The organism is Polynucleobacter sp. MWH-Creno-3A4, assembly GCF_018881885.1.
Classification (GTDB): Bacteria; Pseudomonadota; Gammaproteobacteria; order Burkholderiales; family Burkholderiaceae; genus Polynucleobacter.
This window is the reverse complement of sequence record NZ_JACXSA010000001.1, coordinates 173,015-230,685: the sequence shown is the minus strand read 5'-3', so window position 1 is coordinate 230,685 and position 57,671 is coordinate 173,015. Positions and strand designations below refer to the sequence as shown.

Annotated in this window: 42 protein-coding genes, 2 tRNA genes and 1 pseudogene (2 of these 45 running past the window's edge); 20 read left to right on the top strand and 25 right to left on the bottom strand. The window is 46.5% G+C overall.

Features of this window, described 5'->3' with window-relative positions:
- Positions 1-112, top strand: partial view of a hypothetical protein gene (locus tag IEN92_RS01040; protein WP_216159731.1) — the final stretch only. It extends 1,148 nt beyond the left edge of the window; the window shows 112 of its 1,260 coding nt (coding positions 1,149-1,260); its start codon lies beyond the left edge, outside the window; its stop codon occupies positions 110-112.
- 42 nt (positions 113-154) lie between these two features.
- A complete protein-coding gene (locus IEN92_RS01035) occupies positions 155-706 on the top strand; it encodes a hypothetical protein (protein ID WP_215373622.1) in 552 nt (183 codons plus the stop codon).
- 76 nt (positions 707-782) lie between these two features.
- Here IEN92_RS01035 and IEN92_RS01030 read toward each other — a convergent pair whose 3' ends face one another.
- Both IEN92_RS01030 and IEN92_RS01025 read right to left on the bottom strand, forming a co-directional pair.
- Positions 783-2,189: a DUF2252 domain-containing protein gene (locus IEN92_RS01030; protein ID WP_216159728.1), complete on the bottom strand. Its 1,407-nt coding sequence runs from the start codon at positions 2,187-2,189 to the stop codon at positions 783-785.
- Between the two features lie 218 nt (positions 2,190-2,407).
- Positions 2,408-2,878 (bottom strand): hypothetical protein, encoded by a 471-nt coding sequence (locus tag IEN92_RS01025; RefSeq protein ID WP_216159725.1) that lies wholly within the window; start codon positions 2,876-2,878, stop codon positions 2,408-2,410.
- A gap of 387 nt (positions 2,879-3,265) precedes the next feature.
- On the opposite strand from IEN92_RS01025, the gene IEN92_RS01020 reads away from it, so the two are divergent.
- Entirely contained in the window at positions 3,266-5,086 is a 1,821-nt protein-coding gene (locus tag IEN92_RS01020; RefSeq protein ID WP_216159723.1) for a sulfatase-like hydrolase/transferase, read from the top strand.
- Positions 5,087-5,349: 263 nt separating this feature from the next.
- Here the strand turns inward: IEN92_RS01020 and IEN92_RS01015 are convergent, their stop codons facing one another.
- The gene (locus IEN92_RS01015; protein ID WP_216159720.1) at positions 5,350-5,973 is read right to left on the bottom strand and encodes a hypothetical protein; all 624 of its coding nucleotides are present in this window, start codon (positions 5,971-5,973) and stop codon (positions 5,350-5,352) included.
- Positions 5,974-6,160: 187 nt separating this feature from the next.
- Between IEN92_RS01015 and IEN92_RS01010 the strand changes: the two genes are divergently transcribed.
- The 3 genes from IEN92_RS01010 to IEN92_RS01000 all read left to right on the top strand — a co-directional run bounded on the left by IEN92_RS01010 (position 6,161) and on the right by IEN92_RS01000 (position 8,793).
- A complete protein-coding gene (locus IEN92_RS01010; protein ID WP_216159717.1) occupies positions 6,161-6,619 on the top strand; it encodes a hypothetical protein in 459 nt (152 codons plus the stop codon).
- Between the two features lie 174 nt (positions 6,620-6,793).
- Positions 6,794-7,468, top strand: a complete 675-nt coding sequence (locus tag IEN92_RS01005; RefSeq protein WP_216159714.1) for an outer membrane protein — start codon at positions 6,794-6,796, stop codon at positions 7,466-7,468.
- A 47-nt stretch (positions 7,469-7,515) separates the two neighbouring features.
- Positions 7,516-8,793 (top strand): TolC family protein, encoded by a 1,278-nt coding sequence (locus IEN92_RS01000; RefSeq protein ID WP_216159711.1) that lies wholly within the window; start codon positions 7,516-7,518, stop codon positions 8,791-8,793.
- 397 nt (positions 8,794-9,190) lie between these two features.
- Here IEN92_RS01000 and IEN92_RS00995 read toward each other — a convergent pair whose 3' ends face one another.
- Together IEN92_RS00995 and IEN92_RS00990 are read right to left on the bottom strand one after the other, a co-directional pair.
- Positions 9,191-9,601: a hypothetical protein gene (locus tag IEN92_RS00995; RefSeq protein ID WP_216159708.1), complete on the bottom strand. Its 411-nt coding sequence runs from the start codon at positions 9,599-9,601 to the stop codon at positions 9,191-9,193.
- A 467-nt stretch (positions 9,602-10,068) separates the two neighbouring features.
- On the bottom strand, positions 10,069-10,881 hold the full coding sequence (locus IEN92_RS00990; protein ID WP_216159705.1) for a peptidyl-prolyl cis-trans isomerase: 813 nt from the start codon (positions 10,879-10,881) through the stop codon (positions 10,069-10,071).
- 461 nt (positions 10,882-11,342) lie between these two features.
- On the opposite strand from IEN92_RS00990, the gene IEN92_RS00985 reads away from it, so the two are divergent.
- On the top strand, positions 11,343-23,189 hold the full coding sequence (locus IEN92_RS00985; RefSeq protein ID WP_216159702.1) for an autotransporter outer membrane beta-barrel domain-containing protein: 11,847 nt from the start codon (positions 11,343-11,345) through the stop codon (positions 23,187-23,189).
- A gap of 135 nt (positions 23,190-23,324) precedes the next feature.
- On the opposite strand, the gene IEN92_RS00980 is transcribed toward IEN92_RS00985, so the two are convergent.
- From IEN92_RS00980 to tsaE, 3 genes are all read right to left on the bottom strand, one after another.
- Positions 23,325-23,400: transfer RNA gene (locus IEN92_RS00980), tRNA-Lys, on the bottom strand.
- Positions 23,401-23,486: 86 nt separating this feature from the next.
- Positions 23,487-24,833, bottom strand: a complete 1,347-nt coding sequence (locus tag IEN92_RS00975; protein WP_216159699.1) for an N-acetylmuramoyl-L-alanine amidase — start codon at positions 24,831-24,833, stop codon at positions 23,487-23,489.
- Positions 24,830-25,381, bottom strand: coding sequence for a tRNA (adenosine(37)-N6)-threonylcarbamoyltransferase complex ATPase subunit type 1 TsaE (gene tsaE / locus IEN92_RS00970; protein ID WP_216159696.1), 552 nt, complete (start codon positions 25,379-25,381; stop codon positions 24,830-24,832). The genes IEN92_RS00975 and tsaE overlap by 4 nt, the downstream gene beginning before the upstream one ends.
- Before the next feature lie 43 nt (positions 25,382-25,424).
- On the opposite strand from tsaE, the gene queG reads away from it, so the two are divergent.
- From queG to IEN92_RS00955, 3 genes are read left to right on the top strand one after another with little or no spacing between them, the layout of a single operon-like run.
- A complete protein-coding gene (gene queG / locus IEN92_RS00965; RefSeq protein WP_216159693.1) occupies positions 25,425-26,534 on the top strand; it encodes a tRNA epoxyqueuosine(34) reductase QueG in 1,110 nt (369 codons plus the stop codon).
- A 3-nt stretch (positions 26,535-26,537) separates the two neighbouring features.
- Positions 26,538-27,323, top strand: a complete 786-nt coding sequence (locus IEN92_RS00960) for an AzlC family ABC transporter permease (RefSeq protein ID WP_216159690.1) — start codon at positions 26,538-26,540, stop codon at positions 27,321-27,323.
- Positions 27,320-27,682 carry an AzlD domain-containing protein gene (locus IEN92_RS00955; protein WP_216863883.1) on the top strand — a complete coding sequence of 121 codons (363 nt, stop codon included), beginning with the start codon at positions 27,320-27,322 and terminating at the stop codon, positions 27,680-27,682. The genes IEN92_RS00960 and IEN92_RS00955 overlap by 4 nt, the downstream gene beginning before the upstream one ends.
- A gap of 7 nt (positions 27,683-27,689) precedes the next feature.
- Here IEN92_RS00955 and IEN92_RS00950 read toward each other — a convergent pair whose 3' ends face one another.
- Positions 27,690-30,782 (bottom strand): FAD-binding and (Fe-S)-binding domain-containing protein, encoded by a 3,093-nt coding sequence (locus IEN92_RS00950; RefSeq protein ID WP_216159687.1) that lies wholly within the window; start codon positions 30,780-30,782, stop codon positions 27,690-27,692.
- Entirely contained in the window at positions 30,779-31,465 is a 687-nt protein-coding gene (locus IEN92_RS00945; protein WP_215373611.1) for a GntR family transcriptional regulator, read from the bottom strand. Before IEN92_RS00945 ends, IEN92_RS00950 begins: the two co-directional genes overlap by 4 nt.
- A gap of 195 nt (positions 31,466-31,660) precedes the next feature.
- On the opposite strand from IEN92_RS00945, the gene IEN92_RS00940 reads away from it, so the two are divergent.
- The 3 genes from IEN92_RS00940 (at position 31,661) to IEN92_RS00930 (ending at position 34,798) form a co-directional block, all read left to right on the top strand.
- Entirely contained in the window at positions 31,661-32,845 is a 1,185-nt protein-coding gene (locus tag IEN92_RS00940) for an alanine--glyoxylate aminotransferase family protein (RefSeq protein ID WP_216159684.1), read from the top strand.
- A gap of 118 nt (positions 32,846-32,963) precedes the next feature.
- On the top strand, positions 32,964-33,371 hold the full coding sequence (locus tag IEN92_RS00935) for a heme-binding protein (RefSeq protein WP_088524809.1): 408 nt from the start codon (positions 32,964-32,966) through the stop codon (positions 33,369-33,371).
- Between the two features lie 8 nt (positions 33,372-33,379).
- Positions 33,380-34,798 carry a DEAD/DEAH box helicase gene (locus IEN92_RS00930; protein WP_216159681.1) on the top strand — a complete coding sequence of 473 codons (1,419 nt, stop codon included), beginning with the start codon at positions 33,380-33,382 and terminating at the stop codon, positions 34,796-34,798.
- 16 nt (positions 34,799-34,814) lie between these two features.
- Here the strand turns inward: IEN92_RS00930 and gluQRS are convergent, their stop codons facing one another.
- A complete protein-coding gene (gene gluQRS, locus IEN92_RS00925) occupies positions 34,815-35,768 on the bottom strand; it encodes a tRNA glutamyl-Q(34) synthetase GluQRS (RefSeq protein WP_216159678.1) in 954 nt (317 codons plus the stop codon).
- Between the two features lie 3 nt (positions 35,769-35,771).
- Between gluQRS and dnaE the strand changes: the two genes are divergently transcribed.
- On the top strand, positions 35,772-39,386 hold the full coding sequence (gene dnaE / locus IEN92_RS00920; RefSeq protein WP_216159675.1) for a DNA polymerase III subunit alpha: 3,615 nt from the start codon (positions 35,772-35,774) through the stop codon (positions 39,384-39,386).
- Here the strand turns inward: dnaE and IEN92_RS00915 are convergent, their stop codons facing one another.
- Genes IEN92_RS00915 through IEN92_RS00905 form a run of 3 tightly spaced genes read right to left on the bottom strand, consistent with a single transcriptional unit; the run spans position 39,387 to position 42,093 of the window.
- Positions 39,387-40,544 carry a glycosyltransferase family 9 protein gene (locus tag IEN92_RS00915; protein WP_216159672.1) on the bottom strand — a complete coding sequence of 386 codons (1,158 nt, stop codon included), beginning with the start codon at positions 40,542-40,544 and terminating at the stop codon, positions 39,387-39,389.
- A gap of 11 nt (positions 40,545-40,555) precedes the next feature.
- Entirely contained in the window at positions 40,556-41,335 is a 780-nt protein-coding gene (locus tag IEN92_RS00910) for a glycosyltransferase family 2 protein (RefSeq protein WP_216159669.1), read from the bottom strand.
- The gene (locus tag IEN92_RS00905) at positions 41,332-42,093 is read right to left on the bottom strand and encodes a glycosyltransferase family 2 protein (protein ID WP_216159666.1); all 762 of its coding nucleotides are present in this window, start codon (positions 42,091-42,093) and stop codon (positions 41,332-41,334) included. Before IEN92_RS00905 ends, IEN92_RS00910 begins: the two co-directional genes overlap by 4 nt.
- 10 nt (positions 42,094-42,103) lie before the next feature.
- Between IEN92_RS00905 and msbA the strand changes: the two genes are divergently transcribed.
- Complete coding sequence (msbA, locus tag IEN92_RS00900; protein ID WP_216159663.1) at positions 42,104-43,867, top strand: lipid A export permease/ATP-binding protein MsbA; 1,764 nt, start codon at positions 42,104-42,106, stop codon at positions 43,865-43,867.
- Positions 43,868-43,874: 7 nt separating this feature from the next.
- On the opposite strand, the gene rng is transcribed toward msbA, so the two are convergent.
- From rng to IEN92_RS00860, 8 genes and pseudogenes are all read right to left on the bottom strand, one after another.
- Positions 43,875-45,338: a ribonuclease G gene (rng, locus tag IEN92_RS00895; RefSeq protein ID WP_215373596.1), complete on the bottom strand. Its 1,464-nt coding sequence runs from the start codon at positions 45,336-45,338 to the stop codon at positions 43,875-43,877.
- Positions 45,335-45,958: a Maf family nucleotide pyrophosphatase gene (locus tag IEN92_RS00890; protein WP_216159660.1), complete on the bottom strand. Its 624-nt coding sequence runs from the start codon at positions 45,956-45,958 to the stop codon at positions 45,335-45,337. Before IEN92_RS00890 ends, rng begins: the two co-directional genes overlap by 4 nt.
- Positions 45,959-45,962: 4 nt before the next feature.
- On the bottom strand, positions 45,963-46,406 hold the full coding sequence (gene rlmH / locus IEN92_RS00885; RefSeq protein ID WP_216159657.1) for a 23S rRNA (pseudouridine(1915)-N(3))-methyltransferase RlmH: 444 nt from the start codon (positions 46,404-46,406) through the stop codon (positions 45,963-45,965).
- A gap of 32 nt (positions 46,407-46,438) precedes the next feature.
- A pseudogene (rsfS, locus tag IEN92_RS00880) lies at positions 46,439-46,825 on the bottom strand (ribosome silencing factor); the annotation flags it as partial.
- Between the two features lie 46 nt (positions 46,826-46,871).
- Complete coding sequence (locus IEN92_RS00875; RefSeq protein ID WP_216159651.1) at positions 46,872-47,561, bottom strand: nicotinate-nucleotide adenylyltransferase; 690 nt, start codon at positions 47,559-47,561, stop codon at positions 46,872-46,874.
- A complete protein-coding gene (hemF, locus tag IEN92_RS00870) occupies positions 47,558-48,469 on the bottom strand; it encodes an oxygen-dependent coproporphyrinogen oxidase (protein WP_215376989.1) in 912 nt (303 codons plus the stop codon). Before hemF ends, IEN92_RS00875 begins: the two co-directional genes overlap by 4 nt.
- A 41-nt stretch (positions 48,470-48,510) precedes the next feature.
- Entirely contained in the window at positions 48,511-49,788 is a 1,278-nt protein-coding gene (gene purD / locus IEN92_RS00865) for a phosphoribosylamine--glycine ligase (RefSeq protein WP_216159648.1), read from the bottom strand.
- Positions 49,789-49,808: 20 nt separating this feature from the next.
- Positions 49,809-50,528, bottom strand: a complete 720-nt coding sequence (locus IEN92_RS00860) for a YebC/PmpR family DNA-binding transcriptional regulator (protein ID WP_215373586.1) — start codon at positions 50,526-50,528, stop codon at positions 49,809-49,811.
- 152 nt (positions 50,529-50,680) lie between these two features.
- Here IEN92_RS00860 and IEN92_RS00855 point away from each other — a divergent pair.
- Positions 50,681-50,765 (top strand) — tRNA-Leu (locus IEN92_RS00855).
- Between the two features lie 35 nt (positions 50,766-50,800).
- Here IEN92_RS00855 and IEN92_RS00850 read toward each other — a convergent pair.
- The 3 genes from IEN92_RS00850 to lptF all read right to left on the bottom strand — a co-directional run bounded on the left by IEN92_RS00850 (position 50,801) and on the right by lptF (position 54,071).
- Positions 50,801-51,742, bottom strand: a complete 942-nt coding sequence (locus tag IEN92_RS00850; RefSeq protein ID WP_216159645.1) for a CysB family HTH-type transcriptional regulator — start codon at positions 51,740-51,742, stop codon at positions 50,801-50,803.
- A gap of 62 nt (positions 51,743-51,804) precedes the next feature.
- Positions 51,805-52,959: an LPS export ABC transporter permease LptG gene (gene lptG / locus IEN92_RS00845; RefSeq protein ID WP_216159642.1), complete on the bottom strand. Its 1,155-nt coding sequence runs from the start codon at positions 52,957-52,959 to the stop codon at positions 51,805-51,807.
- The gene (gene lptF / locus IEN92_RS00840; protein ID WP_216159639.1) at positions 52,956-54,071 is read right to left on the bottom strand and encodes an LPS export ABC transporter permease LptF; all 1,116 of its coding nucleotides are present in this window, start codon (positions 54,069-54,071) and stop codon (positions 52,956-52,958) included. The genes lptG and lptF overlap by 4 nt, the downstream gene beginning before the upstream one ends.
- Positions 54,072-54,233: 162 nt before the next feature.
- Here lptF and IEN92_RS00835 point away from each other — a divergent pair, with 162 nt between their 5' ends.
- The 4 genes in view from IEN92_RS00835 to IEN92_RS00820 are tightly spaced (at most 15 nt apart) and all read left to right on the top strand, a layout consistent with a single transcriptional unit that may run on beyond the window.
- Positions 54,234-55,832: a leucyl aminopeptidase gene (locus tag IEN92_RS00835; RefSeq protein WP_370623893.1), complete on the top strand. Its 1,599-nt coding sequence runs from the start codon at positions 54,234-54,236 to the stop codon at positions 55,830-55,832.
- Between the two features lie 15 nt (positions 55,833-55,847).
- Positions 55,848-56,312, top strand: coding sequence for a DNA polymerase III subunit chi (locus IEN92_RS00830; RefSeq protein WP_215373578.1), 465 nt, complete (start codon positions 55,848-55,850; stop codon positions 56,310-56,312).
- 5 nt (positions 56,313-56,317) lie between these two features.
- Positions 56,318-57,109, top strand: coding sequence for a prolipoprotein diacylglyceryl transferase (gene lgt / locus IEN92_RS00825; protein ID WP_216159637.1), 792 nt, complete (start codon positions 56,318-56,320; stop codon positions 57,107-57,109).
- A gap of 4 nt (positions 57,110-57,113) precedes the next feature.
- Positions 57,114-57,671: the 5' portion of a LysR substrate-binding domain-containing protein gene (locus tag IEN92_RS00820; RefSeq protein ID WP_216159633.1), read on the top strand. Its footprint extends 351 nt past the window's final position; the window shows 558 of its 909 coding nt (coding positions 1-558); it begins with the start codon at positions 57,114-57,116; its stop codon lies beyond the right edge, outside the window.

Genomic DNA, 57,671 nt, shown 5'->3' with positions numbered 1-57,671 from the left:
AAGTGATGACAATGGATATTCACCGCTGACAATTAAATTGTTATCTCAATTGATGTCACTGCAAAAGCTTCCGGGAAGTATTCCGGCGTCGCCCTCAGTATTGCTGAAGTAAAGAGTCTCGCACTTCTAAACAAAAAATTTAAGAGAGATCCTTATGGACAAAATGCATTTCACTAGGATGGATCAGGGTACTACTGCTGATTTTGATGTCATGAAAGAGGTCCATGAGAAGACTTTGGCCAACTTACCAGACCAACTCTTTGCTCTTTTAGATAACCTTTCTAAAGATACTGCTTACAACATTACTCGCAAAGAACATTGCTTACAGGCTGCTACTAGAGCATTGCGAGATAATCGTGATGAAGAATATGTTGTTGTCACGCTCTTTCATGATATTGCTGAGCCATTAGGTCCCTTTAATCATGGTGAAGTGATTGGATCAATCTTGCATCCTTTCATCTCCAGAAATAATTACTGGATGCTACTACAGCATGGCTTATTTCAAACCTATTTTTATGGCGATAAGATTGGTGTAGATCCCAATGCACGCGATCAATTTAAATCTGACCCAGCTTATGAGCAAACAGTAGAGTTTTGCGCTAAGTATGATGAAATCTCGTTTGACCCTAACTATAAAAGTGAGCCTTTATCGACATTTGACCCAATGGTCAGGAGAGTACTCAAGAAGCAATGGGTTGCTCCATAAGCTTTACCGATCACCATAGATATGAAAGAGCCACCCGAGGGTGGCTTTTGTCTTTCTGAAAAAACCGATTGATTTACTAGAAATCTTTTGTTGCACAAGAAATTTTTCCAGATTTAATAGCGCGCAAGAAGCTATCGTAATCCATCTCATTCTGTTTGCTATAAGTTGTCGCAAAGTTAACAAGTGCATCATCCAGTGTTTCGCTCTTGCCGCAGTACCCGGTCAGTACTGCTGCATCTCCAGAGCGAGCATGAGCATTTGCTAATGCCCAGCCAAAGAGTTTTGCAAAGTCCGGAAAGGTTTTGGCATTGATGCCATCGCCACCAATTGACATACCGCCCTTCATATCTCGCAGCTGTCGCACATAAAAATCCATCTCCGCAGTCTTACCAAAGCCCAAAAAGAGATCTGGAGCTCCTTGAATTAGGCATTGCCCATGGACAACACGCTCCCCTTCAGTTTTAAACTGCGTATCTGGAAAGAATGAGGCTAATACCGACTTCTGAGCTTGCTTCGTTTGAAGAAATAAGGGGTCATTCTCATCAAGGCCCTCAAAATACATCACCCAGCATGCGGTTCCTACACTGCCGACCCCAACTACTTTTCTTGCCCAGTCAATCCACTTATAACGTAGCAATAAATTTCTGCGATCTGGAGCTAATGAGGGAATGTAGGTATTGAGACCCTCATCATTTAATTCCGATATTTTGTAGCCATGCAGCGAAAACTCAGGATGTTCAATTAATGGCGGCTTATTAATTAATCTCACGCCCTCTGGAGTATTTTCAGTAATCTTTCCAATCAAGCCATGGCTATTATTTTGTCGTGCCTTGCTTAGTAATTTTTGCAAATATTTTTGACTAACTGGTTGTGCATGCTTTGCTGCAGCACTAGTGAGTGCTTTGTCATCAATATAGCTTCGTTTAAGATCAATATAGGGCTCAACCGAGTATTGCTGCATCGAATCTCGATATGCCTTAACGATGGTCCGGACAATCATTTCTCCCCAGGTATGATCTTGGCCTAACTGCTGGGCGGCAATCATGGCGCTTGCTGTAAGGCGTTTTAGATCCCAATCAAAGTTACCTGGCAGCGTTTCATCAAAGTCATTGATGCCAAAAACCAGTTGATGCTCAGTGGTGGAAAAAAATCCAAAATTACTCACATGCATATCTCCACAAAGCTGAACGGAGATAGGGGGGCTTGGGATAGTGGCTAAGTCATGAGCCATAATTGCAGCGCCGCCGCGATAAAAAGCAAATGGATCAACTGCCATCCGTGCATGGCGAATTGGAACGTATTCTGGGATTCGTGATTGTGCTTGAGTAAGCAAAATATCAATAGGGGTTTGACGATCCGCTTCTATCTCAAATTGACCAATCGAGGAGCGGGGAACCTGCTTGCGAATAGATTTGCCTAAATTTAGCCGCTCTTGGGGGCTGGGATTTTTTTGAAGAAAAGAGTCATATAGTTTGCTAGTCATATTCCAATGATGCCATGAAGAGTTGCAAGATAAAGAGTCTCACTGATCCCCTATATCCATGCTAATTGGGTCAGCAAGAGTGGTTTAGCTTATTGTGCCAAAAAGCCACCTGAGAGTGGCTTTAATTGCTGGAGAGTCGGGCGAGATTGGCTGTGCCGAAACTGCGTTTATAGACTAGCGGATATCAAACTGAATAATTAAGTCTAACTAGGAAAAGCCTAGTATTCATCAACTAGTTTCATAGTGAGGGAGCCGTCATTGCTGTCATCCTTGGACGGGTGGTTAACGGTATCAGCGACAAGGTAAGCGATGCTTCCTGGGTCTACAAAGTTGACAGCGATGCCCAGGTTGTTTGGTGAAATAATAAATCGATAGGTCTTACCGCTCTCGAATTGATAAGCATGAGAAAACGTACCGAAATTGCCATCCGTATAGCTGAATACTTTCAGGACATGTCTGCCTGCTGGTATGTTGACCTGACAGCTATCACCGTTTGGAATAGCGCACACATCAGTATCACCTATATAAACCCTTGCTTTTCCAATGCTGGTTAGTACCGTATTTTCTCGATTAAAAATGAGAGTGACGTCTCCTCCGGGATTGACTAGCGGTGGAACCTGTATAGGTGTACTTTGGCATCCAGCAATGAGCATGGAAAAACCAATGCAAAGTAATATTTTGTAGGACATATTCAGCCTGAAAGTGTATTTAGTCTCAGGAGTACATTACCTCAATTTTGCCTATATCTCCAAAGTAATCGTTGACAAAAGAAAAAGCCACCCGAGGGTGGCTTTTGTATAACTGGTGGGTCGGGCGAGATTCGAACTCGCGACCAACGGATTAAAAGACGCAAAATTGTTCTAAAACAGTAATTTAGACATTGGCTTAAACCTGCCTAGAAACAGGTGCGACATAGGCAGCGAGTTTTGTGGGGTCGATTGGGTTCAAGTGAAATAGGGCGGCATCGACACCAGTTTGTCGGGTAAATCGATAAAGCGCCATAAAAACTGAAAACATTTGAGGTACTATGTTTTAAACCAATTCAAAGTATTACCAACCTCACTAAGGAGTAAGTAATGCAAACAACAACGCCCGAGGTGGTAGATGCTAGCAATGATCCTCAAAATCCCTCTAGACGGAATCTACTTGCATCTGGAGCCGCTGCAATAGGCGCCACTTTGTTACCTGTTGGCATACAAAATACACAGGCTCAATCAAGTTCTGAGAAGCCTGTTCCGATTGTGCCGAATTCACCGCCAGCGGGCTACAACATCCTTTTTGTTCTGGTTGACCAAGAGCATTTTTTCCCTAAATGGCCAATGCCCGTTCCTGCTCGTGAGGCTATTAAAAAGAAAGCAATTACTTTTACGAATCACCAAGCGGCATCAATGCAGTGCTCATCTGCTCGATCGGTTATTTATACGGGTTTGCACATTCAGCACTCTGGTATTTTTGATAACCTTAATTTTTTATGGCAGCCTGATTTATCGCTAAAGGTTAAAACAATTGGACATCGCCTTCAAGAGCTGGGCTATCACTCTGCCTATCAAGGTAAATGGCACTTATCGGCCAATATGGATACAGTCAAGAAAGCCTATGACGCTCCGATGGATACCTATCGTAAGATTATTAAATCCTATGGCTTTGATGACTTCCTAGGCGTTGGCGATATCGTCGATCAGCAGCAGGGTGGCTATACCTTTGATAAGTTAACACTCTCATCAGCGATTGGTTGGTTGCGTAATGAGGGGCAAGAGCTTAGAGCTAAAAAGCAGCCTTGGTATTTAGCAGTCAATATCGTTAATCCTCATGATGTGACCTATGTGAATTCAGATTTGCCCGGTAAACCTGTGCAAGGTGCCAAGCATGCTATGACTATCTTGCCACCACCTACAACTGAGCTATATCAAGCAACATGGGATAACTATCCACTGCCAGAAAGTCGTCATCAAGCGCTGGATGCACCCGGCAGACCTAAAGCACATAAACTCTATCAAGAAATTTGGGACTTGCTAATGGGCTCATGGCCTAATGAGGATCGACGCTGGAGATTATTGCTCGACTATTACTTTAACTGTATGCGCGATAGTGATGAGAATGTTGCAGCAGTCATGCAAGGCTTAAAAGACAGCGGTATGGAAGACAATACTATTGTGATCTTTACGGCTGACCATGGTGAGTTGGGTGGATCCCATCAAATGAGGGGCAAAGGTACTACTGCTTACAAAGAGCAGAACCATATTCCGCTGATGATTATTCATCCAGCTTATCCAGGTGGCAAAGAGTGTCAGGCAATTACTTCGCAGCTTGACTTAGCTACTACGATATTGGCGATGACAGGCAAGGATCCAAAGATTGTTGCAAAAGCAGCCGAAGGACTCAAGGGCAAAGATCTCACGCCATTATTTAAAGAGCCTGAAAAAGCCAAAGTTGATTCGGCAAGACCAGCTTCTTTGTTCAACTTTAATATGTTGATGTTTACCAGCTGGTTCTGGGCAGAAAAAACCTATTCTTGGTTAATGTCTGGCAAGTACGACTACAAAGAGTCGGCTAAGATTTTGAATGCACATCAACCCAACTTTGTTAACCGGGTTGGTATTCGTAGTGTGTTTGATGGAAGATACCGTTTCTCAAGATACTTCTCGCCGCTGCAATTTAATACTCCAACATCTATGGAAGAACTGTTAGCGAAGAACGATTTGGAGCTTTTTGATCTTCAAAACGATCCGAATGAGATGAATAACTTAGCCATGGATCCTCAAAGGAATGGTGATTTGATTATCGCCATGAATAAAGTGATGAACGAACGGATTGCTCAAGAAGTTGGAATTGATGACGGCAGCTTTTTACCAATTCGAAACGGTAGATGGCATATGGTTAAACAGGATCAGAGATAACACATTCAGTACTTTTAGTGCGCTAGAAAAGTACAAAAGAAAAAGCCACCCGAGGGTGGCTTTTGTATTACTGGTGGGTCGGGCGAGATTCGAACTCGCGACCAACGGATTAAAAGACGTTGTGCCTCTTCAGAATCCCATATAAATCAAGGTTTTATAAGGCCGAAAAAACACTGTGCGATAAAGTGTGCGATTGGTTTTGCTTGTTTAGTAGCAAAGGCGGCTGTTGCGCAACTGATGGTATCGAGTTGGGCTAAGGTTAGTTACTTTCCAAGCAATTTAACGATTGCATCTTTCGTAACACAACGGTGCTCTTCGCTCCCTGCAATAGGGTTACCTTCCATAAAAGGCCTTTCGACAAGCAAACATATTTGTCTGATGAGTAGGGAGGCTTCATTCTTTGACATTACTCTAAAGGTACCCGTTTCATTTTTGCTGGCAGATTCTAAAAAAGGCTCAACTAAAGAATCCATATATAAAAAGTAATCTTGCGGCAGACCATTGATCCTGGTAAAGCGAATCTCAAAAAAGCGCATGACTGCAGGATTGACCTTGCCAATTCCAGAAAATACAGTCTCAACCATATTCTGTGCGAAAGCATCAATCGGAACATTCTCATCAAATTGGGCAATAGAGAGCGATAACTCTTGAAATTTTTTATCTCTCCCCTTTTTTACTGCCCACAGAAATACATTTTCTATTGAGCTAAGGCGTCTTACTAGTGTTCCTAGGGCATAGCCAGACTTTTGCGCAAGGGTTCTGCTAGTAAATAACCCTGGATTAGCCTCAATGACGATTTGTTCGGCTGCTAGCATGATGTCATCTAGTGTCTTTTGGGAGCGATCTTGCTTTGACTCGGCAAATTGGATTTCTGAGAGTGGATTCATATTCAAATAGTTGAAAGGCGCTACAAAAGCGGAACACTCTTAAAAACCATTAACAGAAGAGGTTTGAGCCCCCATGATATATGGGTTTTCTGAACAGTGCTGAATGATGGTATGTGAACAAATTCTTTCACTTATCTTGCCAATAAGTCGTTAGACTCGATGTGAAATCAAACTCTAGAAAGATAGAATGAAAATTAAATCATTAATCGCATTAGTTGCATTAGTCCCACTGATAGCTATCGCTCAGTCTAATGTTCCCCAGTCATCAAGTGCTCCAACTGTTGCAATTGGTGGGATTTCGAATCCAAACAATATCAATACGAATATGAATATTTCGAATCCAAATAATATCAACGCTAATACGAATATTTCGAATCCAAACAATATTACTACCAATATGAATATTTCTAATCCAAATATCATCACTACTAATATGAATATTTCGAATCCAAACAATATCAATACAAATACGAATATTTCCAATCCAAATACTGTCATCACTAATGCTTCTAGCACTAATGCTTCTAGCACTAATGCTCAAGGCAGTGGCAACAACAGCGGCAATACGTCAGGCAATGGAAATGGTAGCGGGAATATTTCTGTTGGAAATACTGCAGTTGTAGTTATAGCTCCGGAAGAGAAGTAATAGCCCTGCCATTAAATGCGTAGCTGATTGAGCTATGACATTTGATGTCACTGTTGAGATTTTTTGATCCAGATCATTACACCTGTACACAACAGAATTAGTTTTGCTTGCAAGCTATTTTCCTAATTGGCTATCAACAGCAAAAATTATCATTTTATTTATAAGAAATTGGATATGAAAAAGTACCTCTTATGTTTTGCTTCACTAGTAGTTAGCTCTAGCGTTCTTGCACAAAACTCATTTACTGGGCTAGATCTTGGCGTAGGTTTTGCTTTACAGGCAGTAAATACAGGAAGTGGTACCCAGCAGCATAACGATGGCTCTGTTCCTGAGCAGTTCGGATCTACTCAGAAAACTTCAGCTAACGCAAACTTTAATGTTGGTTATAACTTTCCGGTTTCTCAGAGCTTTATTCTAGGTTTGCAGGCTGCCTTACAGCCAATAACATCCGGCGGCATTCAGGTACAAAAAAATCCCGGCACTCCCACTGATTTTCAAAATAAATCGAGATATGACTTTAGCGTTCTGCCAGGTTTTTTGATTGATCCGGATAATATGATTTATGGCAAGGTGGGTTATAGCTATACAAAAGAGAATGTGAATAATGCCGATGGTTCTTGGGCTACTACCTTAAATTACAGTGGCTATGTACTAGGCCTTGGAGTTAAAAGTTTTGCTGTAGGTAATTTAGTTGGCCTTAAAAATTTGTATGGGTTTGCAGAATATAACTATGCAGGCTACGGAGCTAAGTCATATTCAGTCGTTAATAGTAACGGCCGTTCAACCTATTCCTCTAATATCAGCCTCAATTCCAGTACTGGACTTTTGGGTATCGGCTATATTTTCTGAGAATTAAGCAAGACTGCCAAGATTTATGTGGCCTTATTCAATACTTTATGCCAAAACTAAAAGTCAGCCTATTGTTATTTGGCATATTGGGGTGGCTTCTGTCCAGCCCCACCTACTGCATTGAGCTTAAGTATTCACCCATCTCTCTCGACCAATACTTGGAGATAGTTAGACAAAGTAATTCTTATAACAACGGGGCTTCACTCGATGTTCAAACGGCCATGGCAAATAAAGAGGCTCAGAGTCTCTATCAGTTTTCCCCAAGCGTGAGTTACGCCAGAGGTGCCTATCAGAATCAAACTCCGTATGCTCCTTATAACACCCCCCAATCGAGCACCTATGGTCTTTCATTTACGATTGAAGGGTGGGGTAAGCGTTCTGCGAGAGAAAAATTAGCACAGGCTGAAACAGAAGCGAGCACGGTTCAATTGGAAAAAACGCGTACAACCATAGAGCTGAATGCGCTAAACACCTATATTGATACATTGCGCTTGGCGCAGATGCTCAAGTCCTACAATGAAGCATTACGAAAGCTAAAGTCTTTGCAAGCCGGCGCAAAGACTGTTGATGCGGAGCGCTTTCTTAATTTCTACAAAATTTCCACTGAAAAAGATTTATCCTTCGCGGCTTTAAATCTACTCAATTATTCTGGGGACTCTCTTCAGGATTTACCTTACCCAAAAGGTAACTTAAATTTTCCCGCTCAGGAATACGATGCCGAAGAACTCATTGTAAGGGCCCAAAGCCAGAGAATGGAGGTCTTAAGTCTGCAGTCTTCTATTGATGTAGCAGACAAAAACATCTCCCTGAAAATGCAGAATCGGAATGTCAATGTCTTTCCTTATATTTCTCAGACTAGAACTCCGCAATACCAATACTCAAATGGTGTTTCATATACACTTCCAGCATCTCCAGTTGGGCCATCCCAGACTTTGACAAGCCCTGGAACGACTTACACTGCTCAGAATTCAATATCAGCAGGCATCACAATTCCCATTCCCATAAACAATTATTTTCAGTCTGCCGACATTGTCAGTGCAGCCAATCAAAAACTGCAGTATGAAATGCGACTACGTGATCTTAAGGTACAAATTCGGGTACAGGTCTTGCAGGCTTTAATGCAATATAGTGCCGCTAAGGATATTTTGTCGACTGCGCAAGGAGTTTATGAGGCTACGACCAAGAATCCGAATAAGAATCCTGTACTTGCCACCATGGATAGTCGAGATAAAGAGGGTGCCTTGCTGGATGCCAAGACAAATCATCTCAAAGCGTTAATTAATCTGTGGCGTCAAAGTGGAAATTATGCGGTTCCCGCTTTATGAAACTTTTCCTTTTTAATCTTTGTTTTGGTCTATTCGCTTGCTCTGCCTGGGGGCAAACTGCAACCATAACGCTGCCTGCTGCATTTGCGTTACCTCCCCCGCCAAATCCCGCAGCTATTGCGGATATGGGGTCGCTTCAGTTCCAAGCTTTTCGAAATAATATGCTCTTACCCCAGCTTAATTCATCCCCTAACTATGGGGCTAATGCAGACAATTCATTATCTGTGCCAAACTCTGCCTCAGAATTGGTTAAAGGTAGGAGTGCCCAATCTGCTTTATTTCCTCGATCCTTTGAGAGCAGCATTCAGGGTCTCCAGTTCGTTACTCCGAGCCAAATTAAGCCTTAATTAGAGGTAGAAACATTCCTAAGGATGGCTATAGTAAAAGCAACCTATTTTTAGTTGCAATGATCTCTGGTTGGATCATCTCCGCTGCATGTTACTGTGGTGCACCTACCATCCACGCAGATCTTTACTGTGTAATCTTTTGAAACGCCGACCTTACTAGTAGATTTTTTACTACTTACATTTGATGCAAGCTGCTTGCTAGTGAATATGGCTTCTTCATCACCGATTCGCTTTGTTGCCTTCTTGCCCTCTATTCCACCAAAATTAGGCGCGTTATCACTGCTTCCTGTGGCTGCAGGGAGGCTTTCACCAATTACTTGATATTCCATTCCTGTTTGAGATTGTTGTATTTGTGCTGGTGGCGCTCCAGTGGAGCCAACTGAATTGATTGGCATATTTTGCTGCGCAAAAACAAGTGCTGGAACTGATGCTACTAGTGCGAGTAGTGTTTTGAATTTCATGATTACCTTAAATGAAATAAAGAGTTAGCACTCATTCTATTGAGTCTTTAGCAGTAAATTCATTAAATCTTGTTCACATTTGAAAGTCTGAAATTGCTTCAGAAACCTCATTACCACCGCATTTGTGCGTGATGATTATTTTGCTTTTATAGCTGTTCCGATTTCCAGGATCGATAAATAAAATATCAATAGACTATTCATTGGATAAGAAAAAAGGCTCCAAAAGCGATTTGCCTTTGAAGCCTTGTAAATCTTGGTGGGTCGGGCGAGATTCGAACTCGCGACCAACGGATCAAAAGAGATGCTACAACGCCAAAGCACTCAACTCAATCAGGAAATGCGCAGCAAGTTAATTGCTTTTTACTTTGCCTTAATCACCATATGTTGCAAAGAGCAATAGAGCGCTAATCGCTTTTTATTCTTTTTGTTCCCTTGATGGGCATTAGCAGGCCTATAGACATCATCATTTATTGAGTAATTTTTGCTTTTTCTCTTAAGGCCTCAATGAGTTCAGCTTGTTTCTGTTGGGCTAGGTTTGCGCGTATCTGATTCTTTGTTTCTTCAAAAGCGGGAACTTTGAATGGGCGCTTCTCTTCGACCTTAAGAATGTACCAACCATTTGGAGTCTGTATTGGGGTGCTGGACATTCCGCCCTTAGGTAGATTGGTCATCACTAAGGCAATAGATGGATTTATCTGTGCAGGAAGAACCCATCCAGTTTGACCGCCTTGATCCCTGCTTGGATCAATTGATTTTTGTTTTGCTATTTTTGCAAAGGGCTCACCAGACTTAATTTGAGCAATTACTGAAGCTGCCTCAGATTGGCTTGGTAAGGCGATCACACCCAATTTGTATTGCTCAAGATTGCCTGTACCCAAGCTTTTGAGTTGGCGTTCATATTCAGCGCGAATTTGATCTTCAGTAATTGGATTTTTTGAAAGGTAATCCACCAGCAACAGTTCGGCTAATAGATTTTGGCGAAGTTCACGAATGCGAATTTGATTCTCAGGAGTTTTATCAATGCCTTGCTTAACAGCATCTTGAGCCAAAAGCTCGATATTAATTAAGCGCTGCTTCACCTCATTTTCAAGTGCTGGCGTAGGTTGCTGCCCCTGAGGAGTGGCAGACTTCACTGCGAGGTCTATCAATTCCTGAGAAATAACTACGCCATTAACCTTAATATCAGAAGGGTTTTTAGACTGAGCGTAAGTGCCGACGCAGCCCACCAAAAGCATGGCTGACAAAATATAACGAAGTGGGCAAAAACAAAGAATTTTCATAGTAAATGGGGATTTAGTTGGGTAAAAAGTGGCTAATTAAGATGATTTCATTTCCTGAACTTACTTTAACTGAATTAAGGGTTCTTTCACTCAGTTTAAGCATGTCCCTGAAGAGTTATTTAAATACGGCGTTGTAAGTACAAAATTATTATGTAAGCCATAATTTGTTTGGCTGTAAAAAGTAATTTAAGAATTTAGAGTAATCCTGTTTCTAAAATATATTATTAAATTTATCCCCACTTGATTCCTTTTGAATAAGCACTTTTTACCCAATCCCCCAAGGGAAGTTGATTTGTTTGCGAGCCTTACAAAAAGCAATTTACTGACTTGCGAAAATTAAACTAGAAATTACGATGCGCTTAAAGCATATTCATACATCCTTTTTTATATTCGGATTACTTTTAATTAGTTTAAATAGTAGCGCTCAAAATATTCAAGCACCTGTCATCAGTTCTCCCTACATGGCAAATTCAAGTGCGAATGGCGCCCATGGCAGTGGTGGTAGCAGTAATCTTTATTACGACTCAGATGCTATGAAATGCGATGCTAATGCTGCGGGTAATGGCGGCAACGGCTCCCCAAATCCCTTGAATGTGGATATTTTAAATCTTGCTTCCTCTGGATATGGTACGGCGATATCTGCTACATCTATCGGAGGTAATGGTCAAAAAGGAGCTAACAACGAAAATGCATCCTGTCCGAATTATAACGCGAGAAGTGGCGCCTCTGGCGGTGCTGGCGGGCAAATAAGCGTCATTTTTTCACCTGGATCTGTTGGCAACACTTCCCTTGCTAGCACTGGTATTTACGCCGTGTCTGGTGGTGGCAATGGTGGCGATGGCGGTTACAACAATCAAGGTGGTTCGGCGGGTAACGGCGCCAATGCGGGGGCCGGAGGTTTTGTTAGTGTGACTAATAGCGTTTCATTAGTAGTCGGTAATACGGCTGGGGCATATGGCATTTATGCCAAAAGTTATGGTGGAAATGGGGGTATTGGCGGCGACGCTGCAACCTGTTGTGATACAGCAGGTAGTGGTGGCACTGGTGGTTCTGGCGGTATTGGTGGGTCTGTATCAGTTAACAATGGAGCAAGCATTCAAGCTGCCTACTCTGTTCCTATCTTTGCACAAAGTGTGGGAGGTTATGGTGCCGCCGGAGGTAGTACTACTGGTGGCGGCATTCTTAAGCCGGACTCATCAGGTGGTTCTGGAGGAGGAGGTGCCGCGTCGAGTCCTGTAACAATTCTGAATTCAGGTTCATTAAGTAGCTCGATGGTTGGGGGTTATGGAATATTTGCTCAATCAGTAGGTGGGGGTGGTGGTGCCGGAGGTGCAACTGCAGGCATGAATGCATGGGGTGCATCTGGGGGTGATGCGGCATCGGGATCTACCATCACTGTCGTCAATTCAGGAAACATTTCTTTAAGCGGCGTTTCTTCTATTGGCATTGATGCTCAATCAATTGGCGGCGGGGGTGGGCAGGGTGGGATGGCTACATCCAGCACCGAAAGCGCACCTACTGTATATGGTTCTGCGATAGGAGGTTCAGGTGGCAGCGGCGGCAATGGCTTAACAGTTAACGTGTCTAATACCGGGTCAATCTCAACCGGGATCGGATACGTGAATACCACCAGTTCAAATGGTGGTGCGTTTGGAATATTTGCTCAATCCGTAGGTGGTGGTGGAGGTTTAGGTGGATATGGCCTTTCCTCGAGCAGCAGTTTTATCGGTTCAACCTCCGTCACCCAATCGGTTGGCGGCAAGGGTGGCAGCGGAGGGAATGGTGGATCTGTCTACGTCAATAATGGTGGATCCGTCTCAACAGCGGAAAATAACTCAGCTGGTATTTTTACTCAATCCGTAGGTGGCGGCGGTGGCTCAGGGGGCGGGGCTGTGAGTTTTTCCATTGCATTAGGTTCCTCTACCAGTATCGCTACTGGAGGTAGCGGGGGCAATGGTGGCTATGGTGGCTACGTTTCTGTCAATGAAAATCCAAGCGCAGCGCCATTAGTTTCTGGCTCTCAGATTAGCACTTTAGGAATCGGTTCACCTGGCATTCTTGCTCAATCAGTAGGCGGCGGTGGTGGCAACGGTGGTTATGCAATTGCGGTTTCTGGAAGTCTATTGGGTAGCTTAAGTATTGCTTATGGCGGCACTGGAGCAGCTGGTGGGCATGGTGGAAATGTTTATGCATCTACCGGTGGTGTTGGTATTAATACTGCTGGAATCGATTCGCCCGGTTTATCTGCTAGCTCTATTGGCGGCGGTGGCGGCAGCGGGGGTTCAAGTATTTCTGCAGCTTTTGGCGGCGGAGCTGTTGCCCTATCTTACGGTGGTTCAGGAGCCGCTGGTGGTTATGGTGGCGCAGTAACTGGAAGCAACCCAGGCTCTGCGATTAACACTTCTGGAGAGCGCTCTTATGGAATGATCGCTCAATCTGTTGGCGGTGGTGGTGGCAATGGCGGATCAAGTATTGCTGCAAGTGGAGGTCTGATTGCATCAGCGTCCCTAGTTATCGGCGGAAAAGCCGGCGGTTGCACTCCAAACTCAACATACCCAACTGTCTATTGCAACGGTGGAGTTGTTTCACTTTCAAATAATGGAAGTATTACTACTAGCGGTTTTGAAGCTAGTGCGCTTGTGGCTCAATCCATTGGTGGTGGCGGTGGTAATGGTGGTTTTGGAGTTAGTGGATCTTTATCACTTGGTTTTGCTGGTGCTGCTAGTGTTGGTGGAGCGGGTGGTTCGGCCGGATATGGTGGCGTCGTTACTTTGTTAAATACAGGCCCTCTATTTACAAGTGGTGGCGGTGCGCCTGTTATCTTGGCTCAATCCATTGGCGGAGGCGGTGGTAATGGCGGATTTACAGCAACTGGTTCGCTTGCTTTCGCAGTCTCTGCTTCAGTTAGCGTTGCTGGCAACGGAGGGAGCGGTGCAGCAGGTGGCGCAGTAAATGTTACTAACTCGGGCTCTGTTGATGCAACTAATGACACAGCGCTATCGCCTGGAAATAACCCTGCCATTCTGGCTCAATCCATTGGAGGTGGTGGCGGTAATGGCGGATTTTCTGCGGGCGCTGGTATCGCATCTGGAGCAGCAGTATTTACCTTGGGTGGGAATGGCGCAAGTGGCGGCTCGGGTTCAACGGCTAGCGTTACTAACTCTGGAATTATTTCAACAGATGGAGCACTTTCCTCCGGCATCATTGCCCAAAGTTTGGGTGGTGATGGTGGTAATGGTGGCCTATCTGCGAGCGGCGCAGCATCTTATTTTGTTTCGGCTACTACTGCTATTGGCGGACATGGCGGATCTGGTGGTAGTGCGAATGGCGTATTAGTTTCAAATAATGGAGCTATTGCCACAAATGGAGCGCTATCTAATGGCATTACTGCACAGTCTATTGGCGGATCCGGCGGTAATGGAGGTACCGCGGTATCTGCTGGCGTATCTGCAAACGCAAGTCTTAATGCTTCAGTTGGTGGTGGCGCTGCTTCTGGTGGCAATTCTTATAACGCTAGCTCGGGTATTGGCTCAGGATATGCAGTTTATATAACTGATTCATCCAGCATTACTACCAATAGTGACCAGTCTGGCGGCATCTTGGCTCAGTCTATTGGAGGTACTGGTGGTAACGGTGGTAATGCTATCTCAGGAACCATTGCCGGAACACTTTCGGGCAACGTTACTTTGGCTGGCAGTGGTGCAAGTGGGGGTACTGCTGGAAATGTTTATGTTGGCATAAGCAATTCTTCATCAGCTTATTCTATTAACACCTCCGGACTGTTGTCTAGCGGGATCTTGGCTCAATCCATTGGCGGTGCCGGTGGTAACGGCGGGTTTAGTGTATCGGCGAGCGGCTCTGGTAGCGCTAGTGCACAAGTGGGCATTGGCGGAAATGGCAGTACTGGAGGAGTTGGTGGCACAGCAACCGTTAATACTGATGCCAATAGCACCATAACTACCCTTGGGGATCAATCAAGTGGCATCATCGCCCAATCCATTGGCGGGGTTGGTGGTAATGGTGGTTTTGCAGGAAGTTCGACTGTTTCTTCTGTAGCAGCAAATGTTTCTCTTGGTGGCTCAGGCAGTTCCGGCGGTCTGTCAAAGCTGGTTACAGTAAATAGTTCTGCAGCTATCAATACAAGTGGCGCTCAATCATCTGGCATTTTGGCGCAAAGTATTGCTGGTGCTGGAGGAAATGGCGGTAGTACGTTTGGTGGCTCATTCTCAAGTTCTGGTTCAACGAATGTGACGGTTGGAGGGGTAGGGGGAGGTGGAGGCATTGCAGGCAATGTTGATCTTACAAATGCCGGTGCCATTACAACTCTGGGGGCATCTTCTTCTGCCCTGACTGCCCAATCGATTGGTGGATCTGGCGGCAATGGTGGAATGGCATCGGCCGGCGGACTATCCTCAGGGTCTGGTCTTGCTGTAGCGATTGGTGGTGCTGGTGGTACAGGTGGCACGGCTGGTCAGATAGCTGTAGATAATTCAGCAACACTAAGCACATCTGGCGTGCAGTCAATCGGCATTCTCGCGCAATCGATTGGGGGTGCTGGCGGCAATGGTGGCAATGCAATCGCCGGTACGATTTCCAATAATGCAAGCTTTAGCGCAGGCATCGGTGGTGGGGGTGCGACTGGTGGATCTGCCAACTTGGTGGATGTAAAAAATACCGCAAGCATTACTACAAAAGGTGATCAATCCGCTGGCATCCTAGCTCAGTCTATTGGAGGTACCGGTGGTAACGGTGGCAATGCTATCTCAGGAACACTGAGCGGTAATGTATCGGGTGATGTTACTTTGGGTGGCGGAGGCGGTGGCGGTGGAACAGCGCGTAACGTTACGGTTGATGCATCATCGGGTTCATATTTAATTTTCTCTACGGGTTCGTTATCAAACGCCATTACCGCTCAGTCGATTGGTGGTAATGGAGGTAACGGTGGATCGAGCTTTTCTATTTCAGCCAACACAGGGTCTAAAGCTGCATCTGGAAATGTTTCAGTTGGCAACAATGGCGGCACTGGCGGCACTGCTGGAATTGTTGAAGTGGATTTAGGGGCTAATGTTTCTATCAGTACTGCCAATTCTGGTTCACTCGGCATTCTTGCTCAATCGATTGGTGGTAATGGTGGCAATGGTGGGTCAGCTATTTCTGGTGTATTTGCACCTGCTGGTTCTACTGCTTCCATCAGTGTTGGGGGCGGTGGCGGCAATGCTGGCACTGCAAATGATGTGTTGGTTACTGTTAGTGGATCAAGCATCACAACAAGTGGATTAAATTCTGAGGGTATTCTTGCTCAGTCTATTGGTGGAAGTGGGGGTAATGGAGGTTCTAGTCAATCACTTGCTATTAGTAGTACAACATCAACACAATCTTATGGCATCAGCCTATCGGTTGGTGGAGTTGGCGGTAATGGCGGCATTTCTGGAGCTGTTACTGTTAATCAATCTGGCTTAATCAATACATCAAGCAGTAGTGTGTTCACAGATAACTCAGCAGGCATCATTGCTCAATCCATTGGCGGAGTTGGAGGTAATGGTGGGTCAGCAACATCAAATGCAATTGCTGGACAAGGGAGTGCTTCATTGTCTATAGGCGGTCAGGGTGGAACTGGCGCCGATAGTGGATCCATAGTCACTGTTTTAAGTAACTATGGACTGACCACAGGCGGAATTTATACCAGCGGTCAAAATGCTCCAGCAATACTAGCTCAGTCTATTGGTGGTGGCGGTGGTAATGGAGGGTGGTCACAGAGCAATTCTTCAAGTAATAAATATGCAGCTGGTATGGCAATTGGTGGCTGGGGCGGTCAAGGCGGAACTGGTAATGATGTCACTGTCAAAGCTGGAGGAATTATCTCTACTGCAGGCCAACAATCTGATGGCATCTTGGCTCAGTCTATCGGCGGCGGTGGAGGCAATGGTGGAGCTAGCACGTCACAAGTTACTGCTGCTCCTGGAGCTGCAGCAGATGGCGTTACATCGGTAGTTGGTTCTTTGACTGGTTCAACTGTAGTTGCCGGTGGAGCTTCTTCACTTTGGAGTAGCTCAGGCAGTCAAGGTAGTACAAATTCCACGGCGCCTAATAATGGCATCTCCGCTTCATTCTCAATCGGCGGAAGTGGCGGCACTGCCGGAAATGCAGGTGCAGTCCTTGTAGATAGCGCTGCAAAAATTTATACCAGCGCAGATTTATCGAATGGCATCGTTGCGCAATCTATTGGTGGCGGTGGTGGTAATGGTGGTTCGAGCTCAGCGAATGGTGAAGGTGGTAAATATTCTGGTGCCATATCAGTTGGTGGTTATGGCGGCACTGGCGGCACAGCAAGTTCATTAAGAGTGAACAATTCTGGTCAGATCAGCATCCTTGGAAGTGATGCCTCTGGGATTGTTGCGCAATCGATTGGTGGTGGCGGTGGAAATGGTAGCTCAAGTTCTGCAGTTGGATCTGCTGGTACAGGCGGAGTAGCTGCTGTTACCTTTGGTATTGGCGGTAAAGGGGGTAGCGGGGGAACATCGGGTGTAGTGGAGGTCACCAATGGTGGAGTTATTGCTACTACAGGCCAAAATTCTTTTGGTATCTTGGCTCAATCGATTGGCGGCGGCGGCGGTAGTGGCGGCTCCAGTACTACTGCCTCTTCAGTGTTAGCAGGTACAAGCGGTACAAGTTCTGCGATGTCTAGTGGAGCTGCAACTCCAACAACATCTGGTAGCAGTAATTCGGCTACATCCGGCAATACTTCGAGTGGTCAAACTGGTGGACAGGCTGGTGCTGATAGTGGTTATGCAGTTGGTCTTAGTGTTGGTGGATATGGTGGCGCCGGAGCAAATGCCGGAAATGTTTTAGTCAGCAATACTGCACAAATTATTACTGGTTACCAACAATCCATATCAAACTTAACTCTAGGATTAGCTGACAATTCTTCTGCAATTTTTGCGCAATCAGTTGGTGGTGGTGGTGGTGTTGCGGGTTCATCCTCCAGCAATTCAGATGCAAGCAAAGCAAGCGTTGCACTTTCGTTAGGCGGTAATGGCAGCGGTGGCGGCAATGCGGGAACAGTCCAGGTCAACAACACATCCTCTTTAGACACTAAGGGTAATTTTGCATCAGCTATATTCGCTCAATCAGTGGGCGGCGGTGGTGGCAACGGTGGATCATCTAGCAGCACATCGGGACAGGCTGGCAGCTTGGCAATATCAATGGGTCTCGGTGGTGCAGGCGGTTCTGCTGGAAATGCTAACTCCGTTCTCGTTGATACATCTGGTGCAAGTAGAGCGCTAATTCTTACAAAGGGTTCTGAATCATTCGGTATTTTTGCTCAATCCGTGGGTGGCGGCGGTGGCAATGGCGGCGCTGTATCTCTCTCATCTGCAAATACGGCAGGAACTAGTAGTACAAGTTCTGCTAATAGTGCGTCGAATGGAGCTACCAATTCAGCCACTGCAAATAGTGGCGTAGCACTATCTGCCGGCCTTGGCGGAAGAGGTAGTGGAGGAGGTAGTGCTGGCGAGGTTCAAGTAAGGAATGCTGCATCTATCATCACAACTGGCGCTGATAGCAGCGGTATCTTTGCGCAATCAGTTGGTGGTGGTGGCGGTAATTCTGGTAGTACTTCAAGCAATGCTAACAGCGGTGCATATGCACTCAGTTTTGCATTGGGGTCAAGCGCAGGGACTGGTGGCGCAGCTGGCACTGTGACAGTGAATTCAACGAATACTATTTATACCGGTGGCGATAACGCTTCTGGTATCTTTGCGCAATCAGTTGGTGGTGGTGGTGGTAATGGTGACTCATCCAGCGCTACATCAAGCACCAGTTCTGGTAAGGCCAATGTTTCCATGAGCATGGGTGGTAGTGGTGGTAGCGGCGGTGCTGCTGGTATTGTCACGGTTACGAATAATGGAAATATCTTTACTACCGGAAATAATGCTTTGGGCGTCATCGCACAATCTATTGGCGGCGGCGGCGGTAATGGCGGGTCTAGTCAATCTAGCAGCTCTGGCGGCAGCTATACAGGTGCATTGACTCTTGGTGGTTCCGGGGGTAGTGGCGGTACAGGTGCCGCTGTTACTGTTGATGCAGTTGGCAGCATTAGAACCTTTGATAATAATTCGTCAGGCATTTTGGCTCAATCTATTGGTGGTGGTGGTGGTAATGGCGGCTCCGCTAGTTCTACTGCTAGCAACGGTGGCTCTGTTAATGCAAGTATCGCTTTAGGTGGAACTGGCGGCACTGGTGGTGCATCTGGCGCAGTGGTGGTTGACACTACCTTTGCTGCCTACAACACTGCTACTGCTAGTTCATTGCGTACCCCATTGATTACGCCAACGATTACAACTTATGGTGAAAATTCCTCAGGCATAGTTGCTCAATCCATTGGCGGTGGCGGTGGTAGTGGCGGCTCGTCTACTAGTCTTGTAAATTCAAGTAGCAGCAATACTGATACCGTAAACCTCGCAGTTTCCCTTGGCGGAAGTGGTGGTAGTGGTGGAGATGCTTCAACTGTAGCGGTCTATAACGATTCAAACATCAGTACATTCGGTAAGAACTCTTTCGCCATCATTGCACAATCGATCGGCGGTGGCGGTGGCAATGGGGGTGTGAGTAATTCAAGTTCTAGTAGTGGGTATACGGATGGCACAGAATATAAGGCGGTTGTATCAACCTTGAGTATTGGCGGTAGAGGTGGTTCAGGAGGAGTGGGTCGTGATGTCGTAGTAAATTCAACCGGAACATTAAGAACGAGTAGTGAAAACACTTCATCCATACTGGCTCAATCCATTGGCGGATCAGGTGGTAACGGTGGTGCAGCGAATACAAACACTAGTGGCGGTAATTCTTCAGCAGTATTTGCAATTGGAGGCAGCGCCGGAAACGGCCAAGTTGGCGGAATGGTCACTGTAACAGCGAGTGGAGATTCGACAACATCCGGTAATAATGCGGCTGCTATTTTTATGCAATCTGTTGGCGGCGGTGGTGGCAATGCTGGATCTACTCAGCTTAGTGCTATAGGTGGTGACTTCACCAGCAGATTTACTTTAGGTGGCACTGGTGGAACTGGCGGAGACGGTAAAGCTGTAGAGCTCTCAACTAGAGGTAATAGCATCACTTATGGCAATAATTCCTCAGGTATATTTGCACAATCAGTAGGCGGCGGCGGTGGTAATGCCGGCTCTTCAAATGTTGCTATTAGAGGTGCTGGAGCTATTTCCTCGGATATGACTCTGGGTGCAAGAGGAGGAGCTGCAGGTGCGGGCGGTAATGTTAACGTCACTATTTTGGGTCGCGGTTCGGTAGCAACCGACGGCCAAAACTCAATGGGAATATTTGCCCAGTCTGTTGGTGGCGGCGGCGGCTCTGCGTCTAGCAATAATTTTACTGAAGCGAGTAATGCAGCCATCACTGCATTTAAATTAGGCTCGGCTGGCGGCACTGGTGGTGATGGCGGTGCAATTCGAGTGATCAATAACAGCTCAGTTTCCACCTCTGGTGATAATTCAGTTGGCGTATTTTCGCAATCAGCAGGCGGTGGCGGTGGAGTTAGCTCGTTTGCTGATAGATCGCTAGTTGCAGCATCCTCCCTTACCACTAGCTTTGCTCTAGGTGCTGGAATTTCGTCTAGCACTGCTGCTAATGGCGACGGAAAAGCTGTTTCTATCATCAATACAGGGTCTGTTGCAACCGGTGGAGCAAACGCCATTGGTGTATTTGCACAATCGATTGGCGGCGGCGGAGGGTACGCTGCAGCTACTATTTCTGCTGGAAATATCAACCTCAACACAAGCAGTGTTGGCGCTCAAAATAATAGTTCAGGTAATGGCGGCACTGTTTCTGTAAGCCAAGATGGTTACATATACACGACGGGCGCGGGTTCCATTGGTATATTCGCCCAATCGGTGGGTGGAGGAGGGGGTTATTTAGGCGTTGTTAGCAAAGATGCCAATGCAAGTTTGACAGGTGGAAATAATCTGACGATGGGTGCTTCATCAGCATCCGGCAACGGTGGCGATGTAACAGTCACTAACACTGGGCTAATTAGAACTACTGGTGCAAACGCGATTGGTATTTTGGCTCAATCTGTTGGTGGTGGTGGTGGCACGGTACTTGCTTCTGGTTTAGGGACGATTACACCAACCTGGGCAGCGGGTACCGGTAACGGCGGAAATGTCACTGTCAATATTAATTCACCAATCTATACCTCTGGTAAAGGAGCTTACGGTGTTGTTGCGGAATCCGTTGGCGGCGGCGGCGGTCTCGCTATTAGTGGCAGTGGCGTCGTCGATAGCGGTGGTAGAGGTACTGGTGTCGCAGGCTTGGTTACTGTAAATGTAAATGCACCGATTTTTGCAACTGGTCAGGGCGCCATTGCTCTATACGCCCATTCTATTAGCGACCCAATTGTTACCGTTGCGTCTGGCCAATCCATTGTGGCAACCAATGGTGCAAGTGCTGTCGTGTTACTAGGACTCGCTAATGCGCTGACTAATAATGGCACGATTACTGGTAGCGTGTTGCAACAAAATGTCTTGACTGAAACTGCGCTTGCAACAGGTGAGAATGGGGTGACTACCGTAGTGAATAATTCTTTAATGACTGGCAATATTCAGGCTGGAAATGGAATTAGTGGTGACACAAGTACTATCAATATCACCAATAATGGCAAATTATTTGCTGGTGCAACTCTAAACCTAGGTTCAAGCTCGAGCTTGCTCACCAATAATGGTATTTTTGCCAGTGCAGCGAGTAGCTCAACTAGAGCTATTGCTACGACCAACATCAATGGTTCATATGTACAAAATGTGGGAGCGCTAACATTAGTACGCGTAGATTCACCAGCAAATGGCATGGATCAGTTTGTAGTCACCGGTAATGCAGCTTTGGGAGGCTATCTTAAGCCTGTTCCGCTAGATCGTAGTTATATCGCCCCAGGTACTGTGACTCAAAATATATTCCAGGCCACTGGCACATTAAACGTGGTAGATCCCAATCTCATCATCTTAAACAACAGCATCATGATGAGTTATGTGGCCGCCGCTAATAGCAATGGAATTTCATTGGCGGCTACAGCCAATTTTGCTCCTGCAGGAATGAGTAGCTACTCTACGCAGGTGGGTAATAGCATCGGTAGTATGCAAACGGCGGGAAGCAGTCCATTCTTCAGCACGGTAACATCCCGCTTAGTCAGTACTCAAAGTACTGTAAGTCAGTTAAATCAAACATACACAGCTCTTGCAGGCACTGCTATTTCTGCGATTCCTCAGGTCAACTACGAAGCAGTTAATCGCTCTATTGCCAATTTTTCAGATCGCATGAACTCATGGCGTGTTGGTGATAACTTTGTTGCTTCAACCCAAAATTCCAGAGCCTTATTGACTAATGCACAATCAGCTAATGCACCAATCATTCCTGGAAGTGTGAATGATGAATTACCAGAATCTAAGAAAAAATCAGGTGATTTTAGGACCTGGATTACCCCATTCCAAGGAGATGCATCCACTAATACTTTGATGGATAGGGTGTATGGAGGAACCTTAGGTTTAGAGGTTGGCTCATCTGATGGCGGCCTGATTGGTGGCTTAGGCTTCACAATTTCTCAATCTAATTTTAATTACAGCAATAGCCCTACACCAATTACTCCAGGAGCTTCAACCAACTACGGCGCTTCCTTTTATGTTGGCGCTAGAAATGATAGGGCTTACATTTCAGGTATTGGATATTTTGGCGGTAGCAGCACTACGTTTAATCGTCAGGTGCAAACCCTAGGATTCAATATGTCTACTAATGTGAATATTCATAGTACGGTGATCGGTGGAAGGGTGGAGGCTGGCTACAATCTTTTGCCTAATTCAGATGGCAAAAGACAGGTTCAGTTAACACCATTCGTAGCATTTCAGCCAATGCAAGTTCGTCAAAACGGGGCTAACGAATATTTCTCTGGTTATGGCCCGGGCTTTTACTACGGAGCTAATACGAATACCGCGTTACCAATATTTGTTGGTGCAGAGTTAAGCGGTGATATTGATGTGGGCAATAACTCAAAGTTTTTACCATTTCTGAGAATTTCTTGGGTTAGTGATACAGCTAGTCAAGCGACTATGGCTAGTTCTTACAGCGGAGCTAATGGCCCGTCACTTTATAGTAATGGCACACCCTCATTTGGTAATGCAATGATCTATAAAGCTGGTGCTAAATATAACTGGGGCCGATCTATTAGCGCTTATGGCACCTTCGATCTTGAGCAGGGAAATAAAACCTACAACTATCGTGGAATTGGCGGTACGTTAGGGGTTCGTTACAGTTGGTAGTATCTTTTTTTAGTGTTCTGCCTCTAGAGGTTGCTGTAACGCCGCTAGGCCGAGCAGATTGTTGATAGCATTTAACCTAAGTAAGCCCAAGAATTTAGAAATGAAAAAGCCACCCGAAGGTGGCTTTTGTATAACTGGTGGGTCGGGCGAGATTCGAACTCGCGACCAACGGATTAAAAGTCCGCTGCTCTACCGACTGAGCTACCGACCCAGTAAAACAAAGATTATAGCAAGAAGTTTAGGGGTGTTCTTGGGGTTTAGGCTGCCTGCCTTTCAGCCCTTGTGCCTGCAAGTTCATCAGGAGTTCACCCGTCTGGCTACGGGTGGATTTTTCGAGAAATAGTCCTTAATTCCTCTCAAAATCGCTTCGGCAATTTGGTCCTGATAGCCGTCATCATTCAATCGGGCCTCTTCCTGTGGGTTACTAATAAAAGCAGTCTCAACCAGGATGGATGGGATGTCTGGGGCCTTTAAAACAGCAAAGCTAGCTTGCTCAACTTTTCCTTTATGCAGGGGTGCAAATCCACCGATTTGTTTCAGAATGGAATTGCCCACTTGTAGAGAGTCTTTGATTTGGGCCGTTGTCGACATATCTAGCAATAGATTAGCAACCTGTCGATCTTGTGTCTTGATATTGATTCCACCAATGAGGTCTGAAGCATTTTCTTTATTCGCCATCCAGCGCGCCATAGTGCTACTTGCACCCATCTGGGAGAGCGCAAAGACGGAGGCACCTTTTGCTCTTGGCTCAATAAAAGCATCTGCATGAATCGATACAAATAAATCTGCTTCTACTCTTCTGGCTTTTTGTACTCGGATATGGAGCGGTACAAAGTAATCACCATCTCTAGTGAGATAAGGGCGCATATAGGCCTCACCCTCAATCTTTTCTTTGAGTCGCTTGGCAATCGAAAGCACGACATGCTTCTCTTTGGAGCCTGCTGCACCAATAGCCCCAGGATCTTCACCACCATGTCCTGGGTCAATGGCAATCGTAATCAAGCGTTTATATTTTACGGTAGCAGGGAGTGCTTTGGTTTCTGGAATGGCTTGAGCTACGGGCGCTGCAGGTACTTTCGCTACTTCTTTTTCTTTCTTGGTGGCGAACTGTGCAATGAGATCGACCTCTTCATTAGATTTTTCAAGAGCACTCTCTTTTTTGGCGCTACTTTTTACCAGAGCCATTAATGGATCTGGTGGCGTAGTAGGGTAGAGATCAAACACCATGCGGTAGTTGTATTCTGCAACCGGATCTAATGTGAAGAGCTGTGGCTTGATCGGTTCTTTTAAATCAAATACCAAACGCACAATGCCTGGCTGAAATTGCCCAACCCGAATTTGTGAGACATAAGGATCGTTTGGTTTGACTTTCGCAACCAAATCTTTCAGGGTTGAGTTCAGTTCAAGTCCTTGAACATCAACAACTAAGCGATCAGGATTGGTCAGAATCTGTTGAGTAATCGGTAGTGGAGTATCTGACTCTAGAGTAATACGCGTGTAATCTTCCGAGGGCCAAATGCGGACACCCAATATCTTGGCACCCCAAGCAATTTCCACCTCAGTCAGCAGTAAAGCAAAGCTCAAGAACTTGGCGGACGTCTTGAGATGCTGCCTTCTCGAGAGATTCATTTTCTTGCTACTCATATTGAGTTAGCTATCGCTTGTATGTTCTTAAGTATTTTCTTGCCCTCTGCAGAAAATGCATTCAGGCTAATAGTGCGTTCATTTTCTTGCTCACCAGCCATCAGTTGAATCTGAATATCAAAAGCAGGTATGGTGCCTTCTGCTTTCTCGGGCCACTCAATTAAACAAAATCCGGGTACATCAAAATATTCTGCAAATCCTGCCTCTTGCCATTCCAGAGGATCACGCATACGGTAGAGATCGAAGTGATGAGCAGTAAAAGCCTTTTGATGACTTGTGAGTTCGTAGGGCTCACATAAAGTGTAGGTCGGACTTTTCACCTTGCCCTCGTGACCCAGACCTTGAATTAAATATCTAGCTAATGTAGTCTTGCCTGCCCCTAAGTCCCCTTCTAAGGCGATATTGAGGTGTCCAGTTGGCGTTGCCAAAATCCATTGGGCAATGCTGATGGCAAGTTGTTTAGCTAAGGATGCAGTTTCTGCTTCCTGCCTACAATATTGCTTAAGCGATGCTTGTGGCGATGCCTGGGGCGTCTGGTTTTGGGTCATTGCCCTAGTTTATTCAATTATTGCGCTACATTCTGTATTCACCATGCCTTTATCTAACCAATCCGAGTCACTAAATCAGCCTGATCTGCGCAATTGGCTAGGGGAACAGGCTGAGCGCTTGGGATTTGATGGATTGCGTATTACTGACACCCATTTAGGCCCTGCAAGTGAACGCTTGCAAGAATGGTTGGCTGAAGGGCGTCATGGCCATATGGACTATATGGAGCGCCATGCCGATTTGCGTGCTAAGCCAGAGTTATTGGTGCCTGGCGCAGTCAGAGTGATTTGCGTCTCGATGAACTACCTACCTCTAGAGAGTGATTTTGATGCTGAGTGGCGGCGACTAGCAGATCCGACTCAAGCAGTTGTCTCGCTGTATGCCCGTGGACGTGACTATCACAAAGTATTGCGCAATCGTTTGCAAGAGTTTGCCAAACTGATCGAAGAAAAAATTGGCGCCTTTGGTTATCGTGTCTTTACAGACTCAGCGCCATTAATGGAAGTCGAGTTAGCGCGCAAAGCGGGTTTAGGTTGGCGCGGTAAACATACACTGCTGCTCAATCGAGAATCGGGCTCCACTTTTTTCTTGGGCGAGATCTTGGTCGATGTACCGCTACCAATGGATGAAGAGCAAGCAGAACATTGCGGCACTTGCCAGTCCTGCATTGATGTCTGTCCTACTCAAGCGATTACTGCACCTTATCAATTAGATGCACGCCGTTGCATCTCCTACTTGACAATTGAAAATCCCGAGGCCATTCCGGTGGAGTTCAGAAGTGCGATGGGGAATCGGGTCTATGGTTGTGATGACTGCCAATTGATTTGCCCATGGAATAAATTTGCCCAGCGCACCAGCTTGCCTGACTTTGCACAGCGTCATGGTTTAGGACAAGCCAGTCTGCTACACCTCTGGTCATGGACTGAAACAGAGTTTGAGCAACGTCATGAGGGTAGCGCCATTCGCAGAATTGGTTACAGTCGCTGGCGTCGCAACTTAGCGGTTGCTATGGGCAATGCACTAGCGAGCTCGACAGTTTCAGAGGCGGAGAAGGCGCAGATTCATCAGATCTTAAGTGCGGCTTTAGGTACTGCCGATCCCTTGGTGGCAGAACATATTGAGTGGGCCCTAGGGGCTGACAGGGCTTACAATTAATTCATGTCTTCATCTGACCAACCGTATATTGATCCTAGCGAGATCGCGCTCGAGGAAGCTGTAGCCCAGCGCTTTAAAAATCCCAGTGATGCATTCTGGACAGGAATGCGGGACGCCGCTGGTGCTCCTGCAATGGTGCTCTTTGCGGGAATGGTGGGTTTTGGTGCGATGGGGAAGACCAATGGCTTTGATGTGTGGTTTACCACCTTTACTTCATTCTTCATGTTCGCCTTGCCAGGGCAGGTGGTCTTATTTGAGATGGCCATTACAGGTTCCTCTGTTTTGGCAATTGCTCTAGCGGTGACCTTGACCTCAACCCGTTTCATCACGATGACGGTGACGCTCTTTCCGCAATTTCATCAGAGAGATCGCAATCGCAGCTTATATGCCTCCGTCCATTTATTAGCAATGACAGCGTGGGCTATTTCGATGCGAGAGTTTCATGCAATCGAAACCAAACACCGTTTGAACTATTTTGTGGGACTTGGTTTACTCTGCTGGCTCATCTCAGTGCCGGGCACGATTCTGGGATATTTCTTGGCTGGGATGGTGCCTGCGCCAGTGACTCTGGGCCTTGTCTTTATTAACCCATTATTTTTCTTGCTTACCTTTACAGAGGTCAAGCCTTGGATTAACCGCATCGCCATTTGCCTTGGTTGTATCTTTGGGCCCATCTTCTTTCTGATTGATCGCGACACGAGCCTGTTATCGGCAGGCGTAGTTTCAGGAACACTGGCTTACTTTATTGATCGCAAGTTCTTGCGCAAAAAAGCGGGATTCATCGGATGAACGGCGTAATCGATACGATGACTAGTGCCCTGTCTGGTTGGGGTCTGTGGCTTGCCTTAGTCGGAGCTTGCTTAGGAACTTATTTTTGTCGCGCGATTGGCGTATTTCTGTCGAACAGTATTAATCAAGATAGTGAAATCTTTCGTTGGCTAGCGGCTATTACTTATGCGATGGTAGCTGCACTAACTGTACGCTTGATAGTGATGCCCTTGGGCTTAATGGCTACCGTGCCCTTATGGATTCGGATTCTTATTTGCGCCTTAAGTATTGGTGTGATGGTTTCCAAACCCACCAGGCGTTTAGTTCCAGCCTTATTGACTGGAACTTTACTCATGGTCAGTTACGGCGTAATGCGCTAAGTATTTATTAGAGGTGCGCTGCCAAGATTCTGGCGATATGCACCGCTTCTCTTTGAGTGCCATCGGCGATTTGATGACGACAGCTCGTACCGTCAGCCACCACCCAACTATCGGTTGATTTCCGAATACTTGGTAGTAAGCTAGCTTCAGCCATTTGTTTGGACACTGCAATGTGTTCTGCCTCATAACCAAAACTACCAGCCATACCGCAGCAAGAGGATTCAATCAGTTTAGGCTCAGCCTTTGGAATGAGTTTGAGTAATTCCATTGCGGGAGTAACCGCAGCAAAAGACTTCTGATGGCAGTGACCATGAAAGAGTACCTGTTTACTGGCTTCTTTAAGGTGGAGTTTGAGAGTGCCCGCTTTTGCTTCGCTGGCTAAAAATTCTTCCAAAAGTTGAGCCTGTTTAGAAACGCTGATCGCTTTGTCTCCAAAGCCCATCACTAAGGCCTCATCTTTCAGCGTGAACAGACAAGAAGGCTCTAAACCAATAATTGGAATGTGCTTGTCGGCGTAAGGAGCAAGGTGATCGACTAATTCACCTAAAGTTTCTTTGGCTTTACCCACCATGCCTGCTGCAAGATAGGTTCTGCCACAGCAAAACTCTTTGGAGCAGGTGTTTGCTGTATTGCTTTCGCTCTTACCTTGGCTTTGATCTTCTCTTTTGTGCGGAATATGTACGCGATAGCCTGCAGCTTGAAGCACTTTCAGTGCAGCTGTCAGGTTCTCATCTTCAAAATAGGCATTGAAAGTATCGGCTAGCAAGACCACACCTTTGCCATTCGTGCTCTGCGCTAATTCTTCGGGTGTGAACTGGTAGTTTGATGCGACTTTCTGATTCCAGAACGTCTTACTCTTCCAAATAGGCAAACTTCTTTGTGCAGAAATGCCCATCACCCATTCCTGTAGTTTGGCTACTGGTGGGATGTGATTGCGTAGGTTGAGTAAGGCGGGTAATAATGGAATATTGCTAATACTTGCCGCGTACTTTGGTAGATATGCCACAGCGAGATCTCGCAAGGAGTGGCCAACCCGCTTCTTGTAAGCTGATAAGAACTCAATCTTCATCTTGGCCATATCGACGCCAGTAGGGCACTCACGACGGCAGGCTTTGCAACTGACACAGAGCTCCATCACCTCTTTAATCGCATCACTCGCTAGCGGGGATGAATCGACTGTTGACCCACTTTTGATGTCGAGTTGATTCGATAGCGCTAAGCGTAAGGTGTTCGCTCTACCTCGAGTGAGATGTTTCTCATCACGGGTGACGCGATAACTAGGACACATCACTTCAGCATCAAACTTACGGCAGTGACCATTGTTATTACACATCTCCACTGCCTTGGCCAAGCCCATGGCAGGATCGCCACCGGTACCTGGCGCAGTTGTTTCTTCTGTAACTGGGTCGTTCTGCACATTCCAGGCTGACCAATCTAAAGCTGGTTGCAATGGAATCACTTTGTAATTCGGCGGAAATCGAAAATTGATGGAGTCATCCATCTTGGGGGGATTCACAATCTTGCCGGGATTAAATAAACCCTTCGGATCAAAAGCATATTTGATTTCAGAGAGGGCTTGCGTGATCTTGGGGCCAAACTGCCAAGAGATCCACTCACCACGACATAGACCATCGCCATGTTCGCCGCTGTAAGCACCTTTGTATTTACGCACTAAAGCAGAGGCTTCTTCAGCAACAGCGCGCATTTTCTGTGCGCCATCTCTGCGCATATCCAAAATCGGGCGTACATGCAAGGTGCCTACAGAGGCGTGGGCATACCAAGTACCGCGTGAGCCGTATTTAGAGAAGACATCCGTGAGTGCTTGGGTGTAATCAGCAAGACTCTCCAGGGGCACTGCGCAGTCTTCAATAAAACTCACCGGTTTGCCATCGCCCTTGAGGCTCATCATGATGTTTAAGCCAGCCTTGCGCACTTCCCATAAATTCTTTTGTAATGCAGCGTCTGGCATAGTCACAACAGAGCCTGGTAAACCCAGATCGCTCATGAGTTCTTGTAAGGCTTTGAGTTTATCCAGCAGTGGTGCATGTGCTTCGCCTGAAAACTCCACCAAGAGAATGGCTTCAGGGGTCTGAGCAGTGTGATCAATCAGTGCACTCTCAATCGTTTTCTGAAAACTCGGATTGCTGCGTGCCAAATCAATCATGGTGCGATCAACCAACTCCACTGCAGTTGGTCCCAATTTCACAATATGTTGAGCACTATCCATTGCCTTATAAAAACTGGCAAAGTTCACAATACCTAATACCTTGTGCTGCGGCAAGGGTGCCAACTTAAGCTTGAGCGACTTGAAGTAGGCAAGGGTACCTTCGCTACCCACTAAGAGATGCGCTAAATTGACGCTGCCATCTTGGGTGTAGGGCAATTCGCTTTGGGGGTGGAAGATATCGAGGTTGTAACCCGCAACGCGTCGTAACACTTTAGGAAAGTGCGCCTCAATCTCCGGCTGCAATGTATTGGCCAGACCTTTCACAAAGTCACCGAGCTCTCTAGCAACTCCAGAACTGCTTGCGTAGTTGGTAAATTCACCAACTTGGCCATTTGCGAGCCAAGCATTGATGCCTAAGACGTTGTGCACCATATTGCCGTAAGCAATTGAGCGACTACCGCACGAGTTATTCCCTGCCATGCCCCCAATGGTTGCTTGCCCAGCGGTAGAAACGTCCACTGGGTACCAAAGACCATGTTGCTTGAGTGAGCCATTCAAGTGATCAAGCACCATACCAGGCTCAACTTCTACATAGCCTTGATCAAGATTGAGATCGAGTACATTTCTGAAATACTTCGTGTTATCAATCACCAGTGCTGCGCCAGTAGTTTGGCCGCACTGACTTGTACCGCCACCACGTGGCAAAACAGGTACACCGAGTTCCGCTGCAATCTGAATAGCAGTAGCAATATCTTGCGCTGTCTTCGGTACAAGGACGGCAACTGGCATTGCTTGATAAATAGAAGCATCAGTTGCGTAACGACCACGGCTAGCGCTATCGATCATCACCTCGCCTGAGGTTTCTTGGCGCAGGCGTTTGGCTAATTGAGCCTGATCTACCATTAGCTCTTTGAGATCTAAGGGTTTATTCATTTGACTGTCTCGGTCTCAGGAGTTTCGGCTTTGAGTAACTGGATAACAACATCGCGTTTGTTTTGCACGTGGGTCATCATGATCTTGCGCATGCGCCCAGGATCTCTTGCTTTAAGAGCATCGAGCATCTCTTGATGCTCTTCCACAGCCTTCTCCCATTTGACGCCATCTTGATTGGAGCGAAAGCGTAAGGCTTCAATCCGAGCGTTGACTTGTGAAAAGAGTTTAGTGAGCACAGGATTACTGGCCGCTTGATTAATTAAGTGATGAATGCGCAGATTGAGTTTGTAGTAGGTGGATAAATCACGACGCGCATAGGAGGCCATCATTTCATATTGGAGCGCTTCTAGTTCTGAGAGGGCGGTATTCGTAATATTTTTGGCAGCGAGTTCACCCGAAAATCCTTCTAAGTCTGCAATCACATCAAAGGTGTGAATCACATCTGCCAGACTGAGTTGCACCGCAATCGCACCGCGATTGGCGATGAGCTCTACTAAGCCGTCTGCAGCTAGGCGACGAATCGCCTCCCGAATGGGGGTGCGTGATACATGTAAGCTCTCAGCCAATTCACGTTCATTGAGTTTGCTGCCCGGAGCAATCTTGCCTTCTACCAATAGCAATCTCAGCTTTTGGAAGATCGCCTCGTGCAAGTTCTGTGAGTTAGGCTGTTCTAGCAATGTCATGCCCTATTTCCTTAGTCACTAAATTTGTATACAAAAATACCAATAAGCCATCATAAAGTAAAAATATGATATTTAAGGCCTATTGAAGGGCTTTATTTTAAGGTTTTATAGAAAAAATTGTATACAAAATGGAAAATTAGCAAAAATTGTCATACACTAAGCCTATTATTCAACCTAAAACCCGTGAGACAAAACATGCTGAAACTCGATAACCATGCATCTGGCCGCCATTTTCTCCATATACCTGGGCCAAGTCCGGTACCGCCACGCATTTTGCGTGCCATCAGTTATCAAACCATCGATCACCGCGGTCCTGAATTTGGGCAGTTTGGTTTAAAGGTTCTAGACGGCATTAAGAAGATTTTTAAGACCGAGCAACCCGTCATTATTTATTCCGCATCTGGAACTGGCTCATGGGAAGGTGCGTTAGTAAATGTGCTGAGTCCTGGCGACAAAGTACTCTTTTATGAAACCGGTCAGTTTGCAAACTTGTGGCGTGCACTTGCTCAGAAAATTGGCTTAGTGCCAGAGGTAGTTGGTAAAGAAGGCAAAGACACTTGGCGTTGGGGTGTGGATGCTGATGTGATCGAGGAGCGTTTGCGCAAAGATACACAACATGAAATTAAAGCAGTGTGTGTAGTGCATAACGAAACCTCCACGGGTATGACGTCAAACATCGCTGCAGTTCGTAAAGCGATTGATGCCGCTAAGCATCCTGCCTTATTGCTCGTGGATAGCGTATCTGGCTTGGGTTCAGCCGATTATGAGCATGACAAATGGGGCGCTGATGTGACAGTGTCTGGCTCACAAAAAGGCTTGATGCTACCCCCTGGTATTGGGTTTAATGCTTTATCACCGAAAGCAATTGAGGCTAGTAAAAACAGCAAGACCATGAAAGCGTATTTGGATTGGGAGGAAATTCTTGAGGCAAATAAAACAGGTTACTGGCCAACAACACCCAGTACGAATCTGATGTATGGCTTGCATGAAGCCATTGACATGATGTTGGCTGAAGGTCTAGATACGATTTTTGCACGTCATCAACGATTGGCTGAAGCCTGTCGTCGTGCAGTGACTGCATGGGGCCTTGAAAATCAATGTCAGGATGCAAGTGCATATTCTCCAGTCTTAACTGCCGCAGTAGTGCCAGAAGGAATGGATGCAGACATCTTGCGTAAGCACGCCTTGGAAAAATTCAATCTCTCTCTGGGAACTGGTCTTGGCAAGCTCAAGGGCAAGATTTTCCGTATTGGCCATTTGGGTGACTGTAATGAGCTCAGCCTAATGGCTGCCCTGAGTGGGGTAGAGATGAGTTTGGGTGCGATGGGCTACAAACCTAAGGAAAGCGGCGTTGTGGCGGCTCAAGAGTTCCTGAAATAATCGAATTTAGGTGGAGACAGGGTGTGGCAGGGCCTAGGAAGCTAGGTCTGGTCACACCCCTTATAATTAAAGCACTTCTATAGCTGTGCATTCATTGATTGAGACAGAAAGATTAAACATGTTAGCGACTAAACCTTATTTAACTCAGGCTGATGTTCAAAAGATTTTGAATGCAGCGGATCAACATGCTGCTAAAAATAATTTGGCAGTCACGATTGCTGTTTGTGATGATGGTGGTCACATGTTGGGATTAATTCGTCGCGATGGTTGTGCCCCTTTGTCTTCTTACATTGCTCAAGAAAAGGCACGCACTGCAGCTATGGGTAAACGCGAGACTCGTGTTTATGAAGAAATTATTAATAACGGACGCCATGCTTTCTTATCAGCTCCACATGTATCGGGCATGTTAGAAGGTGGTGTCAATATCGAGGTGAACGGGTTCACTATCGGCGCAGTCGGCGTTTCCGGCGTTAAATCGGCGGAGGATGCTGAAACCGCTAAGGCCGGCATCGCCGCCATTCTATAGATTTTCTTTTGACAAATACTGCTACTGAAATAACTTCTTCTCCAGGGGCTGACGACACAGTCGCCCCTAGTGTTACCCCTCCAGCAACAATCACATTTGCTGACTTTGGTTTAGATCCGCAGATTCAAAAAGCGGTATCCGAACAAGGCTACACCACTCCAACTCCGATTCAAGCGCAATCTATTCCGCACGTATTAGCGGGTAGTGATTTGATGGGTGCCGCCCAAACAGGTACAGGTAAAACTGCAGCTTTTGTTCTGCCGATCATTCAACGTATCTTGCGCCATGCTAGCAATAGCGCCTCTCCGGCCCGCCATCCAATTCGAGCCTTAGTACTCACGCCAACCCGAGAGTTAGCGGTACAAGTTGCAGAAAACGCAGGCAATTATTCCAAATACACCGATTTGCGCACCGCTGTGGTCTATGGCGGCGTGGATATGAAAGAACAAGTTGCGCTCTTGCGTAATGGCGTTGAGATATTGATTGCCACACCTGGACGCTTGCTGGACCACATTGGCTCTAAGGTCGCTAATTTGTCGCAGGTTGAGCTCTTAGTGCTTGATGAAGCAGACCGCATGCTCGATATGGGCTTCTTACCCGACTTGCAACGCATCATCAATTTAATTCCAGCGCAAAGACAAACACTCTTGTTCTCAGCAACTTTTTCTCCAGAGATCAAAAAACTGGCGCAAAGTTATTTACGTACTCCAGTGACTGTGGAAGTAGCCCGCCAAAATGCGGCTGCTGATACTGTGAAGCAAGTGATTCACATGGTGAACTCAGCTGATAAACAGCGCGCTATTGTGCAAGTTTTAGAAGCACGCACCCGCCAAGGTCTCTCTCGTCAATGCATCATCTTTACCAATAGCCGTTTGGGTTGCGCAAAGTTGTCACGTGCACTCGAACGAGATGGCATTAAAGCAGGCGCGATTCATGGGGATAAGAGCCAAGGTGAGCGTACTCTCACATTGGATGCATTTAAGTCTGGTGCCATTGAAGCCTTGGTAGCAACGGATGTTGCAGCTCGTGGATTGGATATTCCAGATATGCCATGCGTGATCAACCATGAGTTGCCATATAACGCCGAAGACTTTATTCACCGTATTGGTCGTACCGGCCGCGCTGGAAGCAAAGGCGACGCGATTGCTTTAGTGGACGCCAGCGAGAAGCGCTTGCTGGACGACATTGAAAAATTAATGAAGCGCAAGTTAGAGGTTGCTCCCTTGCCTAATGGTGCTCCTGCTCAGAGCAGATCTACTTCCAGTTCTACTCCTGCAAAAATGTCAGACCCATTTTTTTATAAACCTTATGAACCTAGTGCAGCACCGCAAGCCGAAGAAGGTGCAAAGCCAGAAGAGAAGAAGGTGGGCATTACGCCAGCCAAGCCAGCAGTAGGCGCCTTATTAGGTGGCTTCAAAAAGAAATAAAGCAGTTTTGATTTGCTTAGGCGCTTTTCCAGGCCTGAGTAGCTGCCAATAGCCACTCAGCAATCGTGATGTTTTCACTATCAGGCAAATTGCTCAATCCCAAATGAATCGCAGCCTTACGTAATTCAACAAGGGATTGCTTTGCATCCCCAGTATGAATTTGCGTTGCGAGGGTTTGCTTACTCAATTTCTCCCCATGCTCATCGAGTACTAAGGGTAGATGTCGATACTGTGGGGCGTGATATCCCAATACATTTTGCAGATGCATTTGTCGGGCAGTATTACTCAGTAAATCCTCACCACGCACAATATGTGTAATGCCTTGATGGGCATCATCAACCACTACTGCGAGTTGATAGGTAAATAAACCATCACTTCTGCGCAGCACAAAATCACCCACTTCTTGATTGAGATCTTGGCCTTGAGAGCCTAATCTCAAATCCTCAAACTCAATATGGCAATTTTCGGGGAGGGCGAGTCGCACTGAAACTGTAGGACTATCGAACACGTCTAGTGATTGAAGCCCCAATACAGTTGGTCTACAGGTTCCGGGATAGACCATTTCTTGGTTACGAGGTGTTTGGATACCCAGCTTTGCCAAGGTGGTTGCAATGGTCTGCCGGGAGCAGGTGCAGGGATAAAGTAATTTGAGCTGCCCAAGGTGCTCTAAAGCGTTTTGGTAGAGCTCTTGGCGTTTGGACTGGTAAGTGTGCTCTTCATCCCAGAAAAGACCACAGGCAAGCAGTTGAGCCTGGATTTGCTGATCAGCCCCAGGGATGGTTCTGGGGGTGTCAATATCCTCAATTCTGAGCAACCATTTACCCTTATTTTTACGGGCATCTAGCCAGCTCCCGAGGGCTGCAACCAGCGATCCAGCATGGAGGGGGCCGGTGGGCGAAGGGGCAAATCGCCCGCGGTAGCCGTCGGGTGGGGATGGGGGGTTTTTCAGGTTCGACACAGCTAAAATCATCTCATGGCTTTACCCCGTTTTGTACATCTTCGCCTTCATTCCGAGTTTTCGATTACGGATGGAGTCGTTCGTATTGACGATGCGGTAGCCGCTGCGGCTAAAGATGACATGGGCGCGCTTGCTCTGACCGACCTGAGTAATTTATTTGGTCTGGTGCGTTTTTATAGTGCTGCCCGTGCAGGAGGTATCAAGCCGATTGCTGGTGCAGATGTGTGGGTCAGTAATCCACAGGATCCCGATCAACCCCATCGTTTATTGCTCTTAGTCCAAAATCATTCTGGTTATCTCAATCTGTGTGAGTTACTCAGTAGAGCATCTTTGGATAATCAATCACGTGGGCGTGCAGAAGTTGACTCTTCATGGTTTAGTGAGCCTGCTGCGAAAGCAGAAGACAAGGCCGCGAAGAAAACTTTAGCTTACGGTCTCATTGCACTCTCCGGGGCGCGTTTAGGTGAGATCGGTGCTGCCTTATTAGCAGGGCAAGAGGATCAAGCCAAGATTGCTGCTAAACGGTATGCCAAGCTTTTCCCGAAATCCTTTTATCTAGAGGTCCAGCGGGGCGGTCATCCGCAGGATGAAAAGCAGCTCCAACTGGCTTGCCACCTCGCCAGTGAATTAGATTTGCCAGTGGTAGCAACTCATCCAGTGCAGTTCATGCAAAAAAGTGATTTCATTGCGCATGAGGCGCGCGTCTGTATTGCTGAAGGGGAATTATTGGGTAACCCACGACGCTCTAAGAAGTTTAATGATGAGCAGTATTTCTTAACGCAAGCTCAAATGGAGCAACGTTTTGCAGATTTGCCCGCGGCAATTGCGAACTCCGTAGAGATTGCCAAGCGTTGTAATTTATCTTTAGTTTTAGGTAAGCCACGTTTGCCAGATTTTCCAACCCCTCCTGGCATCACGCTGGATGATTATTTACTGCAGCAATCTGAAATTGGCCTAGAGCGTCACATGGAGCGCAATTTTCCAGATGCAGAGGAACGTGCCAAAGAAATGCCGCGTTATCACGAGCGCTTAGTCTTTGAGGTAAAAACGATTTCTCAGATGGGCTTCCCAGGTTATTTCTTAATCGTGGCGGACTTCATCAACTGGGCCAAAAATAATGGCGTTCCCGTTGGGCCAGGTCGTGGATCGGGTGCGGGCTCACTAGTAGCCTATTCATTAGGAATTACTGACCTAGACCCTCTGCGTTACAACCTGCTCTTTGAGCGTTTCTTAAATCCAGAGCGGGTCTCGATGCCCGACTTCGATATCGACTTTTGCCAGCACGGTCGTGACCGGGTGATTCAGTACGTGAAAGATAAATATGGCAAGGATGCGGTGAGTCAGATTGCTACCTTTGGAACCATGGCTGCACGAGCGGCCATTCGTGACGTAGGTCGTGTGCTGGAGCAGGGCTATAACTTTGTAGACGGCATTGCCAAATTGGTACCGAATAAGCCAGGTCAATATATGACGATTGAAATGGCCAAGAAAGAAGAGAAGCAATTGGCTGAACGTGAGAAGAATGAAGATGAGGTGCGTCAACTCCTCTCACTCGCGCAGCAATTAGAGGGCATGACCCGTAACGTGGGTATGCATGCGGGTGGTGTATTGATTGCCCCAGGGCGCCTCACCGATTTTTGTCCTCTCTATACCCAGGAAAGTAAAGATCAAGATAGCAGCTCAGTCATTAGTCAGTTTGATAAAGATGATGTTGAAGCCATCGGTCTTGTGAAGTTTGACTTCTTAGGCCTGACTACGCTAACCATCTTGGCTGCAGCAGAGCGCTGGATTAAAGCCTTACATGCTGATCGCAAGGGCTGGAGTATCAGTGATATATCCCTCGATGATGAAAAAGCCTTTGATGTTTTGAAGAGAGCGAATACGGTTGCCGTGTTCCAGCTAGAAAGTCGCGGCATGCAAGGCATGCTTCGTGAGGCTAAGCCTGACCGCTTCGAAGACATTATTGCCTTGGTAGCCCTTTATCGTCCTGGACCAATGGATCTCATTCCAGACTTTATTGAGCGTAAGCATGGACGTCAAAAAGTGGAGTACCCAGATCCCCGTATTGAGCCAGTTCTGCGTGAAACCTACGGCATCATGGTTTATCAAGAGCAGGTGATGCAGATGGCACAAATGATCGGCGGCTACTCTCTGGGTGGTGCTGATATGTTGCGTCGTGCGATGGGTAAGAAAAAGCCAGAAGAAATGGCCCAGCACCGCAAGATCTTTAGCGACGGTGCAAAAGCAGGCGGTATTAGTGAAGGCAAGGCAAACGAGATTTATGACTTGATGGAGCGTTTCGCTGGCTATGGATTTAATAAGTCTCATGCAGCTGCTTATGCGCTCTTGGCATATCAAACTGCTTGGCTCAAGGCTTACTACCCAGCAGAATTTATGGCGGCGAACTTATCGCTCGCAATGGATGACACCGATAAGGTGAAGATTTTGTATGACGATTGTTTGGCCAATCAGATTCGGGTGTTCTCGCCAGACATTAATACCGGTGTGTATGAGTTCACACCCTTGCGTGCTCCAGATGCTACCCCAGATTCATCAATCAGTCATATTCGTTATGGCTTAGGTGCGGTTCGAGGCACTGGAGAGGCAGCAATTGAGGCGATTGTGAAAGCGCGTGAGACGGGTGGACCATTTAAAGACTTGTTTGACTTCTGTGCACGGGTTGATCGTCGACAAGTGAATCGCCGCGCAATTGAGGCTTTGATGCGCGCTGGCGCATTCGACAGCCTCTATCGGGATTCTGTTCCAGCAGGTGGCAATCTGTACGATATTCGCTCAACCTTGTTGGCTTCTTTGGCAAGAGCAATTGAGGCGGCAGAACAAGCTGAGGCCTCAATTCATCAAGTGAGTTTGTTTGATATTGCTGGTGAGGAAGATCGACATCTCCCAGAGTTGGTACGTGAACCTGTTTGGTCTGAGAAGAAACGGCTCCAAGAAGAAAAAACAGCGCTTGGCCTGTGTTTGACTGGGCATATGTTTGATGCCTATCGCGAGGAGACGGCGCATTTCATACGCCAACCTTTGGCTAAGGTGGCAGAAGGTAAAGATCAGCTGATAGCGGGCATCATCACCTCTGCAAGAATGCTCACTGGCCAACGTGGCCGCATGATGATTGCAACGATTGATGATGGTAGTGCGGCAATCGAGGTAACCCTCTATAGCGAGGTATATGAGCCTAATCGCTCTTGGCTCAAAGAAGATGAGATGCTTATTGCGAAGGTGAATGTCACTCCTGATAAATTCTCGGGTGGTGTGCGAGTTGTAGCTGAAGCTGTGATGGATATCACTGGTGCGCGGATGCGTTTTGCTCGTAATGTACACGTCTGCATTGATTCGGCAATTGATTTGAAGGTGCTGCGTAGCCAAATCGGCCCCTATTTAATGGCCAATCGTGTACGAGATCCAAAGTTCGGTGCCCCACCGCCAATGCCTGGATCGAATGATGGCGTAAAGGGTTTGATGCTAACCGCAGCGGTTACCACTAGCGGTGGCGCATGCTTAATGCAATTTCCTGAAGAGTTGCGAATTTACCCGGATGATGCTTGCTTGCATAGCCTCAATCAATTATTGGCCTCAAAGCAAAAAGACCCTGTGCAGGTTCAGTACCACTAATTACTTTTGCAATACTTGCTCAATCGCTTCGATGACTTGAGCAGGCTCTAATAAATCCAAGCATTCACTATAGCTATCAGCCCGATCTAAGCAGCCTGCTTTGCGGCAAGGAACGCATTCACCTGGGCCCTGAAGGATAGTGACATTACCTACAGTTTGAGAGCGGGCACGTAATTGATAGGGCTGCTCGCCGATAAAGCCATTAGGCCACGGGCCAAAGTTAGTAGGTGGGGTGGCGCCAAATAAGGTGATGGTTGGCGTATTGCAAGCTGCTGCTAAATGGGTAATTGAGGTATCCACCCCAATGAAGAGAGCAGCTCCACGCAAAAGCGTCCCAGCTTGAGGGATCGATAGCTTCCCAGCAGTATTCATTACTTTTGCACGAGTTTGCTCATCTAGTAAGGAGAAGATGTCTTGATTCAGTTGCATATCCTGCTTTGCTGGAGAAGCACTTAATACGACTTGGAAACCCTTGCTTACTAGCCAGGTAATGATGTGTTGCCAATGCGCTAGAGGCCAACGCTTATAGGCCGTAAGCGGCCCTGGATGAATCACGACATAAGGCTGTACCAGCGTGCTAGCAATGATTGGGGTCAGCACTTCTCCAGCAGGTGGGGTAACGGCGATTGGCTTATTAAATAATTCAGCGGGACTTTTGAAGAAGGCTTCAAGTAAGCGTAATTTTTCTGCAATGACATGTTGCTTAAAGTAATCCACATCCACGGTATGCATGCAAATGAATTTTTTCCATGCATTTTGTGTATCGCTCTTACTTCTTTTGGATTGATCCCAAGCATCTTTGCCTTGAGGATGACCTCCCAAAACACCGACTCTTCTGAAAGCGGCAACTAAGCCATACAGGTAAGCTCTATCGCTTGGCTGAGTAACGATCGCCAAGTCATAGCGCTGAAATAAGCGATTGAAGAGAGAAAGGTATTCTCCAAATCCAGGGCGATCTGAAGTTTCAATGACTTCAGTAATGTTCGGATTGCCATGGAGCATATCTAGCTTGCCGCGATAACCTAGAAAATGAAACTCTGCATCTGGCCAAAGCTCTCTGGCTTTGCTAATGAGTGGGGTGGTGACAAGTACATCACCAATTTGCCGAGTGGCAATAAACAAAACTTTTTTAGGTTTAAGGTTAGAAAATTTGGCCATAGGAAATGGTCTTACATTGCCTTAGCAAGAATCTTTTCACGAACGCGGCGCGCATTTTCAGCGGCATTACTTTGATCGTGAATCTGATGAAATAAATGCAAGACTTCAGTTGCCCATGCACCTGATTTGCGGATGATGTGATTACGTTGTAAGCGGAATATAAAATCAGCATCTTCATGACCCCAGCCGGTCATAGTTTCATCAAAGCCACTAATGGCTTGAGCATCTACTTTCCAGCAAGCCATATTGCAGCCTTTAATGCGACGCCAAACGAACTTTTTGTAATCTCGCCATCTGCCACTGCCGAGCTTCATCTTGAGGGGTAGGTACTTGTTAATTTCCCCGCGAATGCGTTTGGCTAAAAGGCCAGCACTAAAGCGTTGGAAATCCCAATGTGGCCAGGTCAATAGTTCCTTGGTGAGTTTTTCATTAAGCAAGACGCGACTACCTGTCACCAAATGCCCTTGTTGGGCTAGGTTGCGATGACGGGCTACAAAATCGGGCTGCACAATGCAATCACCATCTAGAAAGATTAGATACTCTCCCCGAGCAGCAGCAATCGCTTGATTGAGAATAGTCGTTTTCCGAAATCCTTGATCTTCTTGCCAGAGGTGTTGAATTGCGATAGAGCAGGATGTTTTGAACTGCTCAATAGCATGCTTAGTAGTCTCAGTAGAACCATCGTCAGCAATAATGATTTCAAAATCACGATCCGTTTGGGTGCCAAGGGATTCGAGGCAGAGCTTGAGTGCTTGTGGCCAATTGTAGGTGGCCAACAAAATTGAAATCATTTACGGGCTTCCTGATTCAGATGCCACAACTTGATATAGCGATAGTAAGTACCTTGGCCATTAGAAACTGCTAAAGCAAAGCCTTGCGCACCATCTAAGAATCCGGCGCGAATAATATAAGTACGAAAGAATGCCCAAAGTCCATGGAGGACTGCTTTAACTGGGGTGCTGGTTTTGCCTTTAGCAAATGCTTGTTCGGCAGAGGCGGTGGAATAGCGATCTAGCTTTTGCAAGACCTGGGAATAATTCATGAAGCTAAAGTGCAGCATGGGATTTTCAAGCTTGGCTACTTGCCCATTGGGAATTAATCGTTCATGCACCAGATCATTTGAAAAGCGGGCAGTAGCCCTTTTAAAGAGGCGATCAACATAATCCGGCGTCCAGCCTGAATGGCGAATAAAGCGTCCGCAGTACCAAGAAAGACGGGGGATAGCAAAACAATCTATATGGGCGCTATGGTGAATAGCCGTCAAAATTTCTGAGCGTAGGGCTGGGGTAAGGCGCTCATCAGCATCTAATGACAAAACCCAATCCCCCGTCGCCAGGTCTAAAGCACGGTTCTTTTGAGGCCCAAAACCGGGCCAATCTGGCGGGCTGGCGATGATTGCACCATATTTTTGGGCGATCTCAAGGGTGCGGTCTGCACTAGCGGTATCAACCACTACTATCTGCTGGGCAATGCCCTCCAGGGAGGCTAGACAATCGTCCAAATTGGCCTCTTCATTGCGGGTGATGAGTATGACTGATAAGGTGGGCATAATTCATTATATGAATGCTCAAGACCGTACCGCTCTAAATCGCTTAATTACCTACCTGAAACCCCATATTGGCCTGATTATTGGGTCATTGGTGGCTATGGCTTTTGTGGCAGCCGCCGAGACCTCTATTCCGGCTTTGATGAAGCCCTTGCTTGACCGGGGTTTTACTGGTCAGCTGAATAGCAAACTTTGGCAGGTGCCGGTTTTCTTGGTGGGCTTGGCTATGGTCCGCAGTTTGGCGCAATTCTTATCGAATTATTTATTGTCGCGAGTCATTAATTCGGTGTTGCTGAAATTACGTCAACAAATGTTTCAAACTTTGTTAAACGCAAGTACTGCCTTTTTCCAAAAAAATTCTGCATCCAATTTAATTAATGCCGTTGTGTTTGAAGTGAATAATGTGCTCTCTATTATGGGGGGCATGCTCATTAGTCTAGTGCGAGACTCACTAACGGTAGTAGGTTTAATGGGTTATTTGATTTACTTGAATTGGCAGCTAACACTTGTTGTTTTGATTATCTTCCCGGTTATTGCATTCATTATGAGCAAAATTAATCGGCGTTTGCGCTCATTGAATCGAGAGCAGCAAACCTTAACTAGTGATTTAGCGTATATCGTGGAAGAGGCAGCGGCTGGCTATAAGATAGTTAAAGTTCATGGTGCCGAGCAATATGAGATGAATCGCTTTTTAGAAAAAGCGGACCGATTGCGCCAGTTTGCTTTGAAGTCTGCTGTGGCAGGCGGCTTGAACCAGCCGATTACTCAGTTGATCGCCTCAATGGCGCTATCTGTCGTATTGGTGATTGCGCTGATGCAATCTGCATCCGAAGGTACGACTGTTGGTGGATTTGCTGCATTTATTACCGCGATGATGCTGGTCATCTCCCCCCTCAAACACTTGGCTGACATCAATCAACCCTTGCAGCGGGGTCTGACTGCCGCTGAAATGATCTTTGGTTTGATGGATCAGCCATTTGAAGAAGATGAAGATCGAAGGCTCAATATGAGAGCTTTGGATAAAGCAAAAGGTGGTATCCGCTTCGAGAATGTTGGTTTCTCTTACCAGCAAGAAGAGGGCCGCAAAGATGCTTTAAATGGGATCAATCTTTTAATTAAGCCGGGTGAAGTAGTCGCCTTTGTTGGCCCATCGGGCGGAGGTAAATCTACCTTAGTGAATTTACTACCACGCTTCTTTAAGCCTACAAGTGGCCATATTTTCTTGGACGATATTCCTCTGGAGAATATTGTCTTGGCTGATGTCAGAAGGCAGATTGCATTCGTGAGTCAGGATGTCATCCTGTTTAATGACACTATTGCTGCAAACGTAGCCTATGGCGCTTCTGATCAAAATGGTATTGATCGAGGAAGAGTCATTGAGGCTTTAGAAGCCGCTAATCTGGGCGCGCTGATCAAAGAGTTGCCAGAGGGCATTGATTCTATGGTTGGTGACAATGGCAACCGCTTATCTGGCGGCCAGCGCCAGCGACTGGCAATCGCTCGTGCCATCTATAAGAACGCGCCTATCTTGATCTTAGATGAGGCTACTTCAGCGCTAGATTCAGAGTCTGAGCGTCAAGTTCAAGATGCCCTAGACCGACTGATGGCTGGCAGAACCACTCTGGTGATTGCACATCGCCTATCTACGATTGAGCATGCTGACCGCATTGTGGTGCTTGAGCATGGCCAAATTGTAGAAAACGGTTCTCATGAAGACTTAATTAAGCAGGATGGTCTGTATGCCAACTTGCATCGCATCCAGTTTTCTAACGCTTAAAGTCGCACTAACTCAGAACGATATCGTATTGCTCTTGGCGGAAGCTGCCTTCTGCTTGGAGGGTAATCGGCTTGCCAATGAAGTCGCCCAATTGGGCTAAGAATTGATTTTCTTCTTCAAGAAATAGATCAATCACATCAGGTGCAGCCACAATCCTAAATTCACGGGGATTAAATTGGCGATGCTCGCGCACAATCTCACGCAAGATTTCATAGCAAATAGTTTGTGCGGTTTTAATTTCCCCTTTGCCCATGCAAGTGGCACAAGGTTCGCAGGTAATGTGAGCTAAGGATTCACGGGTACGCTTGCGGGTCATTTCTACCAAACCTAAAGCAGAAAATTCGCTAACAGAGGTGCGAGCATGATCACGCTCCAGGTTGCGCTTCAGCTCATGAAGAACAGACTCTTGATGATCTTTGCCAACCATATCAATGAAGTCAATAATGATGATGCCACCAAGATTACGTAAGCGTAATTGACGAGCAATCGCTTGCGCTGCTTCTAGATTTGTTTTAAAGACAGTGTCATCCAGATTGCGTGCACCAACATAGCTGCCAGTATTGACATCAATAGTAGTCATCGATTCTGTTTGGTCAATCATGAGATAGCCACCAGATTTCAGATCCACTCTACGACCTAAGGCTTTATTAATTTCTGCATCTACATCAAATAAATCAAAGAGGGCGCGCTCACCACGATGCAAAGTTAGCTTGCCTAAGAGATTAGGCATATAGAGATTGGCAAAACCCTTCAGCTTCTCAAAATTCTCAGCAGAGTCAACCCGAATTTGCGTTGTTTCTTCACCCGCTACATCACGTAACACTCGCTCAGCTAGGCTGAGATCTTGATACAAGAGCGTGGGTGCAGGATGATGCTTCATCGCCTCCCGAATATTTTCCCAAGTGGTGCGCAGATAATGCATATCGTGCTGTAACTCAGTATCAGAGGCATCTTGGGCGCTAGTGCGCACGATGATGCCACCTTTTTCATCAGCGGCCATCAGCCCAGCAAGCCGGGCTTTAATGGCTTCACGCTCTTCTGCTTGGTCGATGCGTTGGGACACGCCAATGTATTTCTCGGTTGCTGTATCGCTACCTGCTGGAGGTAGATACACAAGATTGCGACCAGCAATACTGAGCTGGGTTGTTAAGCGAGCGCCTTTGGTACCCAAAGGATCTTTTAATACTTGGACCAAGATAGTTTGCCCCTCAAACAACAGCTTCTCAATTTGGGCTTGGGGATTATTTTGGGTAATGTCAGCAACGTGCATAAATGCGGTACGCTCAAGACCAATCTCAATAAAGGCTGATTGCATGCCCGGGAGTACTCGTACGACTTTGGCTAAATAGATATTGCCCACAATACCGCGCTGGCGAGTGCGCTCAATCTGCAATTCCTGCACAGCGCCTTGCTGAATTAAAGCAACTCGCGTTTCTTGCGGGGTGATATTGATGAGGATTTCTTCATTCATATGCATGTCACTTGAGCGCGCTTTAAAAGTTGGGCTGTTTCATATAAGGGAAGGCCCATGATACCGCTATAGCTTCCCTCTATTGAGGGAATAAAGGCACCCCCAAGGCCCTGGATGCCGTAAGCTCCTGCTTTACCGAAAGGCTCCCCACTGGCAATGTAATGATTGATTTGATCCAGCGATACAGCTGAAAATTGGACCTTGGATACTTGTACGAAAGCGAGAGGGGCTGCTTGTGGAGTAACAGTAATGGCAACTGCGGTAAGCACCTCATGAACCTGGGCGCTGAGTAAATTTAATATTCGTGCTGCGTCGACAGCGTCTGTTGGCTTGCCCAAAATCTCCGCATCAGCACTATTGGGAATGCTGACCGTAGTATCTGCGCACAAGATGGGCGCCCATTCCAAACCACTTTTATGCCAGCGTTGTAAAGCAGCTTTACTCTTTGCCAGGGTGACCCGTTGAACATAGTCATATGCTTTTTCATGGGGAAGGGGTATTTCAATACTCTCAGCCTCCTCACCGGGAGCAGGGGCTAGCATTTCAAAGTGAACGCCCAGTTGCCTTAATAGCTCCTGGCGACATGGGCTTTGGGAGGCTAGATAGATAAACGAGTGCACAGGATTATTCCCGGTGGTATGGGTGGCCTTGTAGGATAGTCCATGCGCGATAGAGTTGCTCTACTAGCAACACTCTAGCCATCGCATGCGGGAGCGTTAAGCTGGAAAGACGCCAAAGAGCTTGAGCATTGGTTTTTAGGCTGGGATCAAGACCATCAGCTCCACCAATTAAAAAAGTGATGTCAGTGCCTTCTTGGCGCCAGGAAGCCAGGTGCGTTGCCAGATTCTGGGTTGTCTGATCTTTACCGCGCTCATCTAAGGCAATCACTTTGGATCCTTTCGGAATTGCAGCTGCAATCTTGATCACTTCTTTTGCGGGCGTCAGGTCTGGCTTAATCTCTTTGATCTCAATGGCGCAATCTGCTGGCATGCGCTTGACGTAATCATTGGTAGCCGTTGCTACCCAGTCCGGCATTTTGTGACCTACAGAAACAATTGTTAAGCGCATGGGTGCTAAAGAAAATCAAAGACCAAGAATTACTCTTCGTCGTCAGATTCGCTGGCTTTGACTAGACCTTTACTACCTGCCAATTTGACGCGCACAGGTTTTGCGCCCCACATGCCTTCAAGCTGATAGTAAGAGCGCAGCATGGGTTGCAAGATGTGGACAACGATATCGCCGCAATCCACTAAGACCCATTCACCAGTTTCAAGGCCTTCAACGGAGATAACTTCTCCACCTTTAGCATTCACCTCTTCTTTGACAGACATTGCCAGAGAACGAGTCTGCCGATTGCTTGAACCGGTTGCGATGATGACGCGATCAAATAATTCGCTTAATTTAGAGGTGTCGTAAACGCGAATATCTTGCGCCTTAACATCCTCTAGGGCATCAATAATGACGCGTTGTAATTTACGTAATTCCATGTGTTCTCAATGATATTTTTTAGTGTTTGGGATGATCTTATCCCGATTACTGATACAAACCCAGTTTTGTAATGATTTGTAGAGTATGCGAGGGAATTTGTTCAGATTCGATTTGGCTGCGAGCAGGGGTTTTGAGGCGATTGCGTAGATCGGTGGATGAAAGATCGACCGATAGGCTTTCATCGATATAGATGAGGCCAGCAGGCTGATTTTCAAGGGCAGCTGGATCATGTATTTGATGAGTCTCCAATAATTCTTGAATCTCCGGACTCATTTCTGCAACCAGGTCATAGTGAGGACGGCTCGCAACGGCAAAATTCATGTATTGGAATAAATCGCGCCAAGAGTTCCAGCTGGGTAGATGGATTAATGAATCCACTCCAGTTAGCCAGATCAAACTTGCCTCTGGTCCAAAACGTTCACGTAGCGATTTAGCGGTGTCGATGCTATAGCTCGGACCAGCACGCTCAATTTCAATCCGGTCAATGCCAATTTGGGTGGGGATGCTCAGATAGAGGAATGCCCTAGCTAGATCAATACCTGCAGCCTCCGTTAATTGAAACCGAATTTCTGCGGGAGTAATGTCAGAGCCTTTTTGCCAGGGTTCACCACTCGGTATGAGAAGTAACTCATCTAAGTGCAAGATTTTTGCAAAATGGCTAGCTAATCTCAAATGGCCAATATGGGGTGGGTCAAATGTCCCGCCCAAAATGCCAATTTTCTTGGTAGTACTCACGCTAGCCAATCGCGGGGTTTGAGGTAGTAGTCATACAGCTTAGCTTCTGGTGTGCCAGGTTCAGGTTGCCAGTTATAGCGCCACTGAACTACAGGTGGCATAGACATTAAGATAGATTCAGTACGACCGCCAGAGTGCAGTCCGAAGATGGTGCCACGATCAAAGATGAGGTTGTATTCCACATAACGCCCACGGCGATATTCTTGGAAAGACTTTTCCTCAGGAGTAAAGGCATCTTGGTAGCGTCGCTGAACAATGGGTAGATAGGCATCAATAAATGCATCACCTACTGCACGAGTCATCGCAAAACTCTTCTCAAATCCTAATTCATTAAAGTCGTCAAAAAATACGCCACCAATGCCACGTGGTTCTTCGCGATGCTTGAGATAAAAGTATTCGTCACACCACTTTTTAAAGCGGGGGTAGAGTTCATCGCCAAAAGGATCTAAGGCATCTTTAGCAGTTTGATGAAAATGTTTACAGTCTTCATCAACGCCGTAATAGGGCGTGAGATCGAAGCCGCCCCCAAACCACCATACAGGCTCTTTATCTGGTGCTTGCGCAATAAAGCAGCGCACATTCATATGGGTGGTTGGTACTTTAGGATTATTAGGATGAAAAACCAAGGAGACCCCCATGGCTTCAAAGCTGCGACCCGCAACTTCAGGGCGGTGGTGTGAGGCAGAAGGAGGCATTTGATCGCCACGCACGTGTGAGAAACCAACCCCACCTTTTTCGAGAATATTCCCGCCATCCAAAATACAAGTGCGACCATAACCTTTAAGCTTGCTATCTTCAGGCTTATGCCATTCATCAGCAACAAAGGCTTTGCCATCTAAGTCACCCATTGCGGCGGTAATGCGATCTTGCAGCCCCAGAAAGTATTCTCGGAGTGCTGCGATATCGATTTGAGCTTGCTGTGTAGTCAAGGAGCGTACTTTGCGTTGATTTATTTAAGGGCGCGATAGCCAATATCTTTACGATATTGCATGCCATCAAAGCGAATATGATTAATCGCTTCGTACGCTTTTTGTTGAGCGCCTCGAACGGTATCTGCAAGACCGACGACACACATCACGCGACCACCAGCAGTCACTAGTTTGCCATCTTGCAGTTTGGTTCCAGCATGAAAAGTAATCTGATCTTCAGTATCAGCTGGGATACCAGTAATGACATCCCCATTCCGTGGAGTATCAGGATAGTTATGGGCGGCTAGCACCACACCTAAGGCTGTACGACGGTCCCAATCCAGATCTACCTCATTGAGCTTGCCATCGACAGCATGATCTAAAGCGTCTACCAGATCACTACGCAGACGTGCCATGATGGGCTGGGTCTCGGGATCGCCCATGCGGCAATTAAATTCCAAAGTTTTGATCTTGCCATCGGGTGCAATCATCAAGCCAGCATATAAGAAGCCGGTGTATGGAATGCCATCAGCCTCCATGCCTTTCACGGTCGGCATGATGACTTCGCGTAAGGCTCGCGCATGAATTTCTGGGGTGACTACTGGCGCAGGAGAGTAGGCGCCCATCCCACCAGTGTTAGGACCTTGATCACCATCTAATAAGCGCTTGTGATCTTGGCTGGTTGCTAAAGCCAAAACGTGTTTACCATCTACTAAAACAATAAAGCTCGCTTCTTCACCCGTGAGAAATTCTTCAATCACTACCCGAGCGCCAGCGTTACCCAATTTGTTATCAGCCAGCATCATGTCCACTGCTGCATGGGCTTCTTCAAGAGACATTGCTACCACCACACCTTTACCAGCGGCCAGGCCATCCGCCTTAATGACAATTGGCGCGCCCTTGGCATCGATATAGGCGTGTGCTTGCAGTGCGCTGGAGAAAGTTTGGTAATCGGCAGTTGGAATGCCGTGACGCTTCATAAACGCTTTTGAGAAATCCTTCGAGGACTCCAATTGAGCAGCTAACTGAGTGGGGCCAAAAATGCGCAAACCATTGTTACGGAAGACATCCACAATCCCAGCAGCTAGTGGCGCTTCTGGGCCAACTACGGTGAGATGAATCTTTTCTCTTTTAGCAAAATCAGCTAATTCTTGTAGCCCAGTAATGGGTAGATTCTCAATCCCAGCGGTAGTTTGTTTAGCGGTGGCAGTGCCGCCATTGCCCGGTGCTACATAGACAGTTTGTACTTGAGGTGATTGTGCAAGCTTCCAAGCTAATGCATGTTCGCGTCCACCAGATCCAATCAGAAGAATTTTCATAGTTAAAGATATAAAGAGGGTTAAAGAGCAGCGTTCGTAAATACTTCTTGCACGTCATCTAAGTTTTCAAGCGCATCGAGTAATTTCTGCATACTCTCGGCTTGATCACCTTCCAATGCAATTTCTGTTTCAGGGCGCATCGCCACTGTGGCGAGTTCAGACTTCAAACCAGCCTTGTTAATTGCATCTTGCACCTTTGGAAAATCGGGCACAGGAGTAAGCACTTCAAGTGACCCGTCATCATGGCTAATAACATCTTCTGCGCCTGCATCAAGAGCAACTTCCATCAGTTGATCTTCATTGGTACCAGGAGCGAATAGCATTTGACCGCAGTGTTTAAAGAGAAAAGCTACAGAACCTTCGGTTCCCATATTGCCGCCATTCTTATTAAACGCATGACGCACTTCTGCAACAGTGCGAGTGCGATTATCGGTTAGGCAATCCACGATGACCGCAGCACCATTGATGCCGTATCCCTCGTAACGAATTTCTTCGTAGCTCACGCCTTCAAGAGAACCTGTGCCGCGCGCAATTGCTCTTTGCACATTGTCATTAGGCATATTGGAGTCTTTGGCTTTATCAATGGCTAAGCGCAAACGGGGATTGGTAGCAATATCGCCGCCACCCAATTTGGCAGCTACGGTAATTTCTTTAATGAGTTTGGTCCAAATCTTGCCGCGTTTTTCGTCTTGACGACCTTTGCGGTGCTGAATATTGGCCCATTTCGAGTGGCCGGCCATACGGGTAATTCCTTTTAATAATTTGGCTAGAGACCCTCATTTTAAGGTGTTCTAGGGTGGAGGTAGGGGGCTCTTAGCCAATTTTTGTTACACTCTCATGTCTTGGCTGTAACAAAACAGCAAATTGTGCAGAATTTCCACTGCAAACACCTGCCTCGGTGATGGAATTGGTAGACGTGCCGGACTCAAAATCCGGTGCCGCAAGGCGTGGCGGTTCGAGTCCGCCCCGAGGCACCACTCAACTGGCATTTCTGCCGCTAAGCCCCTAAAAGTTAGATCTCGTAGGAGTCCGATTCATTGGACATCGCCTGCTCGACAATTTTCTTTGTCAGGGTAGGTGAGAAGAGTTCAATAAAGGTATACACAAACGAGCGCAGATAAGCGCCTTGCTTCACTCCTAGGTGCGTCACATTGTTGCCAAATAAATGTCCAACTGGAATCACTTTGAGATTGCGATCTCGGTCGGCATCATACGCATGGCCTGCAACAATACCAATTCCCATGCTAGTTTCTACATAAGTCTTAATCACGTCTGCATCAATCGCTTCCAAAATAATGTCAGGGCTTAAGTTGCGCTGTGCAAAAGCCGCATCAATTTTGCTTCGACCTGCAAAAGCTTTGTCGTAAGTGATGATAGGGTATTTAGCAATCTCTTCTAGTGTCACAGTGGCTTGATTCAGCAGTGGGTGACTCAAAGGTACCATGATGACGTGTTGCCATTGATAGCCCGGTAAAGCAAGGACTCCAGGGGTATTGGCGATGCCCTCAGTCGCTATCGCAATATCAGCACGATCATGAATCAGGAGTTCTGCAATTTGACCAGGGTTACCCTGTTGAATGCTGACACGTACCTTGGGAAAACGCTTCGTAAATTCAGTGAGTACTCTAGGTAGTGCATAGCGTGCTTGAGTATGCGTTGTAGCAATTACAAAGTTGCCTTGATCTTGGCTCGCAAAATCTTTACCAACCCGCTTGAGAGTTTCTACCTCATCGAGGATGCGCTCTATCGAAAGCAAAATTCTTTTGCCGGGTTCGGTGAGAGAGCGAATGCGTTTGCCATGACGACGAAAGATCTCCACACCCAATTCATCTTCAAGCTCAATAATGGCCTTAGACACTCCAGGCTGAGAAGTAAAGAGCGCCTTTGCGGCAGTAGTTAAATTAAAGTTTTGTCTGACGGCTTCGCGGACAAAGCGGAATTGATGGAGATTCATATGGATTCCTATCTATATATCTACAAAGATATAGGAATCAAATTCTAAATGAATTTTGGGTATTAGGCCTTAGAAACCCAGCGTAATCCGACTAATGCGAGGAAGAAATACAGCAAAGGTGGGATCAAGGCGGTCATAAATGCAGGCCATGAGCCCAGTAAGCCTACATTTGAGAATAGTGAGTTAAAGAGTTGAAAACTCATCCCCAGCATGATTCCACCAAATACTTTGATACCCACACTTCCGGCGCGTACTTTTAAGTAGGCAAAAGGCAGGGCTAAAGCAAGCATTACAAAAATCGTAAAGGGGTAAACCACTTTTTTCCAAAAAGCGATGGAGTGACGTTGGGCATCTTGTTTATTCTCCCGTAAATGAGAAATGAATCGACCCAAACTCACGATAGACATTTTTTCTGGACTAATCAGTAACACGTTCAAAATTCGCGGCGTGACTTCAGATTCCAAAGTCAGAATGGGGTGTGTAAATGTTTGCGCAGAAAAGACTGGATTCAAGGGGTCTGTTTGTTTGGTTTCTTTGAAGCGCGTTTCAGTGACATCATTGAGTACCCAGATGCCTGTTTCATCGAACTGACCTGATACTGCGCTACGAATGGAGAGAAGATGGTAGGTGTCATCAAACTCATACATCCGTATATTGTGGATCTCATTATCTTTATCTACGGTGCCCACGTTTACATAGCGTACTCCGGGGCGAACTGGACCGCTACCATCTTCGTCGCGCAGACGATCTTTCACCCAGACGCCGGTTCTAAATTGAGATGAATAAGTAGACCCTAGAGCCTTCATTCGAATTTGCTCAGATTTTGCTTCGGTAAATGGTCCAACCCACTCACTCATGACAAGTGTGAGGACAATCAGTGGCAGAGAAATCTTGGCAAGAGTAATTAGGCCACGCTTGACGTCTAATCCTGCAATGCGCAGAATTGTGAACTCAGATTGACTTGCCAGCATGGCAAACACATAGATGCTCCCAATCAATCCAGCAATCGGAATAATTTCAGAGATCCGACTCGGTGCTTTCAAAAGCACGTGCAACAGTGCTAAAGGAAGCGTATATCCGCCTTGTACTGAGCCCAGCTCGCTCAAAATATCAAAGAACAAAAACAAGGCAACTAGCGCAAACAGAATAAAACCAAATGCCGCATAAATTTGCTTGGCTAAGTAACGCTCGTAGATGAATGGAAAGAGCAATTTCATTTGCGACCAAGCCTTGCGGGTAGTTGTCGCTGCCACCATTTGAGGGATGGGTTAATACGATTGCGGATTAGGAATAGCGCAATGAGTAGTGCAAGTAGATGGATTGGCCAAATGCCAAGCAACATACTCAACTTGCCTTTTGCAACAAAGTTCTGCGTGAGATTGAGTAGATTGCTATAAATTAAATAAATTAAGACTGCATAGAACATCGCAGTGTAGTTACCCAATCTCGGATTCACGTAGGCTAAGGGAATCGCAATCAGAACAAGGCCAAGCGCCATGAGCGGAAGACCAATGCGCCATAAAAGTTCGGCGCGGTTTGGATTGAGCATCTCTGGGCTAGTGTCATTTAAGAGCTCTGAGATAGTCTTTTCTCGATCCCGTGGGGCTGGAGCCAAAGCCTCCTTACTCCGAATCTTTGTGCTGTATTCATCAAATTCTAGAATTCTGAAATCGGGCTGGGTAGGCTGGCCTTCATAGCGGCGGCCATGGTGTAGAACGATGGATTTTTCGCCACCCTGAGAGTTTTGCACAAAGCCAGTTGCGGCAACGGCTACGCTTAGGCGCCCATTTTTTGAGTCGGCAACGAAGATATTTTTTACTTCGTTTTTATCAATATCGAGTTCCTCAATAAAGAACACCCGTTCTGCTTTGGCGGATTCTTTGAATTGACCAGCGCTCACCATTGAGACGTCATCACGCTGTTGGAAGCGTTGGCTAATCAGGGTTGATTCTCGATTTGCCCAAGGCCATACAAACAAGGCCAACAATGCAATGATGATGAGAAGAGGAGTAGCAAATTGCAAAATAGGACGAATGAGATTCGTAATGCTCAGACCGCTGGCAAACCAGACGATCATTTCAGAGTCTTTGTACCAACGAACAAGAACAATTAAGACTGCTACAAACAGCGACACCGTCAGTAATACCGCAAGGTAACCCAAAGTAGCCAGCGCTATTAATACCAGCGCATCTTCAGGGTTGACTGTGCCGTTAGCTGCATAGCCCAAAATTCGGATCACTAGGGTGGTCACCATAATGGTGACCAAGACCAAAAATACCCCACCAGTCGTAAAACTGAGTTCGCGGCGGAGGGCTTGGTGGAAAATCATGCTTTGGTAGATGGCTCTGGGAATTTGGGAGTGGGGCTTAAATGGCTTATATTGGTGTAGATAAAAGAAGAAGCTCTACTGTCGGAGGATAATGGATAAAAGAGCCATTTCCTGAATTTATACCCCTTTGAATCGACCAAAACACTGCAATAGATTATGACCATTCAATTTAGTACCAAGATTTTCCCTCAAGCTGACCTCCAGAGTCCAAAACTCCTCAAATCTGGCCTGAAAGGCTTGTTAGCCCACAGTTCCGATTGTTTGGTGTTGGCCTTTTCCAAGGCAGATTTTGACGCACTCAGCGGCACTAAGAATGCAAAGCATAAGGCTGGGCTTCTCGTTGAGCTTGATCAGTTCCTTAGTGGTGCTGTCGGGCATGCCCTTTCTCTTGGCGATCTTGATGTGAAGCAATCGTCAGTTTGCCTATTGCGTGCGGATAAGACTTGGGTGGCAAATGGAGTGAAGGCTAAACGTGTTCTCTTGATTGGCTTGGGTGATAGCCATGTCGCAGGTGAGCGCAATTTAGTGAGCTTTTCAAAGGTGGCGCGTGCGGGATTAAAAGCACTCAGCGGCGGGTCGATTCAAAGTGCTCTATGGTTTGTACCCAGCTTTACTCATCATGCAGAATTGCTTGCTGAAGAGGTACGCTTATGTATTCAGTATGCAGGTGATCAGGCCTATCGTTTTGGGGTTCGTCAACCTACTATGAAGCACAAGGCAAAAGATAAAGCAGATTCTTTTAAGCATCTAGTATTCGCGGGCAACAATGCTTGCGCAAAACCATTGAAGGCTGCTGTTGAGCAAGGTATTGCGATGACTGAAGGCATGCATCTCGCAAAAGACCTAGGCAATCTTCCTCCCAATGTGTGTACCCCGACCTATTTAGCCAAGACTGCTCAAGGCTTGAGCAAAAAGGCTGGTCTTAAAGTAGATGTACTGGGACGCAAGCAGATAGAAGCCCTAGGTATGGGTTCGTTTCTATCGGTAACTCAAGGCTCTGAGACCCCTCCGCAATTTATTGTGATGCGTCATCAGGGTGGTAAAGCTGGTGAAGCACCCATTGTGTTGGTGGGCAAAGGGATTACCTTTGACACCGGTGGTATCTCATTGAAGCCGGGCGAAGCCATGGATGAAATGAAGTACGACATGTGTGGTGCTGCTTCAGTGATTGGGACTCTGTATGCAGCGGGTTTGATGAAGCTCAAAAAGAATGTGATTGGCGTTATTCCAAGTTGCGAGAACATGCCATCGGGTCGAGCGACTAGACCGGGCGATATTGTGAAAAGCATGTCTGGTCAAACAATTGAGATTCTCAATACGGATGCAGAAGGGCGTTTAATACTCTGTGATGCCCTAACTTACGTTGAGCGCTTTAAACCTAAAGCGGTTATTGATATTGCCACTCTGACTGGTGCTTGTGTGATTGCTTTAGGGCATGTACACAGCGGCTTATTCTCGGAGGATGAAGACTTGGTGTCCGCTTTAACTAAAGCGGGTAATGCTTCACTGGATACTGTTTGGCGTCTCCCTTTAGATGCCGCTTACCACGAGCAATTAAAGTCGAATTTTGCGGATGTAGCCAATATTGGCGGTCGGCCTGGCGGCAGCATTACGGCGGCTTGCTTCTTGTCGCGGTTCACTGAAAAGTACAAGTGGGCCCACTTAGATATTGCAGGGACTGCTTGGAAGAGTGGCGCAGCTAAAGGTTCAACAGGTCGTCCAGTGCCTTTGCTGGTGAATTATTTGCTCGAGTCTAAGTAATTTATTTAAGTTCACATGGCGCGCATCGACTTTCACAGTAATGTTGGGGATAAGCTGGAATACGCTTGCCGCTTAACGCGCAAGATTTGGAGTGCTACACCTGCTGGGCAAGCAGTGCGCAATATTGTGATGATTGGTGAAGCTGCAGATTTGAAAAAATTAGATGCATTACTTTGGTCTTTTAGTGCAACTGACTTTTTGCCCCATTGCTTTATTGATGACGAAGCTGCCACTGAGACTCCCATCGTATTAACGGACGACTTTTCTTCTCCTGCGCTACAAAATATTCCTCATGCAGATGTGATGATTCATTTGGGGATGCGCATGCCCAAGGATGTTCCTACATTAGTGGCTCGCTTTCCCCGAATTGTGGAAGTAGTGACAGTCAATGAAGCAGAGCGCTTAGCTGGGCGTGAGCGCTATAAAGCCTATCGCGAGTTGGGTCACGAGCTGCATAACTTTGACCAGTCCAAGAGTTAATTTGAATGTTCATTCATCCTCAGTTTGATCCTGCAGCGATTCGTATTGGATCGTTCGCAGTCCATTGGTATGGTTTGATGTACCTAATGGCTTTTGCGCAGTTCTTGCTCTTAGGTCGTTTGCGCATTCGTGCACCTCGTTATCAAGCTCTCGGCTGGACTTATAAAGACCTTGAAGACTTGCTTTTTGCAGGTGTTCTGGGGGTTGTGCTCGGTGGGCGCTTGGGTTACGTACTATTTTATATGCCTGGCTTTTATCTTTCACACCCCTTGAGTGTTTTTAAAATCTGGGAAGGCGGCATGTCTTTCCATGGAGGTTTGTTGGGGGTTTTAGTGGCTCTGTATTGGTTTGCCAAAAATAGAAAGACCAGTTTCTTTGTGGTGAGTGACTTAGTAGCGCCACTCGTACCATTTGGTTTGGCATTTGGGCGCTTGGGTAATTTCATTAATGGTGAGCTCTGGGGCAGACCTACTGATCTTCCCTGGGCAATGGTCTTTCCTTTAGTGGATAGCATCCCGCGTCATCCATCCCAGATCTATCAGATGTTTGGTGAAGGTGTCTTATTGGGTATTGTGTTGTGGATCTATTCCAGCAAACCCCATCGTATTGGCCAAGTTTCAGGACTTTTTCTTCTAGGTTATGGAGTTTGCCGATTCTTAGCTGAATACGCTCGAGAGCCAGATGCTTTCTTGGGTCTTCTCGGGCTTGGGCTATCTATGGGGCAATGGTTATGCCTGCCAATGATTTTCTTGGGCATTTACCTGATGACTATATTTAAATCGAAGGCTGCTGCATAAGCTAATGCTGAATGAAGAACTCACCCTTCGTAAGCTGGAGATTCTGTGCTCTTTTGTGCGGACTGGAAGTCTCACCAAAACTGCCGATGAGTTGCACTTAAGCGCAGTCAGCATTCACAAGGCGCTTCATTCTTTAGAGGTCGGCATTGCATGTCCTTTATTCGTTAAGGAAGGGCGGCAACTGAAGCCTTTGCCTGCAGCGCTTTATCTGGCTGAAGCCAGTAGCGAGTGGCTGGGAGATATGGAGCGCATTCTCAAGAAGGCGAGAGCTAAAGCAGGCGTTGAGAGCAGTCAAATTCGCTTAGGCTCGATGTATTCCCTAACGGCCAACATCATTCCGCGATTGATTATGGGTACCAAAATTCGTAGGCCTGAATTGGATATTGATTTGTATCTGGGTTCGAATGAAGATCTCATGAAGAAGTTATCAGAAGGGGCGGTAGATGCGATAGTCATTGCAGTTCCCTCAGAAAATTTGCCAGAGGGGGTGCAGGTAGTTCCCTTGTTTGAGGATCAACTGTATTTGGCTTCATCGAAGAAAAGTAAACCCTTGCAATCCAGT

Excerpts from the sequence above, each read along its gene's own strand:
- IEN92_RS01035 (WP_215373622.1), top strand. The coding sequence starts at position 155 with ATGGACAAAATGCATTTCACTAGGATGGATCAGGGTACTACTGCTGAT.
- IEN92_RS01030 (WP_216159728.1), bottom strand. The coding sequence starts at position 2,189 with ATGACTAGCAAACTATATGACTCTTTTCTTCAAAAAAATCCCAGCCCC.
- IEN92_RS01025 (WP_216159725.1), bottom strand. The coding sequence starts at position 2,878 with ATGTCCTACAAAATATTACTTTGCATTGGTTTTTCCATGCTCATTGCT.
- IEN92_RS01020 (WP_216159723.1), top strand. The coding sequence starts at position 3,266 with ATGCAAACAACAACGCCCGAGGTGGTAGATGCTAGCAATGATCCTCAA.
- IEN92_RS01015 (WP_216159720.1), bottom strand. The coding sequence starts at position 5,973 with ATGAATCCACTCTCAGAAATCCAATTTGCCGAGTCAAAGCAAGATCGC.
- IEN92_RS01010 (WP_216159717.1), top strand. The coding sequence starts at position 6,161 with ATGAAAATTAAATCATTAATCGCATTAGTTGCATTAGTCCCACTGATA.
- IEN92_RS01005 (WP_216159714.1), top strand. The coding sequence starts at position 6,794 with ATGAAAAAGTACCTCTTATGTTTTGCTTCACTAGTAGTTAGCTCTAGC.
- IEN92_RS01000 (WP_216159711.1), top strand. The coding sequence starts at position 7,516 with ATGCCAAAACTAAAAGTCAGCCTATTGTTATTTGGCATATTGGGGTGG.
- IEN92_RS00995 (WP_216159708.1), bottom strand. The coding sequence starts at position 9,601 with ATGAAATTCAAAACACTACTCGCACTAGTAGCATCAGTTCCAGCACTT.
- IEN92_RS00990 (WP_216159705.1), bottom strand. The coding sequence starts at position 10,881 with ATGAAAATTCTTTGTTTTTGCCCACTTCGTTATATTTTGTCAGCCATG.
- IEN92_RS00985 (WP_216159702.1), top strand. The coding sequence starts at position 11,343 with ATGGCAAATTCAAGTGCGAATGGCGCCCATGGCAGTGGTGGTAGCAGT.
- IEN92_RS00975 (WP_216159699.1), bottom strand. The coding sequence starts at position 24,833 with ATGAGTAGCAAGAAAATGAATCTCTCGAGAAGGCAGCATCTCAAGACG.
- tsaE (WP_216159696.1), bottom strand. The coding sequence starts at position 25,381 with ATGACCCAAAACCAGACGCCCCAGGCATCGCCACAAGCATCGCTTAAG.
- queG (WP_216159693.1), top strand. The coding sequence starts at position 25,425 with ATGCCTTTATCTAACCAATCCGAGTCACTAAATCAGCCTGATCTGCGC.
- IEN92_RS00960 (WP_216159690.1), top strand. The coding sequence starts at position 26,538 with ATGTCTTCATCTGACCAACCGTATATTGATCCTAGCGAGATCGCGCTC.
- IEN92_RS00955 (WP_216863883.1), top strand. The coding sequence starts at position 27,320 with ATGAACGGCGTAATCGATACGATGACTAGTGCCCTGTCTGGTTGGGGT.
- IEN92_RS00950 (WP_216159687.1), bottom strand. The coding sequence starts at position 30,782 with ATGAATAAACCCTTAGATCTCAAAGAGCTAATGGTAGATCAGGCTCAA.
- IEN92_RS00945 (WP_215373611.1), bottom strand. The coding sequence starts at position 31,465 with ATGACATTGCTAGAACAGCCTAACTCACAGAACTTGCACGAGGCGATC.
- IEN92_RS00940 (WP_216159684.1), top strand. The coding sequence starts at position 31,661 with ATGCTGAAACTCGATAACCATGCATCTGGCCGCCATTTTCTCCATATA.
- IEN92_RS00935 (WP_088524809.1), top strand. The coding sequence starts at position 32,964 with ATGTTAGCGACTAAACCTTATTTAACTCAGGCTGATGTTCAAAAGATT.
- gluQRS (WP_216159678.1), bottom strand. The coding sequence starts at position 35,768 with ATGATTTTAGCTGTGTCGAACCTGAAAAACCCCCCATCCCCACCCGAC.
- dnaE (WP_216159675.1), top strand. The coding sequence starts at position 35,772 with ATGGCTTTACCCCGTTTTGTACATCTTCGCCTTCATTCCGAGTTTTCG.
- IEN92_RS00915 (WP_216159672.1), bottom strand. The coding sequence starts at position 40,544 with ATGGCCAAATTTTCTAACCTTAAACCTAAAAAAGTTTTGTTTATTGCC.
- IEN92_RS00910 (WP_216159669.1), bottom strand. The coding sequence starts at position 41,335 with ATGATTTCAATTTTGTTGGCCACCTACAATTGGCCACAAGCACTCAAG.
- IEN92_RS00905 (WP_216159666.1), bottom strand. The coding sequence starts at position 42,093 with ATGCCCACCTTATCAGTCATACTCATCACCCGCAATGAAGAGGCCAAT.
- msbA (WP_216159663.1), top strand. The coding sequence starts at position 42,104 with ATGAATGCTCAAGACCGTACCGCTCTAAATCGCTTAATTACCTACCTG.
- rng (WP_215373596.1), bottom strand. The coding sequence starts at position 45,338 with ATGAATGAAGAAATCCTCATCAATATCACCCCGCAAGAAACGCGAGTT.
- rlmH (WP_216159657.1), bottom strand. The coding sequence starts at position 46,406 with ATGCGCTTAACAATTGTTTCTGTAGGTCACAAAATGCCGGACTGGGTA.
- purD (WP_216159648.1), bottom strand. The coding sequence starts at position 49,788 with ATGAAAATTCTTCTGATTGGATCTGGTGGACGCGAACATGCATTAGCT.
- IEN92_RS00860 (WP_215373586.1), bottom strand. The coding sequence starts at position 50,528 with ATGGCCGGCCACTCGAAATGGGCCAATATTCAGCACCGCAAAGGTCGT.
- IEN92_RS00850 (WP_216159645.1), bottom strand. The coding sequence starts at position 51,742 with ATGAATCTCCATCAATTCCGCTTTGTCCGCGAAGCCGTCAGACAAAAC.
- lptG (WP_216159642.1), bottom strand. The coding sequence starts at position 52,959 with ATGAAATTGCTCTTTCCATTCATCTACGAGCGTTACTTAGCCAAGCAA.
- lptF (WP_216159639.1), bottom strand. The coding sequence starts at position 54,071 with ATGATTTTCCACCAAGCCCTCCGCCGCGAACTCAGTTTTACGACTGGT.
- IEN92_RS00830 (WP_215373578.1), top strand. The coding sequence starts at position 55,848 with ATGGCGCGCATCGACTTTCACAGTAATGTTGGGGATAAGCTGGAATAC.
- lgt (WP_216159637.1), top strand. The coding sequence starts at position 56,318 with ATGTTCATTCATCCTCAGTTTGATCCTGCAGCGATTCGTATTGGATCG.